General features: G+C 41.5%; 52 protein-coding genes. 44 read left to right on the top strand and 8 right to left on the bottom strand.

The window, feature by feature from the left end:
- Window positions 1-42 precede the first annotated feature (42 nt).
- The 6 genes from GBI16_RS08605 to hisG all read left to right on the top strand — a co-directional run bounded on the left by GBI16_RS08605 (window position 43) and on the right by hisG (window position 5,530).
- Window positions 43-354, top strand: coding sequence for an ankyrin repeat domain-containing protein (locus tag GBI16_RS08605; protein ID WP_086210789.1), 312 nt, complete (start codon window positions 43-45; stop codon window positions 352-354).
- Between the two features lie 864 nt (window positions 355-1,218).
- A complete protein-coding gene (locus tag GBI16_RS08600; RefSeq protein ID WP_086210788.1) occupies window positions 1,219-2,673 on the top strand; it encodes an RNA polymerase factor sigma-54 in 1,455 nt (484 codons plus the stop codon).
- A gap of 171 nt (window positions 2,674-2,844) precedes the next feature.
- Complete coding sequence (gene hpf / locus GBI16_RS08595; protein WP_004695021.1) at window positions 2,845-3,177, top strand: ribosome hibernation-promoting factor, HPF/YfiA family; 333 nt, start codon at window positions 2,845-2,847, stop codon at window positions 3,175-3,177.
- Between the two features lie 137 nt (window positions 3,178-3,314).
- The gene (gene ibaG / locus GBI16_RS08590; protein ID WP_004695019.1) at window positions 3,315-3,566 is read left to right on the top strand and encodes a BolA family iron metabolism protein IbaG; all 252 of its coding nucleotides are present in this window, start codon (window positions 3,315-3,317) and stop codon (window positions 3,564-3,566) included.
- A gap of 6 nt (window positions 3,567-3,572) precedes the next feature.
- Window positions 3,573-4,832, top strand: a complete 1,260-nt coding sequence (gene murA / locus GBI16_RS08585) for a UDP-N-acetylglucosamine 1-carboxyvinyltransferase (protein ID WP_086210787.1) — start codon at window positions 3,573-3,575, stop codon at window positions 4,830-4,832.
- Complete coding sequence (gene hisG / locus GBI16_RS08580; protein ID WP_004984172.1) at window positions 4,829-5,530, top strand: ATP phosphoribosyltransferase; 702 nt, start codon at window positions 4,829-4,831, stop codon at window positions 5,528-5,530. Before murA ends, hisG begins: the two co-directional genes overlap by 4 nt.
- 73 nt (window positions 5,531-5,603) lie before the next feature.
- Here hisG and GBI16_RS08575 read toward each other — a convergent pair whose 3' ends face one another.
- A complete protein-coding gene (locus GBI16_RS08575) occupies window positions 5,604-5,948 on the bottom strand; it encodes a hypothetical protein (protein ID WP_086210786.1) in 345 nt (114 codons plus the stop codon).
- Between the two features lie 175 nt (window positions 5,949-6,123).
- Here GBI16_RS08575 and hisD point away from each other — a divergent pair, with 175 nt between their 5' ends.
- The gene (gene hisD / locus GBI16_RS08570) at window positions 6,124-7,425 is read left to right on the top strand and encodes a histidinol dehydrogenase (RefSeq protein WP_162900311.1); all 1,302 of its coding nucleotides are present in this window, start codon (window positions 6,124-6,126) and stop codon (window positions 7,423-7,425) included.
- Window positions 7,426-7,599: 174 nt separating this feature from the next.
- Window positions 7,600-8,691: a histidinol-phosphate transaminase gene (gene hisC / locus GBI16_RS08565; RefSeq protein WP_151706910.1), complete on the top strand. Its 1,092-nt coding sequence runs from the start codon at window positions 7,600-7,602 to the stop codon at window positions 8,689-8,691.
- Window positions 8,692-8,763: 72 nt separating this feature from the next.
- Here hisC and pabB read toward each other — a convergent pair whose 3' ends face one another.
- Window positions 8,764-10,113 (bottom strand): aminodeoxychorismate synthase component I, encoded by a 1,350-nt coding sequence (pabB, locus tag GBI16_RS08560; protein ID WP_086210783.1) that lies wholly within the window; start codon window positions 10,111-10,113, stop codon window positions 8,764-8,766.
- Between the two features lie 254 nt (window positions 10,114-10,367).
- On the opposite strand from pabB, the gene GBI16_RS08555 reads away from it, so the two are divergent.
- From GBI16_RS08555 to GBI16_RS08530, 6 genes are all read left to right on the top strand, one after another.
- On the top strand, window positions 10,368-11,321 hold the full coding sequence (locus GBI16_RS08555; RefSeq protein ID WP_151706909.1) for a DUF6160 family protein: 954 nt from the start codon (window positions 10,368-10,370) through the stop codon (window positions 11,319-11,321).
- 185 nt (window positions 11,322-11,506) lie between these two features.
- Window positions 11,507-12,340, top strand: coding sequence for a C39 family peptidase (locus GBI16_RS08550; RefSeq protein ID WP_086210791.1), 834 nt, complete (start codon window positions 11,507-11,509; stop codon window positions 12,338-12,340).
- A 64-nt stretch (window positions 12,341-12,404) separates the two neighbouring features.
- The gene (locus GBI16_RS08545; RefSeq protein ID WP_086210790.1) at window positions 12,405-13,523 is read left to right on the top strand and encodes a hypothetical protein; all 1,119 of its coding nucleotides are present in this window, start codon (window positions 12,405-12,407) and stop codon (window positions 13,521-13,523) included.
- A gap of 12 nt (window positions 13,524-13,535) precedes the next feature.
- Window positions 13,536-15,200, top strand: a complete 1,665-nt coding sequence (locus GBI16_RS08540) for an OmpP1/FadL family transporter (RefSeq protein WP_086210781.1) — start codon at window positions 13,536-13,538, stop codon at window positions 15,198-15,200.
- A 5-nt stretch (window positions 15,201-15,205) separates the two neighbouring features.
- The gene (gene filE / locus GBI16_RS08535) at window positions 15,206-16,441 is read left to right on the top strand and encodes a putative pilus assembly protein FilE (RefSeq protein ID WP_171264506.1); all 1,236 of its coding nucleotides are present in this window, start codon (window positions 15,206-15,208) and stop codon (window positions 16,439-16,441) included.
- A gap of 19 nt (window positions 16,442-16,460) precedes the next feature.
- The gene (locus GBI16_RS08530) at window positions 16,461-18,380 is read left to right on the top strand and encodes a flagellar protein FilF (protein ID WP_151706908.1); all 1,920 of its coding nucleotides are present in this window, start codon (window positions 16,461-16,463) and stop codon (window positions 18,378-18,380) included.
- Window positions 18,381-18,435: 55 nt separating this feature from the next.
- Here the strand turns inward: GBI16_RS08530 and GBI16_RS08525 are convergent, their stop codons facing one another.
- Window positions 18,436-18,984 (bottom strand): NUDIX hydrolase, encoded by a 549-nt coding sequence (locus GBI16_RS08525; RefSeq protein ID WP_162622349.1) that lies wholly within the window; start codon window positions 18,982-18,984, stop codon window positions 18,436-18,438.
- Window positions 18,985-19,108: 124 nt separating this feature from the next.
- Here GBI16_RS08525 and GBI16_RS08520 point away from each other — a divergent pair, with 124 nt between their 5' ends.
- The 9 genes from GBI16_RS08520 to GBI16_RS08480 all read left to right on the top strand — a co-directional run bounded on the left by GBI16_RS08520 (window position 19,109) and on the right by GBI16_RS08480 (window position 27,370).
- Window positions 19,109-19,711, top strand: a complete 603-nt coding sequence (locus tag GBI16_RS08520) for a CoA pyrophosphatase (RefSeq protein ID WP_086210777.1) — start codon at window positions 19,109-19,111, stop codon at window positions 19,709-19,711.
- Between the two features lie 23 nt (window positions 19,712-19,734).
- A complete protein-coding gene (locus GBI16_RS08515; protein WP_086210776.1) occupies window positions 19,735-20,265 on the top strand; it encodes a gamma carbonic anhydrase family protein in 531 nt (176 codons plus the stop codon).
- Between the two features lie 129 nt (window positions 20,266-20,394).
- On the top strand, window positions 20,395-21,060 hold the full coding sequence (gene tsaB / locus GBI16_RS08510; protein ID WP_086210775.1) for a tRNA (adenosine(37)-N6)-threonylcarbamoyltransferase complex dimerization subunit type 1 TsaB: 666 nt from the start codon (window positions 20,395-20,397) through the stop codon (window positions 21,058-21,060).
- A gap of 12 nt (window positions 21,061-21,072) precedes the next feature.
- Window positions 21,073-21,897 carry an undecaprenyl-diphosphate phosphatase gene (locus tag GBI16_RS08505; RefSeq protein ID WP_086210774.1) on the top strand — a complete coding sequence of 275 codons (825 nt, stop codon included), beginning with the start codon at window positions 21,073-21,075 and terminating at the stop codon, window positions 21,895-21,897.
- Entirely contained in the window at window positions 21,891-22,709 is an 819-nt protein-coding gene (locus tag GBI16_RS08500) for a class I SAM-dependent methyltransferase (protein ID WP_086210773.1), read from the top strand. Before GBI16_RS08505 ends, GBI16_RS08500 begins: the two co-directional genes overlap by 7 nt.
- Before the next feature lie 123 nt (window positions 22,710-22,832).
- Window positions 22,833-24,209 carry a C13 family peptidase gene (locus GBI16_RS08495; RefSeq protein WP_078426258.1) on the top strand — a complete coding sequence of 459 codons (1,377 nt, stop codon included), beginning with the start codon at window positions 22,833-22,835 and terminating at the stop codon, window positions 24,207-24,209.
- 23 nt (window positions 24,210-24,232) lie between these two features.
- Window positions 24,233-25,069, top strand: coding sequence for an S-formylglutathione hydrolase (gene fghA, locus GBI16_RS08490; protein WP_086210772.1), 837 nt, complete (start codon window positions 24,233-24,235; stop codon window positions 25,067-25,069).
- Window positions 25,070-25,194: 125 nt separating this feature from the next.
- The gene (locus tag GBI16_RS08485) at window positions 25,195-26,304 is read left to right on the top strand and encodes a YjgN family protein (RefSeq protein ID WP_086210771.1); all 1,110 of its coding nucleotides are present in this window, start codon (window positions 25,195-25,197) and stop codon (window positions 26,302-26,304) included.
- A gap of 10 nt (window positions 26,305-26,314) precedes the next feature.
- Window positions 26,315-27,370, top strand: a complete 1,056-nt coding sequence (locus tag GBI16_RS08480) for a M48 family metallopeptidase (RefSeq protein ID WP_086210770.1) — start codon at window positions 26,315-26,317, stop codon at window positions 27,368-27,370.
- A gap of 23 nt (window positions 27,371-27,393) precedes the next feature.
- On the opposite strand, the gene GBI16_RS08475 is transcribed toward GBI16_RS08480, so the two are convergent.
- Window positions 27,394-27,669, bottom strand: a complete 276-nt coding sequence (locus tag GBI16_RS08475) for a DUF2218 domain-containing protein (protein ID WP_086210769.1) — start codon at window positions 27,667-27,669, stop codon at window positions 27,394-27,396.
- 179 nt (window positions 27,670-27,848) lie between these two features.
- Here GBI16_RS08475 and rpe point away from each other — a divergent pair, with 179 nt between their 5' ends.
- From rpe to GBI16_RS08430, 9 genes are all read left to right on the top strand, one after another.
- On the top strand, window positions 27,849-28,535 hold the full coding sequence (rpe, locus tag GBI16_RS08470) for a ribulose-phosphate 3-epimerase (protein WP_086210768.1): 687 nt from the start codon (window positions 27,849-27,851) through the stop codon (window positions 28,533-28,535).
- A 432-nt stretch (window positions 28,536-28,967) separates the two neighbouring features.
- The gene (locus GBI16_RS08465; RefSeq protein WP_086210767.1) at window positions 28,968-29,441 is read left to right on the top strand and encodes a hypothetical protein; all 474 of its coding nucleotides are present in this window, start codon (window positions 28,968-28,970) and stop codon (window positions 29,439-29,441) included.
- A gap of 45 nt (window positions 29,442-29,486) precedes the next feature.
- Complete coding sequence (locus tag GBI16_RS08460) at window positions 29,487-31,355, top strand: copper resistance system multicopper oxidase (RefSeq protein ID WP_086210766.1); 1,869 nt, start codon at window positions 29,487-29,489, stop codon at window positions 31,353-31,355.
- Complete coding sequence (locus GBI16_RS08455) at window positions 31,342-31,635, top strand: hypothetical protein (protein WP_086210765.1); 294 nt, start codon at window positions 31,342-31,344, stop codon at window positions 31,633-31,635. The genes GBI16_RS08460 and GBI16_RS08455 overlap by 14 nt, the downstream gene beginning before the upstream one ends.
- A complete protein-coding gene (locus GBI16_RS08450) occupies window positions 31,622-32,548 on the top strand; it encodes a copper resistance protein B (protein ID WP_151706907.1) in 927 nt (308 codons plus the stop codon). The genes GBI16_RS08455 and GBI16_RS08450 overlap by 14 nt, the downstream gene beginning before the upstream one ends.
- 235 nt (window positions 32,549-32,783) lie before the next feature.
- A complete protein-coding gene (gene sugE / locus GBI16_RS08445; RefSeq protein ID WP_005400191.1) occupies window positions 32,784-33,101 on the top strand; it encodes a quaternary ammonium compound efflux SMR transporter SugE in 318 nt (105 codons plus the stop codon).
- Between the two features lie 82 nt (window positions 33,102-33,183).
- Complete coding sequence (gene sugE, locus GBI16_RS08440) at window positions 33,184-33,501, top strand: quaternary ammonium compound efflux SMR transporter SugE (protein ID WP_119064948.1); 318 nt, start codon at window positions 33,184-33,186, stop codon at window positions 33,499-33,501.
- A 32-nt stretch (window positions 33,502-33,533) separates the two neighbouring features.
- Entirely contained in the window at window positions 33,534-34,019 is a 486-nt protein-coding gene (locus tag GBI16_RS08435) for a methylated-DNA--[protein]-cysteine S-methyltransferase (protein ID WP_151706906.1), read from the top strand.
- Between the two features lie 122 nt (window positions 34,020-34,141).
- Entirely contained in the window at window positions 34,142-34,795 is a 654-nt protein-coding gene (locus GBI16_RS08430) for a nuclease-related domain-containing protein (protein ID WP_404814590.1), read from the top strand.
- A 30-nt stretch (window positions 34,796-34,825) separates the two neighbouring features.
- Here GBI16_RS08430 and GBI16_RS08425 read toward each other — a convergent pair whose 3' ends face one another.
- Window positions 34,826-35,593 (bottom strand): hydroxymethylpyrimidine/phosphomethylpyrimidine kinase, encoded by a 768-nt coding sequence (locus tag GBI16_RS08425; protein WP_119064945.1) that lies wholly within the window; start codon window positions 35,591-35,593, stop codon window positions 34,826-34,828.
- A 93-nt stretch (window positions 35,594-35,686) separates the two neighbouring features.
- On the opposite strand from GBI16_RS08425, the gene GBI16_RS08420 reads away from it, so the two are divergent.
- Window positions 35,687-36,334, top strand: a complete 648-nt coding sequence (locus tag GBI16_RS08420; protein ID WP_151706905.1) for an HAD-IA family hydrolase — start codon at window positions 35,687-35,689, stop codon at window positions 36,332-36,334.
- Window positions 36,335-36,379: 45 nt separating this feature from the next.
- On the top strand, window positions 36,380-37,630 hold the full coding sequence (locus tag GBI16_RS08415) for a hypothetical protein (RefSeq protein WP_151706904.1): 1,251 nt from the start codon (window positions 36,380-36,382) through the stop codon (window positions 37,628-37,630).
- A 13-nt stretch (window positions 37,631-37,643) separates the two neighbouring features.
- Here the strand turns inward: GBI16_RS08415 and GBI16_RS08410 are convergent, their stop codons facing one another.
- Window positions 37,644-38,108, bottom strand: a complete 465-nt coding sequence (locus GBI16_RS08410) for an Lrp/AsnC ligand binding domain-containing protein (RefSeq protein ID WP_004694947.1) — start codon at window positions 38,106-38,108, stop codon at window positions 37,644-37,646.
- A 137-nt stretch (window positions 38,109-38,245) separates the two neighbouring features.
- Here GBI16_RS08410 and GBI16_RS08405 point away from each other — a divergent pair, with 137 nt between their 5' ends.
- The 5 genes from GBI16_RS08405 to GBI16_RS08385 all read left to right on the top strand — a co-directional run bounded on the left by GBI16_RS08405 (window position 38,246) and on the right by GBI16_RS08385 (window position 43,914).
- Window positions 38,246-39,505 carry a D-amino acid dehydrogenase gene (locus GBI16_RS08405; protein ID WP_086210758.1) on the top strand — a complete coding sequence of 420 codons (1,260 nt, stop codon included), beginning with the start codon at window positions 38,246-38,248 and terminating at the stop codon, window positions 39,503-39,505.
- Window positions 39,506-39,541: 36 nt separating this feature from the next.
- Window positions 39,542-40,639, top strand: coding sequence for an alanine racemase (gene alr / locus GBI16_RS08400; RefSeq protein ID WP_086210757.1), 1,098 nt, complete (start codon window positions 39,542-39,544; stop codon window positions 40,637-40,639).
- 37 nt (window positions 40,640-40,676) lie between these two features.
- Window positions 40,677-41,036 (top strand): RidA family protein, encoded by a 360-nt coding sequence (locus tag GBI16_RS08395; RefSeq protein WP_004694941.1) that lies wholly within the window; start codon window positions 40,677-40,679, stop codon window positions 41,034-41,036.
- A 142-nt stretch (window positions 41,037-41,178) separates the two neighbouring features.
- A complete protein-coding gene (locus GBI16_RS08390; RefSeq protein ID WP_086210756.1) occupies window positions 41,179-42,621 on the top strand; it encodes an amino acid permease in 1,443 nt (480 codons plus the stop codon).
- Window positions 42,622-42,807: 186 nt separating this feature from the next.
- On the top strand, window positions 42,808-43,914 hold the full coding sequence (locus GBI16_RS08385; RefSeq protein ID WP_151706903.1) for an acyltransferase: 1,107 nt from the start codon (window positions 42,808-42,810) through the stop codon (window positions 43,912-43,914).
- An 80-nt stretch (window positions 43,915-43,994) separates the two neighbouring features.
- Here the strand turns inward: GBI16_RS08385 and GBI16_RS08380 are convergent, their stop codons facing one another.
- Window positions 43,995-44,447 carry a CopD family protein gene (locus GBI16_RS08380; protein WP_005011820.1) on the bottom strand — a complete coding sequence of 151 codons (453 nt, stop codon included), beginning with the start codon at window positions 44,445-44,447 and terminating at the stop codon, window positions 43,995-43,997.
- A gap of 23 nt (window positions 44,448-44,470) precedes the next feature.
- On the bottom strand, window positions 44,471-45,700 hold the full coding sequence (locus GBI16_RS08375) for a beta-ketoacyl synthase N-terminal-like domain-containing protein (protein ID WP_086210754.1): 1,230 nt from the start codon (window positions 45,698-45,700) through the stop codon (window positions 44,471-44,473).
- A 278-nt stretch (window positions 45,701-45,978) separates the two neighbouring features.
- Between GBI16_RS08375 and GBI16_RS08370 the strand changes: the two genes are divergently transcribed.
- The 5 genes from GBI16_RS08370 to GBI16_RS08350 form a co-directional block, all read left to right on the top strand.
- On the top strand, window positions 45,979-47,433 hold the full coding sequence (locus GBI16_RS08370) for an EcsC family protein (RefSeq protein WP_086210753.1): 1,455 nt from the start codon (window positions 45,979-45,981) through the stop codon (window positions 47,431-47,433).
- A gap of 155 nt (window positions 47,434-47,588) precedes the next feature.
- A complete protein-coding gene (rpsL, locus tag GBI16_RS08365; RefSeq protein WP_002050319.1) occupies window positions 47,589-47,963 on the top strand; it encodes a 30S ribosomal protein S12 in 375 nt (124 codons plus the stop codon).
- A gap of 177 nt (window positions 47,964-48,140) precedes the next feature.
- Window positions 48,141-48,611 carry a 30S ribosomal protein S7 gene (gene rpsG / locus GBI16_RS08360; protein ID WP_004694929.1) on the top strand — a complete coding sequence of 157 codons (471 nt, stop codon included), beginning with the start codon at window positions 48,141-48,143 and terminating at the stop codon, window positions 48,609-48,611.
- Window positions 48,612-48,742: 131 nt separating this feature from the next.
- Window positions 48,743-50,878 (top strand): elongation factor G, encoded by a 2,136-nt coding sequence (gene fusA / locus GBI16_RS08355; protein WP_086210752.1) that lies wholly within the window; start codon window positions 48,743-48,745, stop codon window positions 50,876-50,878.
- Window positions 50,879-50,971: 93 nt separating this feature from the next.
- Window positions 50,972-51,097, top strand: a 126-nt coding sequence (locus GBI16_RS08350) for a GTP-binding protein (RefSeq protein ID WP_227518531.1), incomplete at its 3' end; no start/stop codon positions are given.

Raw genomic sequence — 51,097 nt, 5'->3', positions numbered from 1 at the left:
CTTTTATATATTCGGTCTAAAATTAAATTTTGAGGTGGTTTAATGAAACTTAGTTCATTCTCCCCAATCCCTGAAAGCGATGATGAACTGCATTTACCTGAATTGGTTTATTGGGCATCTTTAGGTGAGTTGGCAGAAGTTGAAAAAAGTCTTGCCAGCGGTACAGATGTGAATTCTACTGATGATGAAGGCTATAGCGCGCTTCAAGCTGCTGCTGAAAATGGTTATCTAGATGTGGTGAAACTACTGGTTGAAAAAGGCGCAAATGTTCAGTACAAAGGTGAATATACTGCATTACAACTGGCTGAAATGGCGGAACAATTAGAAATTGCCTCCTATTTAAAAAGTCTGTAATTTTAGAAAGTGAATACAAGGGCTTGATGAATTTCAGGCTTTTTTATTTTATAAAGCTTTTAATTAGATTGATTGGATTTAGCTTCGCTCAAGACTAGTGATTGGATATTTACTGGGACACATAAGCTGATCACGGAATAGCTAGGAGTATTGCATTTGTTGGTAGCTTCATTGACCCAAATCCTGCCCATATTTTCCAAATCAAATTATATAGTTTTACGCGAGTTTAAGGAAAGATGTTCAGCTTCAATGCAGATGATATATCACAGTATGTTTTGGCTACATGACTAAAGCATCCAGTAATTTCGAGTGTTTTGTGATGGCGGTTAACCAATTAATATTGATTGATGCACCTAGAATAATGAAAAAACCATCGTTTTTTAATGCGCGTGTGCTAAGTCCGTATCCGAGGTGGTCTTGCATAGCTTCTTTCTTTATTTGACAGTGTAGATTTCGCTGTGCTCAATACTGTGCAATCTACAAAATAGGAGGCTGAATTTACGCATTATGTTCTACAGCTATGTTTGAGGTTCTTAATAATACTTTTGAGTTGTGTAAATTACTTTAAAAAATATCTATACGTAGGTTTTTACAAAGTTGAATGACGATGATGTTTTTATTTAATTGGCCCTTATAGCGAACTGAAAGTATGCGTTGAGTCTATTAAAATAGGATGGGATGATTTATTTTTTCTTAATTGATAAAAATCTGTGTAAAGCATGATGTTGTGTTATTCAGGTTGCGTAAAATAATATGCTCAAAATTTGTAGGTTTTTTGAATTTTTTATGCTATAAAAAATAAAACGGCACAAAAATTGCTTGTAATGCGTGCTTTAGAAAAGTTGTATAAAAGAGTAGGGATCTATGAAGTTATCTGTTGGATTGAAAGTTGCGAACTCTTTGTCGCTAACCCCCCAATTACAACAAGCTATTCGATTGCTTCAATTGTCGAGCCTTGAACTTGAACAAGAAATTCAGATCCAACTCGATAGCAACCCGCTTTTAGAAAAAGTAGAAGAACAATCTTCAATGGAAAGCTTATCTAGTGTACAAGAGCAAGAAGTAGATAAGAAAGACTTAACCAATGAACTGAATGCTGACCATTTACCTGATGATTTACCTGTCGATACAGATTGGGATGATGTTTATACACATCAGCCGACAAGTCTCGGTGCGGCAGAATTTGAAGAGCGTGAAGATAACCGCCAAGGGCATTTGGGTTTAAAAGAGCATATGCTCGAGCAAATTAATCTTTTGCATTTTTCGCAAGTGGATCAGTTGATTGCTTATTGCATTATTGACTCATTAGATGATAAAGGATTTTTAGATAGCGATATTTCAGAAATTACGACTTCAGTTCAGCACCTTTTAGAAAGTATGGACTATGACGATGAAGTGGAAGATGATGAAGTCGTTGTCGTGCTCAAACATATTCAGCGTTTAGATCCATTGGGTGTTGGTTCTCGTAATTTGGCTGAGTGTTTAATGGTGCAGTTAGAAGCCTTGCCTGTACAAACTGTTTGTCGAAATGATGCCATGATTTTACTGAAAAATTATGAGCTGTTAATTACCAATGAGTTGGCTAAACTGATTAAACAAACAGGGCTGAATCAAGAGCAATTAAAATGTGCAGTGGATTTATTAAAAACTTTAAAAGCACATCCAGGATTGGAATTTGAAGATAAAGACTCGGATTATCAAATTCCTGATGTCGTGGTCATGAAGAAAAATGAGCAATGGCAAGTGGCATTGAATCCAGACATTATGCCTAAACTGCGTATTAACTCTTTTTATGCCAATATGATTAAACGTGCTGATCAAAGTGATGATAATCAGTACTTACGTAATCAGATGTTGGATGCGAAAAACTTTATTAAAAGTGTCGACGAACGGCATAAGACCTTGTTGAAAGTGGCGACGTGTATCATTGAACATCAACGCGCATTTTTAGAAATTGGTGCTGAAGGCATGAAGCCTTTGGTCCTTCGCGATATTGCCGAAGAGGTAGAATTACACGAATCGACCGTTTCTCGCGTAACTACAAATAAATATATGCTGACGCCACGCGGCTTGTTCGAGTTGAAATATTTCTTTTCAAGTCATGTCGGTACAACTTCAGGTGGCGAAGCATCTTCAACTGCAATTCGCGCCAAGATTAAAAAATTGATTGCTGAAGAGAATGCTCGTAAACCTTTGTCTGACAATGCAATTGCCAATCTTTTAAAAGATGATGGGATTGATGTTGCTCGTCGGACGGTGGCAAAGTATCGTGAATCGTTACATATTCCGTCATCTTCTGAACGAAAAGTCTTGATCTAAAATTTAAAATCTGACTATTCTAGAGGTTCATTATGACAACATAATGAACCTCTTTTTTCTTTAAGGAATGGCTAAAATGATTTGATGTTTCTATACGCACTGGTTGTTTTGCAGTCATTAAATCGTCTTGGCTTTTCCTCATTAATCCTAATGAAGGTGAGGGATAGATATATGCAAATAACAATTCGTGGACACCATTTAAGCATTACCCCAGCTATTGAAGATACTATTCGCTGCAAGTTTGCAGAAATGACCAAGCATATTGATCAAGTGAACAGTATGCAGGTAAAATTGACCAAAGATCATCAGGTCGATAAACATACTAAAAAAGGCAGTAGCAATCATATTGCAGAAGCAATTATCCGTTTACCGGGCATTGAATTTTTTGCTCAGGCTTCAGCAGATGATATGTATACGTCGATTAAAAAATTATCAGAAAAACTCAAAAGACAGCTCGATAAGCATCGTAAAATGCAGCAAGTTTACCAACCTATTGCCATTTAGTTTGATTTTTAAGCAAAAAGAGGTTTTTTTGAACCTCTTTTTTTATATATAAAGTGTATGGGTCTAATGCTTTATTTTTCAGATTTATAGTAAAATGGCAGGTTTTTACACCGTTGGTCCTATAAGAGGTCTTTGTGATGAATAGTGAACAGCTCACTGAAATTTTAAAAGCTGCTTTTCCTGAAGCTGAGGTTGCAGTTAGTGGGCAAGGCGGAAAGTTTGACTTACGTATTGTCGATGATCAATTCGAAGGCAAGCGTCCTGTTGCGCGTCAGCAAGCTGTTTATGCACCATTAAATTCTTATATCGCAAGTGGCGAAGTGCATGCGGTGACTATTCGTGCAATGACTAAAGAAGAATGGCGTAAAGCAAGCTTATTCGGAGCTTAATACTAGATGGATAAATTTTTAATTCAAGGTGGCACTAAGCTCGAAGGTGAAGTCCGTATTTCGGGTGCTAAAAATGCTGCTTTGCCTTTGCTTGCAGCAATGATTTTGCCTGAAACTCCAACCAAGCTTACCAATGTGCCACATTTAAAAGATGTGAATACTTTAGTGCAGTTGATTGGTGGTTTAGGGATTACCATGACCTATGAAGGGGATACGGTCACTGCAGATACTTCAACATTGGACAATCAGTTTGCACCGTATGAGTTGGTGAAAACCATGCGTGCATCTATTTTAGTGCTTGGTCCGTTGGTGGCGCGCTATGGTAGTGCAAAAGTATCTTTGCCGGGGGGCTGTGCGATTGGCTCGCGTCCAGTCGATCAACACTTAAAAGCTTTAGAAGCTTTAGGTGCAGAAATTGAAGTTGAAGCGGGTTATGTACACGCTAAAGTCGATGGACGTCTGAAAGGTGGCGAAGTCGTTTTTGATATGGTGACCGTAGGTGGTACCGAAAATATCTTAATGGCTGCGGCATTGGCAGATGGTGTAACTACGATTCGCAATGCGGCACGTGAACCTGAAATTACTGACCTTGCGAAAATGTTGATCGCGATGGGTGCAAAAATTGAAGGTTTAGACACTGATACCTTAGTGGTAACAGGCGTTGAAAAACTACATGGCTGTGAATACGCTGTAGTTGCTGACCGGATTGAAACGGGTTCGTATTTGGCTGCTGCGGCCATTACAGGTGGTCGTGTAAAAACTACACATACTGATCCAACGTTGATGGAATCTGTTTTAGAAAAGTTTGAAGAAATGGGCGCAGAAGTGACCCGTGGTGATGATTGGATCGAACTGGATATGATGGGTAAACGCCCGAAAGCAGTGAGTTTCCAAACGCTTCCACATCCTGACTTCCCAACCGATATGCAAGCACAGATTATGGCAGTCAATGCCATTGGCCGTGGTTTTGCCACCATTTCAGAAACGATTTTTGAAAACCGTTTTATGCATGTACCTGAATTGTCACGTATGGGTGCAAATATTCAGGTCGAGGGTAATGATGCTGTCGTGACGGGTGTAGAGAAACTTTCTGCAGCACCTGTGATGGCAACAGATTTACGCGCTTCTTTCTCGCTGGTGTTGGCGGCACTTGCTGCTGATGGTGAGACGCTGATTGATCGTATCTATCATATTGATCGCGGTTATGAAGATGTCGAAGCGAAATTACAAGGTATAGGCGCCCAAATTAAGCGAGTAAGTTCATGAGCGATATGAGAAACGATGATCCAAATTTTGACGTAATGGGCAATTTTGATCATGGTTTAACATTGGCATTGAGTAAAGGTCGTATTTTAAAAGAAACCCTGCCTTTACTTGAAACGGCTGGAATTAACTTACTGGAAGATCCTGATAAATCACGTAAGTTAATTTTCCCCACCACCCATAAACAAGTCCGTATTTTAATTTTACGTGCTTCTGACGTACCTACCTATGTGGAAAATGGTGCGGCTGATATCGGTGTTGCGGGCAAAGACGTGCTTATGGAACATGGCGCGCAAAACGTTTATGAACCACTCGATCTAAAAATTGCAGTATGTAAACTGATGACCGCAGGTAAAGTTGGCATGGAGCGTCCTAAAGGGCGTTTAAAAATTGCCACCAAATATGTAAATTTAACCCGTCAGTACTATGCAAGCTTAGGTGAGCAAGTCGATGTGATTAAGTTATATGGTTCAATGGAACTTGCGCCATTGGTGGGTTTAGGTGATTACATTGTTGACGTGGTTGATACGGGGAATACTTTACGTGCCAATGGTTTAGAACCTTTGGAAGAAATTTGTAAAGTCTCTTCACGTTTGATCGTGAACAAGGCAAGTTTCAAGCGTAAGCAAGCATTGTTAAATCCAATTCTTGCACAGTTAGAAACAGCTGTGGCTGAGCGTGAAGCATTAAAGAATAAGTAAGTTGATCTTTTGTGTTTAAAGAAACCGCTATCTATGATGGCGGTTTTTTTGTGCGTACTCATTTTTAATATTTTTATTGGATTGAAATACAATAGGATTGAATTTGAACCAGTTGATTTAAAGCATCAAAGTTATAGACATCACAAGCAGAAATTCGGGATGTCTGCTTGGCATCATGGAATTGCGCTTCACCTTGAATAATTACATGATGAGCTACTTGATGAACCGCTTGGATTTGGAACTCATGCGATATGCGCTTAAAATAATTTTCAATAGAGTGGCAATGTTTTAGAACTTGGTCGATGCCTGAGAGCTGTCGCTCGTCGATGATTTCCCATACAATATTTTGTGAAAAATACGGCTGAACTTGGCTGAATTGCCCGATGGAAAAGCTTTGGGCTATATCTGTAATCGTCATTAACGTTCACCTATTCTTTTAATTCTTAAAATCATTCTAGTTCAAAAATAAGATTTCTACTTATTTGCCGATGCGCTTAAAAGTAATTTTTCATTAAACTCTATCTTAAGCTGCAGGATTGTTGCCCACAAAATACAGGAAACAAGGTAAACTAAAGCTTCCGTTTATTTTCATTGTGGATAAATTGATGCGACGTTTATCGACTCAAGATCAGAACTTTAAACAAGTCTTTGCTGATTTGTTGGCTTTTGAAACCGTGAGTGACCCAGAACTTTTAAAAACCGTAGATCAAATCATTGCTGATGTCCGTCAGCATGGTAATGCTCATGTTCTTAAACTCACTCAACAGTTCGATCGACATCCCGCGCATCAATTCTCAGATTTAGAGCTGACCCAAGAACAATTAAAAACCGCTTTTGATGGTTTGAGTAGCGAAGTTCGCGAAGCTTTAGAGCTTGCAGCAAATCGTATTCGTGAGTTTCACCAAGCACAGAAGCAAGAAGGCTGGACTTATGTGGATGCCTTGGGCAATACGCTCGGACAAAAGGTCACACCACTCGACCGTGTCGGGATTTATGTACCGGGCGGTTTGGCATCTTATCCGTCGTCAGTATTGATGAATGCTGTACCTGCACATGTCGCAGGTGTACCTGAAATTATTATGGTTGTACCTGCACCAAACGGCGAGTTGAATCCGCTGGTGTTGGCTGCCGCTTATTTAGCTGGTGTGCATCGTGTCTTCACTATTGGTGGGGCACAAGCAGTTGCAGCATTAGCTTATGGTACAGAAACGATTCCATCGGTGGATAAAATTACAGGGCCGGGCAACCGTTTTGTGGCTGCAGCGAAGCGTGCAGTATTTGGTCAGGTCGGTATCGACATGATTGCAGGGCCGTCTGAAATTTTAGTCTATGCTGAAGGCGTGAATAATGCAGAATGGTTGGCGATGGATTTATTGTCTCAAGCTGAGCACGATACTGTGGCGCAAGCTGTATTTATCACGCCAGATGCACAGTTGTTAAATGACGTAGAACAAGCGATTGAAGCACATTTACAAGCTTTACCTAAAGCGGAGATTGCACGTACTTCGATCGCCAACCGTGGTGCATTGGTGCTTGTGAAAGACCGTGCCGAAGCTGTTGAACTGATTAATCAAGTGGCGCCTGAGCATTTAGAGCTTTGCCTAGACGAAGCGCAGGAAATGGCCGAAGATATTCGCCATGCAGGCGCAATCTTCATGGGGCGTTATACCCCAGAAGCGATTGGTGACTATTGTGCAGGGCCAAACCACGTTTTGCCAACTTCAGGTACAGCACGCTTTTCCTCGCCGCTGGGTGTCTATGATTTCCAAAAGCGTTCAAGTTTGATTATGTGCTCTGAGCAAGGTGTGAAAACTTTGGCGAAAACTGCGGATATCTTAGCGCAACAAGAAAACTTAGATGCGCATGCGCGTTCAGCACGTTATCGTTATCAATAATATAAATTTAGATCCCTCATTTGTTCAGTAATGAATGTTCCTCTCCCTATGGGAGAGGTTAGGAGAGGGGAAAATATTTAATTCAGTTTGGGACATCATAAACCTTTCCCAAATCCTCTCCTAGAAGGAAAGGGCTTACAGAAAAGTAAGTTGAGTGCATAAATGAGATAGACAATGTCTAACATTACTACACAACAAATGCGTTTTTGGAGCCCTGAAGTACGCGAATTAGAACCGTACGTACCAGGTGAACAACCGAAAATTCAAAACTTATTGAAGCTCAATACCAACGAAAACCCATATCCACCTTCACCAAAAGTAGTGGAAGCAGTTCAAGCGGTCTTGGCAAATTCTGCAGATGTACTGCGTTTATATCCAGATCCAGATGCTTCTGCGTTAAAGCAGGCGATTGCGAAACAACAACATGTTGCCGTTGAAAATGTCTTTGTCGGCAATGGTTCAGATGAGGTCTTAGCGCATATTTTTAAAGCTTTTTTTGTGCAAGAGCTGCCTGTGCTTTATCCAGATATTACTTATAGTTTTTATCCTGTTTATAGCCAATTTTTTGGAGTCAAAACCAAAATTTTGCCACTTAATGATGACTTTGAAATCGTGGTGGATGACTATAAGCAAGCCAATGGTGGCATTATTATCACCAATCCAAATGCACCAACCAGTATAGATATCGGTTTGGTAGCTATTGAGGAAGTACTTCAAGCTAACCCAAATTCAGTCGTGGTGATTGATGAAGCTTATGTGGATTTTGGTGCAGAGTCTGCGGTCAGTTTGGTGGAAAAATATGAGAATTTGGTGGTGTGTCAAACGACTTCAAAATCTCGTTCATTGGCAGGCTTACGTGTAGGTTTTGCGATTGCTCAGCCGCATTTGATTGCTGCCTTAGAAGCGGTGAAGAACAGTTTTAACTCTTATCCGATGGACCGTTTTGCGATTGCCGCTGCGGTTGCATCATTTGAAGATCAAGCTTATTTCGAAGCACAAAATCAAAAAGTCATAAAGAGTCGTGAACGATTGGTTGAACAATTGACCGTGCTGGGCTTTAACGTTTTGCCATCGAGTGCCAACTTTATCTTTGCATCATTGTCGAGCAAAGATGCAGGTGAATTAGCGGCTGAATTACGCGAACAAGGTATTATTGTACGTTATTTCAATAAACCGCGTATTAACCAGTTTTTACGTATCACGGTTGGAACTGATGAACAAAATCAGCGTCTTGTCGATACATTGAAAAATGATATTTTAAAATAACTTTTCAGTGAATTTGCCCGTGGAAAAAGTGAACCGTCATTGATGTGAAGGTTCACTTTTTTATTTTGGTGGCTATTCGACATCCTGTTTTACAAAGGTATTGAGTAAATTAAGAAGGGCGGAGACCTTGTCAAAGCATTCTTGATATTCAGCCTCACACTCTGATGCAATGGTGATTCCGCCACCAGCCCAAAGTGAAAGTTTGTCCTGTGATTTTTGGATTGAGCGAATCAGAATGTTCCAAGAGCCCGTACCATCGAAATTAAAATACCCCATTGAACCGCAGTACGCTCCACGTGGAGCACTTTCCAGCTCGTCAATAATTTGCATAGCCCGAATTTTAGGTGCACCTGTAATTGAGCCACCGGGCAGTGCAGAGAGTAAAACATCAAAGGGATGAATATCTGCTCTAAGTGTGGCTTCAACTTCGCTGACCATGTGGTGGACTTGGTTAAAACTTTCAATATTAAACAGCTTAGGTGTTTTGACTGAACCTGTTTCAGCATAAACGCTTAAATCATTTCGCAATAAATCTACGATCATTACATTTTCAGCTTGGTCTTTTTCTGAAGCCATCAAACGTTGTTTTGATTGTTCATCTAATATTGGATCTGCATAGCGGGGCATTGTCCCTTTAATTGGTTTTGTGACAATTTTCCGCTGTTCTTTAAAGTCGATAAACAGTTCAGGAGAGCAGCTTAGAAGTTCAAAATCATCAAGACGTAAGTATCCTGAATAGGGTGCATCCGTGAGTTTCCAAAAATGCTCAACGGCGCTGAGTAACTGACCTTCTGCGTTAGCTGTGAATTCTTGTGTGAGATTAATTTGATAGCAATCGCCCGCTTTAATGTACTCTTGCACCTGCTGAAATGCCTGCTGGTATTGGGTTTGGGTCCAGCGAGCTTGGCATGTGGATTGAAGCTGTAAAGGCGAGGGAAGAACAGGCATTGTACTGATGCATTGTTCTATTTTGCTGAAAATACGTTCTGCTTGCGGATCTGTACTATAAAAGACCCAGCCTGCATTGCTCCATTTGAGATAAGTGCTATATAGCCCTAAAAATAAGCTGGGTTGAGACTTTATTTGAATGTTAATTTGTTTTTGTGCTGCATAATCATAACTAATAAATCCAATGATCCCCCCATTGAAAGAATCTGTTTTGGAAGTAGATATTGGTTTGATTTCGGTAGAAAGTTCACTTGCCTGATCATCAGATATGTAACAAAAATCAGCAGTACGTTGAAAGAAAAAGTGCTGTTTTTCCTGAAAAACTTGATAACGCTCAGGCAGGAAAGCAATGACAGGTGCATCTACATTTTGTAAATAGACTAACTGCGTGAGATCATTCAAGGCATGCAATAGTCTTGATACTGAAATGCTAGAATCACAGATTGTCTTTTTAAATGATGGGTTTAGAGTCATGCTAACGCAAATAGAGTCAAAAAATTCAGGCTATTTTACCGCATTGTGAGTATGTGCACAGCGTAAATACCGTTTATCGGTAAGCTGGGGATTACGACCAACAGCAGTTGATCAAAAAAGCACGCACATATAACTTAGTTCTGGCAGTTAGGTCACTCAAGGATAGATGTTGATACTGGGTCAAAATAAAAAAAACAGTAATTAACATCGAGTGACTGGTATCACAAAAATAAAGCTCTTAGGAGAGGAACAAGATGAAAATTATTACTAAACTTGCTTTAGTTTCTTCAATGGCAATCAGTGCAAATGCAATGGCAATGCAAGCAATGGATGACGCTTCGCTCAGTGCCGCTACAGGTCAAGATGGTTTAAATATCGGCATCGGTATTTCTAAAATCGAAATTGGTAAAGTCTTTGTCCACGATAATGATGGTCTAGCAGTTGCAAATGGCGGTACTGCCAAAGCTGGTGCTATTGTGATTCAAGGAAATGGTAAAGCGGGTGATGTGCTCGAAAATCACGGTATTATTATCGGTGCAAACTATGACAACGCGGGAGCATACTTACTGCCTTCTCGTAACTTGGCTGATCTGCAAATTGACTCTGATGCAAACGGCGGTAATGCATTTATTAACGTTGCAGCTCAAGTTTCTGGTTTAGATATTAAAATTGGTCAAATTGGTGTCGTGGCTTCAGCTGATATACCAACTACAGGGGCAACATCTATCCTTCGTGGTGGTACAGGTACTGTAAACCCAATCTTAAGTGGCTTATCACTTAAAACGGGTCCAATGTCCGCAAATATCCAATTGGGTGCTGCACCGCAAGGCGCAATGATCCAATTGAACGCAACGATGGTGGGTGGTTTAGAAATTAAAGACTTGGGTATCTTAGATAACTCAACAAAAACAGCAACACGTGCTGCAGGTGAAATCTTTGTTGAAAGTATTAAAGTTGCAGATGCTAATTCTCTTGATTTAACGCTAAATCAAAAAATTAGCGTGATTGGTGAAGAAGGTGCGAATAAGGGCTATATTCGTATGATTAGCACAAGCGGTGCGCACGATACTTATGTTAAAGGTGTGCATTTAGGTAGCCGTGGTGCTGCGTCAATTGGTGATGTAGAAGTTCAAGGTATGCAAACATACTTTAGTCCTGCTGCTGGTGTATATATGCCAGGTGCTGTGATTACTATTTCTGGGCACTAAGCTTAGAACTAAAAAAAGCGCGTGAATTCACGCGCTTTTTTTCTAAAATATATTCATAAAAAATACAAAAAAGACTATTTTTTTTTAAGAAAACGCAGTATCTTCTTGAATGTATGGATATAGAGTATTAACTCTAAAAACAAAAAATGGGCGGGATGCCTAAATTATTAAAAAAAGTAAAAGCTATGTTAGAGATCGCATTGGGCTCAGCAATGATGTATTACTTTGCCACCGAAGCCTTTGATATAAAGAAGAAACCTGCGGAAGCGGTTTACTATACTGAAGTTCTAGATTCTCGGAATGCATCTTTTACAAGAATGCACCATGAACCAGTCTTAATTAATCCTGCTGTCGAAGACCAATTTCGAGGGATTGTTCGTCAAGCCTATGACTATAGTTGTGGTTCAGCTGCACTGACGACACTCATTAATGGTTATGTCGGTGCTCAACTTACAGAACAGCAAACTATGGATGGCTTGCTTCGCTATGGGGAGTATGAGCGCATCATTGAACGTCGTAGTTTTTCTTTATTGGATATGAAGCGTTTTGTGACCGCACTTGGTCTAGAAAGTGGAGGATATAAAGGGGAGTTTGAGGATCTGGTTAAACAGGGTCAACCCGCAATTGTTCCAATTTCTTATGCCGGTTTTAAGCACTTTGTTGTGTATAAGGGCTATAAAGATGGTCGAGTGTATGTTGCTGATCCTGCACTGGGAAACATTAGTTTTGATGAGCAGCGTTTTAAGGATATTTGGGAAAACAACACACTGTTTTTAATTAATGTAGCCCCTGAGAAACGAAAAAATATGTTGGCTTTACAAGAGGCTGATATGCGACATGTCGATGATGCTACTGTCAATCGTTATGCATTGGTCGATATCCAATACCCTCAACATTACATGGGAAAAATAGCTGATCGGGCCTCAACAATTCGCCTAGAGCGCAATAAAAATAAAGAGTCGGAATACTATGGACAGCCGACATATAATTTTCTCAGGCTTTATTACAAAAACAAATAAAGTGTGAAAAAAATTAAAACAAGAACAATTGGTGGTAGGTAAAGGGACAATGATGAATAAATGGATGAATAAGACACTGCTCGCAGTAAGTGTGCAGATGATTCTTGGGGTGGCTTATGCAGCAGAAGAACCAACTTTGGGGGGCTATGAAGCTGTCAATGAGAATGTTGCAGTAGAACAAGCGACTGTTCAGCCTCAAGATACTACTGTATCTGAAGCACAAGTGGTTGCTCAGAGTGGCAGTAATGAGCAAGCAGCTTCTTCTGCTTTACAACAACAGGAAGGAGATGCAACCAAAGAGACGAATCTTCAAGAAGTATTTACTTCTAATGAACGTCAATATTCATTGATTAAACAAGGTGAAATTTCATCTTATTACGACATTGATTATACCTACTACCGAGATACTCAACTCGATCTGGAAATGGCACAAGGACAGCTTTATCAGCTTCGTGTCCAAGAAAATGCAACTCATAGTTTGACCAATACCTTCACAGCCCAATATGGTTTGAGAGATAACTTAACCTTAACGGCTTCATTGCCTTTGGTTGCTAAAACAGATTTATTAAAAGATACCTCTACGGCTGGGCTAGGGGATATTTCTTTTGGTGCTCGTTGGGAACCCTTCCCACTTAAAGCTGGTCGTCTACCTTTGATTTTATTCGGTAATATTTCGACTAAAACAGGCGATAGTCCTTATGAAATTAATGCCACTTCAGACTTAGCAACGGGTAAAGGATATTATTCGGCAGGTGTTGGAGCAAGTACACGTAAGTATATTGATCCTGTGGTGTTGTTTGCCTCCGTTTCTGCTAACTATGGTTTTAAAGAGTCTGGTTTAGATCAGCGCCGTGGTAGCCGCGTGATTGAAGAATTTGAACCTGGAATTAGTGGTGGTTTTGCCGTAGGTTTTGCTTACTCGTTTAACTACGATGTATCAATGACAATGTCCTACCAACAGAGTTTCAATACGGGTGCGGAGTTTAAGTATAGCTCTGGTGAAAGTTATTCCCCAGCAGATCAAACCAGTTCAACGTTTGCTATTTCACTTGGGGTACGTGTTTCACCTGAAACAATTGTGAATGGCACGGTCGGTCTAGGTTTGACCGAAGATGCACCTGATGTATCACTCGGTTTATCTTTCCCGTTAGATATTCTTGGTTTTGGAAAAAAGCTTAAATAAAAGGGCAGTCGTATGAACAATCTTCGACTTAGCCCTTTGGTGTCTGCCATATTATTAACGGGCTATTCTAGTGTTACCTTTGCCGCTTTGGGGCAAAACCTATCAGTTGATATTCGCTCTTTGTCCATGGGGAATGCTGTGACCGCTGATCCTCCTGGAATCAGTGCGATTCATTTTAACCCAGCAGCCTTAACCAAGATTGAAGGCTTGCAGACAGATGTACAAGGAATTGTTGCTGATTTTAATATCGAGCGAGAATTTACTGTTCCAGCTGGTTATAACGTTTTTGGTTATTCTGATGACCCAATGGTCTGTAACGATGGACCTGAGGTTGATGCTGATATTTGTACTGATTTTAAAGGCTCAGTTCGAGGAGATGTTGAATACCCAAGCCTATATGTCCCAGGCTTAAAGAAAATGGTGGACTTAGGTAAAGGTATGCCAGTTGCTGCCCCTACGGCGGGTATTGCCTATACCCCTCCTGGATCCAAAATGACATTTGCAACCGCAATGTATGCACCTTTAATTGCAGGCTTTGGGGCTGAAGATGGCAATCCTGGTAACTTTATGGGGCAACAGGTTGCGTTAGAGCGGATTACATATTTATCTCCATCTATGGCTTATCAAATCAATGATCAACTTTCGATTGGTGGTTCAATCGGTATGTCATATCAAGCACTAGCATTGAAAAATGATTTGCGTTTTCCCAATGAGTTAATTGGGATGCTAAGAATGATAGATGATGTTGTATGTACACCATTCAAAGAAAATTCAGATGTGATTACCGATATTTTATTATTGGGTATGTGTAATGCCAAAGAGGGAATGAATCCTTTTGGGCTTTTTGGAAAATTAGATCTTTCAGTTGAGCAGACACTGAGTCCATCCTATAACCTAGGTGTGCTTTGGGAGCCAACAGAAGACTTTAGCTTTGGTGTGGTTTATCAGAGTGCTGCCAAAATGAGGATGAAAGGTCGCTATCACATTGAAAATACGAAAGCACCACGTGAGTTGATTAACGGTTTAATGTCATCCCCGACAGGGCAAATTTTAGCTGCAATTTTAAGTTTTCCAAACTCTATACCAGCAAGTGAGTCTGGTTTAGTGTCAATGGAGTTGGAATATCCTGCACATTTCCAAACAGGGATTAAGTATAAGCTTTTACCTGATTTACAAGTGAATATTGATGTCGGTTGGACTGATTATAGAGCATGGAATAAGTTTAAGTTTGAGTTCGATCGTGAAGTTTCAGCACTCAAAATTGCAAAACTGCTTTCGGCAAATATTACAGATAATAGTTTGGCACTGCCTTTAGAGTTTGAGTCACCATGGAACTATGGTATTGGGCTTGAATATTCCGTTACAGACCGTTTGAAGCTCCGCGCTGGTTATGAGCCACGCACCAGTGCAATTCCAGATGGTAAGCGAAACACTATGGTTCCTATTAATAATGCACGTTTGTTTGGTTTAGGTGTAGGTTATCGGTTTGATGCAGATACCGATGTGGATTTGTCGATTGGATTTTTACAAAGCCGAGATAAAATTCCAGCAAATACCAGTAGTTTAGCGAACCAAACTGGGGTGAATAATATTTTATTAAATCCATACGCGGGTTTGAATGTAAAAACAGATACAACCATTACGATTTTAGGGTTGAACTATAGATCAAGGTGGTAAGCACATTGAATACAAGAAAACGGATTTTATTGTCTACATCATTTTATATCTTGAGCTGTGCTTTTAGTATTGGTTTTGCGGGCGAGTTTTTTACGATTATTGGTCCAGATGGAAGACCGATGGTTGTTCAACGCAAAGCAAATGAGGTACAAGCGAAGCCACCCTTGCAAGAAACCAAACGTATAGACGTTATGAAGCCTGAGGTAAATCTAGTCATACCTCAGCCTAGTCTATCTACATCTTCACCACAGTCAGTACCATTGAAACCTCAACAACAAGTGATTAAACAGCAAGCACATACGATTAAAGCAGGTGTAACCCAAGCTAAGGGTGTTCCTGGAGTGAAACAAGTAGATCCCTCAGTTCCTCCTCATGCTGAACAGCTACAGCATGAAAACCAATTTCAAGGACAGCAAAAAACGGTCGAGCAAAGCCCGTTGATAAAGGCAAAGCAAGAGGCTTTACCAATAACTCAACCTGTTGTGATCAAAGCAAATACCACAGCTGCGGTAGCCAATGAAGTGGCACCTGTACCGTCAACAATGTTTAACCAAATGGATGGTACCGAGTATGTACGAAATGAATATTTGGAAGATCGTGAATTTAATTTGGAGGGTAAAAAACGTTTTTATACTATGCCTGAGGGGGTCATTGACCATAAAACAGGAGCTACCCGTTTTCAGGTTATTGAACGAGAAAAAGGGGTAAGTAAGTCTGTTCTGAACTCCATATTAAAACCGAAACAAAAAGAAAACTTAGTACCGATTGTGCTTGCATCGACATATTACAGAATGCCTAAACAAGACACGATTGAGAGTTTGGGACAAATTTGTTTTAACGATAAGAAGGTGGAAAAAGCCAAAACTTTGCAGGTTAATCATGATATTAACGTTTGGCCAAAAAAACCGTTAAAAGAAAAATTTGAGTTCGAAATTATCAAAATTGAGAACAATGTTCAAAATATACAATTGAATTCTTATGCCTCAAGACAAAATGATCCCACCTTTTATTGGCCTTTTGCTGTGTTTTTAGATGAAAAGGCCTGTGTCATTGAGGGAGCGGGGGGATTTAAAAACGATGAGAACTCATCTTCAATGTTATCTCATGGAATGATCGCAGGAACTCTACATGTACCTGAGCAAAGTCATTATTTACTTTTGACCCCACTTTCCTCAGCTATAGATGTTGAGCATAAAGTGTTAACCAATCATGGACAGTTAAAACTCATCGCAATTCGCTAAAAATAAATAGAGTACGAAAATGAAAAAACAAATGTTATGGCCGTTTACTTTGTCCACCTTGATGGTTGCGTTGACGGGTTGTGGTGGTGAAAGTGCAAATGTGAAATCAGAGCCAAACCACGTGAATTCTGTTAATGGCAGTTGCTTAGTTCAGGACAAAAATTGTGTTGAGTTTGCTTTAGACTATCCTATTGATGGGATCAATTTTGTTTGTAGTAGCGATCCTGATAATACCTATATCACACTCATAGAACCGAAAACCAATGCAGCAACAGGGCGTTGCTCTGAAGGCGACAAAGTTCATTTTTTCTTGACAGGAAGTTCAGATAAGCAAGTTGAACTTGGTACAGTTCCCTTGTCTGAGATTGGTAATGTAAGTACTGTTTCAGCGGCTCTTCCCCGCCTCAGTATTTTAAATATGGCAAAAGCTATCAATAGTGATATAGCTGCAACGAGTTTAAGTCCAGCAGATAAAACTGTACAAATTGCGATGTCTTTAGCAAAAATTTTTCAGGCACTTGGAATAGAGCGTAGTGCAGGGGTAGCTGGAGATGTGCAACCTTTTAGTATCCCAACTGCTAAGAAAGAAGAGCTTTCTAAACTTTTAGCTTCTATTTCTGCAGATGATTATGTGTCAGGAGCTTATGCAGATAAAATTAAACTATGGATAGATGTCAGTCAAATTAGTAATGATGATGCTTTTAAAGTGGTGCAAACATTGGTTCTGATGAATAATTCAGCGACTTATCAAGCCGACTTTCCAATCTTTACAAATGCATTGTCTGAAAGTACAGGGATTGGCTTACCGCAAGGCTTATATGGATGTAATGCTACTGACTGTAAAAGTAATCCCGCCAACCTTCGTCATTTAATTGGTAGTTTTTTAATCTTAACCGATCGGCAAGGTTATACTTTTGGCTCAGGGGTACAGTGGCGTGGTCCATTAAAACAACAACTAGGGAGCGATTTGGCAACGAGTGTCACTGTTGATTTATTGAAAAATATTGAACCAGTCAAAATGAATGCATTGGCGCAAACATCGTGGATTAGCCCGTTGACTAAAAGCATTCAACAACCCTTTAAATTTAATTTGAGTGACCCAGATTCTAGTGACTTTACCATTAATCAGGGCAAGCTTTTTAACGATTATATGATTGCTGGAACAGAGAGTTTCTACAAGCAACTTACGAAGTCGACAACAGGTAGCCCATCTTCTTATGGTTTATGGCAACAAAATTATGGTACGGATACTTTTAAGGGTTCCTTTGATGTATTTAAGATTTTCCCGATTGGCTATTTAGATAATGATGTTTTTAAGTCTAAAAATAATGTTGAATCTGGTCAGAAATATATTTTCCCGCTTTATGCTAATTTGATTTTTACTGGCAAAGATTCGAGTGAAAAAGTGACTTTAGGAATTGCAATTGATGAGTCGGGAGATATTCGTACCGATATGCAGTCCAATGCCAATAAGGCAACAGCTTGCACACCACTGACCAGCACAAGTGAAACGCTGATGACTGGTACCAATCAAGTGCAATATCGGATTGGGACATTAGGGGCAACCGATACAACAAATAAAGCCGTAACGTTCCGAATTCTATTGGCAAATCCAACATTTGAAAGCATTGATGGTGTGGCTATTGGTGTAAATACGAATATTGTTACTGACGTAGATAGTAATGGGAAACAAAGCTCTACAGTGAGTGGTGGGGCACGTATTAATTTGGCGAATTTACTCTCTGCAAATGCCAATGAAAGTGCTTATATTTCACTTAGTGATTTTGGTGGTGCGGGTGTGAAATGGACCAATATCTACAAATCGTATTTAAATGCGTATTATGAGAAAAATAATATTGCCAATCGCGCAGCAGCAGCTTTCCGTGAAGGTGATGTTTCTATTGAGATAGCAGATTGTTATCGTGTCTTACAGAAATAACCCCGTATAAAGATGAAAGCCCATCACTGATGGGCTTTTTTTATTTCTATGAGCATTAACCAGTATGGTCTAAACGTGTGCCCAGTGTTTCAAGATGCATCGTAAATAGATTACTTTTACGGTCAGCAAAATAATGGCGTAATGTATGTTCAACACTAGGAAAAGCTAGCTCTGACCATGGTATTTCATGTTCTTCGAATAAACGGCATTCAATACTTTCTTCGCCTGCACCAAATTTACCATCTACTAAATTGGCTTTAAATAAAACGTAAATTTGACCAATACGTGGAATATTGTACATACAATACAATTGTTCGATTTCTACCTCAGCTTCAGCTTCTTCTCGCGTTTCACGTGCAGCGCCTTGCTCCATGGTTTCGAACAATTCCATATAACCTGCGGGTAAGGTCCATAAACCATAACGTGGTTCAATGGCACGACGGCATAATAAGACTTTATTTTCCCAAAGTGCAAGTGCACCACAAATCACTTTAGGATTAACATAATGAATAGCGTTACATGAGGTGCAAACACGACGCAATTGATGGTCACCAAGAGGGATTTGTTCAGTTGTTTTCTGCCCACAATTGCTACAAAAGTCCATATTCATCATCAATGATAAAGTTCAGACTCAGCATAACTGAAAAATTAAATTTTGGCATCATTTCTCTTTTTTCAGTATGAAATTCAGCTATGATGAAAAAAAGAAAGATTAGAGATGACGTGGAATGGATGAACACTCATTAACACACATATTGCAACAACAATTACGGTTTTCAAGAAAAATTAAATCGGCAGATGCAGCTGTGTTAATCGCGATCACCAATGAAGCAAATCCCAAAGTTCTACTGACTCGTCGCTCAGCTTATTTGTCTAATCATGCTGGAGAGGTCTCTTTTCCAGGGGGAAAAAGAGACCCTCAAGATACCAGTAATATTGTCGTCGCCTTACGTGAAGCCTATGAAGAAACGGCATTGAATCCTTTTGATGTACAGTTATTAGGTGATTTGCCGATGCAAAAAGCCCGTAATGGCATGCTTGTTAAACCCGTAGTTGGCCTGATTCCACCTGAAGTTGAACTGGTGGCTCAACCGACAGAAATTGATCGTATTTTTTTTGCCTCGTTAAAACAACTGATGGAAGTACCTGCGGTGCCTTATGAAGTTCGCTTTGCTCATCAGTCGCTCTATTTCCCCAGTATGCGGGTGGAAAATGAAATTGTGTGGGGGCTCACTGCACGCATGCTAGTTGCATTGTTTCAATATGGTTTGGACTACCATAAAGAATGGCCATTTTTAGTCAATTCACCGACATTTCGGTTGCCCAAGTAAGTTTAATATTTTAAGGAAGAGATATGCTGTACAAATTTAAAGATCATGCACCGCAAGCCACGTATCAACCTTGGGATGGTTGGGTTGCTGAAAATGCCACAGTGATTGGCCAAGTTCAATTGGGACGGCAGGTCAGTATTTGGTTTGGAGCAGTCGTACGTGCAGACAATTGTAGTATTCGTTTGGGTGACTTTACCAATGTTCAGGAAAATGCAGTTTTACATACCGATGCTGGAATTGAAATGAATATTGGTCATTATGTCACCATTGGGCATCAAGCTATGTTGCATGGTTGCACCGTGGGGGATAACAGTCTGATTGGGATTAATGCGGTGGTTTTAAACAATGCCGTGATTGGAAAAAATTGTATTATTGGCGCCAATGCACTGATTCCTGAGGGTAAAGTCATTCCAGATAATTCCCTAGTCATGGGTTCACCCGGTAAAGTCGTCAAAACTTTGGATGAAGCAGCGGCAGCCAGATTAAAAATGAGTGCCTTGCACTATGCTGAACACTTTAAACAGTTTATGGACTTAGAGCCTGCACATTTATAAATCTGCTTTTTAAAGTATAGCCTAGATTTGTCTAGGCTTTTTTATATCTACTTTGAGAACAACTCGCCTAGTGCTTTTGAGTGGAGTATCATAGCCACGTTTTTATAGATTAAATCATTAAGGTTGTGCATGAAAGTGCTGGCATTGGAATCTGCAAATGAGCAGTGTTCCGTCTCTATTGTAGATGAAAATCAAGAACTTTTTTTCCAATTGGATACGCGCGCAAAAGCACAAACGCAAACGATTCTTCCAATGATTGAGCTAGGTTTTCAACAGTTGGGTTTAAAGACAGAAGATTTATCTTGTATCGCTTTTAGCCGTGGTCCCGGTTCTTTTAGTGGCGTTCGTATTAATGCCGCAGTGACTCAAGCTTTGGCATGGTCAAATGATTTACCTGTGGTTCCTGTCTCAACTTTACAGGCTCTGGCTCAAGCTGCTCATCGTGTACATGGATTAATGGAAGTAACAGCAGTTTTAGATGCGCGAATGAGTGAGGTCTATATTGCAAGTTTTCAATTAGATGCAGACGGCATCATGCAAGCGACCAATGAAGAGCAACTTTTAAACTATGCTGATGCGACGGCCTATGCTCGCTTTACGTTAGTCGGTTCAGGCGCAACCTTAATTGACCCATCACAAATACAATACAAAGATATCAGCGCAAGTGCGCAAGATATTGCCACAATTGCACGCAAGTTTGCACAGCAACAACAATGGGTCAGTGCTGAATTGGCACTTCCAGTCTATTTGCGTGATAACGCTTGGAAAAAAATCCCAGAACAGGGTAAAGCATAATTAGGGTTTTTTATGGATCTTTTACTGCTGCTCAAAGCAGCAATTATGGGTATTGTTGAAGGTATTACCGAGTTTTTGCCCATTTCAAGTACAGGACATTTAATTTTAGCTTCTGAACTCATGAATTTTTGGACCAAAGAAAAAAGTGATGTCTTCGTGATTGCCATTCAAATGGGGGCAATTGCAGCCGTTATTTATGAATATTGGGCACGTTTGTGGGGGGCGGCAACGGGCATTTTTAGTGGCGAGCCCCAAGGTCGTCGTCTCGGAGTTGGACTCATTTTAGCGTCGATTCCTATTGTGCTGATTGGTTTGACCTTAGGTCAGACGGTGAAAGAGCTTTTATTTAATGATATTGCCATTGCCATCGGTCTGATTGTGGGTGGTTTGATTATTATTTGGATTGAAAAGCATCCACCACAAGAGCGCGTGCATGAAGTTGAAGACCTAAGTGTGAAAGATGCGATGTGGATTGGTCTGATTCAAGTGCTGTCTTTAATCCCAGGTACATCACGTTCGGGGGCAACCATTATTGGCGCGATGTTCTTAGGTGTATCGCGTAAAGCGGCGACTGAGTTTTCATTCTTCTTGGGTATTCCAGTAATTATTGGTGCGGGTCTTTTAGATTTGTACCAAAGTGCACATGTGTTTGATGGACAACAAGATTGGATCGTATTGGCAACAGGCATTATTGTTTCTTTTGTCTCAGCTTTACTGCTGATTCGTGCTTTAGTTGCTTATGTGGCGAAGCGTGATTTCATGATTTTTGCATGGTATCGCATCGCTTCAGGCTTAGTGATTCTATTGTTTGCCTTTACAGGTTGGAAGTTATGGTAAGCCCAATGCGCTTATATGTGGAACAAGAGCATTTAGAAAAAGCACAGCACTATGTTGCTGTGCTTTTTTCTCGTGGTGTAGATGTCAGCATCGAAGTCGCCGAGAAGCTAAATGCACGTTTTTTCCGTTTTCACCCTGAACTGGGGTTGTGTGCCGATGCCGATGGGCTTTGGCTTTGTGCCAATGGCATGAAAATGCAGCCAGATTGGAAAGCAGAAGTTCCACGCTTAAAACGTGCATCGTTGAAGTCTGAAATGATTGCGCGTGCTTGCCACTTGACTGAAAAACCGAAATTGATTGATGCAACGGCAGGGCTTGGGCATGATTCATTGCTCATGGCATATTTGGGGGCCAATGTCACTTTAGTAGAACGCCATCCCATTTTATTCACCTTGCTAGAGTCAAGTAAGGAACAGGCTTTGCAGGATGCATTTTTAAACTCTGTGGTGAGTCGAATTGACTTGGTTTTTTCAGATTCAGCGCAGTATTTGCAGCAACAAGCAGAACAGGGCAATACGGTTGATGTGGTTTATCTGGACCCGATGTTTCCGCAACGGGATCAAAATCAGCAAGCAGTGAAAAAACAGGCGCAAGTGAAAAAGCAAATGCAGCTTTTACATATGTTATTGCCAGAAGATGGCGAAATGGATTTGGGTGATCCTCTGCTTGGCTTGGCACAAAAAGTGGCAAAACGGGTGGTGGTCAAACGTCCGCGCTTGGCCGTATTTTTGGCAAATCAAGAAACCACTCATCAGTGGCTGGGGGATGCATGCCGTTTTGATGCCTATTTTCAGCATGAACGCTTAGACTGAAGTGGAAGATTGCTTCAAAAGTATGCAAAGATTTGTTATATAGTTAAAAACATCATTGATAAAATGCTGATCAAGCATAAACTTAGTGTGTCCCTACGCAAGTCACAATTTAATTAGAATCTTATGATCGACTTCAAACCTTCCATCAACTTTTGGCATGATTTTAAAAGCAACCAAACTGCGGGGATGTGGTTGTTTCTAGGTTCACGACGCTCTTTGCAAATTGTCCATCCTTCGATTATGCAGCTCATTTTTTGGGGGATTTTAGGCGGCTCAGCCAATACTTTATTTAGCTGGTTGAGTGCAGGAGAGATTGGTGACTTTAACCCGCAAGGTTTGGTCAGTTATGCGCTTTGGCCCTTTATTGCCCTGATTGTTGGGATTTTTCTGTCTCAACGGGTGAATAATCCACGTTTGATGTTGGTACCAGCACTCCTTTGGTTGGTGCTGGATACGCATATCGCGTTATTACAAAGTTTTATCCAATATTTGGGCATGATTGATGTCTTGCCTTATTTCTTCTACGACTATCTGCCGAATGTGTTCATGGTGCTGTTTGTCTGGCAGAGTTTGGCTGTGGTGTGGGTGTTTTCCCGTGAGCTGAAATGGCCATGGTGGGAGCGTGCTCTGATTGTCTTGGCCACGCTGTTTACTCTTGTGGTTTGGCAAATGTCAGTGACCAGTCAGCCGATTTGGAAGGTAGAAGAAACGCCACCAACCTTTGCAGAAGATGCTTTCTATGCACAAAGTCGTTTATTAAATAAAGCACTTGAGTCTGTGCAATATGGCGAATTTGCGCAGTCACATTGGTACTTCCTTGGGGTAGCGGGAGCGAGTTATCAAGATGTATTTCGTTCGGAAGTCGAGCGAATTAAAGAACAATTCGATACCCGTTTTGGTACGTTGGGTCGTTCGATGATGCTGGTGAATAATCCTGCAACACGCACAGAAATTCCGATAGCCTCTAAACATAGTATTGAAATGGCGTTGCGCCGTATGGGGCAGCAGATGAACCGTGAAAGTGATGTGTTATTTTTATATATGACCTCGCATGGTTTACCAAACCAGTTCGAAATGGAAAATGCACCTTTAGACTTAACACAGGTCGACCCGAAATGGTTACGTGAAACTTTAGATGCATCGGGTATTCGCTGGCGTGTGATTGTGATTTCCTCGTGTTTTTCAGGTAGTTTTGTGCCTGCATTGCAAAATGACAATACTTTGATCATTACCGCATCGGCAGCAGATCGTCAGTCTTTTGGATGTACCAATGAAGCCGATTATACTTATTTTGGTCGGGCGTTCTTTGATCAGGCGATGCGTGAGCAAAACAGCATAGAAACGGCGTTTAGCCAAGCACAAAAAACCGTGAGCCAATGGGAAACAGCACAAGGTTTTGAACCGTCAGAACCACAATGGTCGATGGGTAAAAATATGGAGCTGATGCTTCCTCAACTTGAACAGCGCTTGTTCCCACCTAAAGCTGTTGCAACCCCTTAATTTGGATCTAAAAAGGAACCTTGATGGAATTAGTACAATCTAACCGTAGTTTTGATGGTGAACAGCGTATTTACCGATTTAATTCCATCAGCCTCCAAGGTGAGAGCAAGTTTGGTATTTATTTACCTGCCCAAGCGTTAGCAGGGCAAGCGTGTCCAGCCTTATTTTACTTAGCGGGATTAACCTGTAGCGAAGAAACTTTTGCCATTAAAGCGCATGCACAGCGTTTAGCAGCACAACTAGGTCTGATTTTGGTAACGCCTGATACTTCACCCCGTGGTGAACAGGTCGCGCAAGGTGATCATTGGGATATTGGGCAAGGGGCAGGTTTTTATATCAATGCAACCCAAGCGCCGTGGGCTGAGCATTTCCAGATGGAAAGCTATGTCGCTGAAGAACTGTATGATCTCGTGATTCAGCAGTTTGCCGTACAAGCTGAGCGTATCGGTATTTTTGGGCACAGCATGGGCGGGCATGGTGCTTTAACCTTGGCCTTGAAATATCCTGAGAAATTTAAGTCTGTGTCTGCTTTTGCCCCGATTTGTGCACCCAGCCAATGTCCTTGGGGCGAAAAAGCATTTTCAAACTATTTAGGTTCAGATCAAGCTGAATGGCTAAACCATGATGCAACTGCTTTAGTACAAACAAAAACTGCTCAATTTGCCGATATTTTAATTGATCAGGGTTTGAGTGATCAATTTTACAGTCAGCTTAATCCTGCATTATTTCAGCAAGCCTGTCAGGCTGTGGGTCAGCCACTAACCCTTCGTGAACATGCAGGCTATGACCATGGTTATTACTTTATTCAAAGTTTTATTGATGACCATTTACAGTTTCACGCGGTACAGCTTGAATCTTAAATATTGATTTGTAATATTTATTCTTAATTTTTGACTAGAAATCATCCAATACTGGCATTAACATGGTTGGGTGATTGATTGATGTGCTTAAAAAATAAAACAGTAAAATAATAGATAGGGTATACATGCAAAACTCTGAGGCATCATTGCCACCTGTAGAGGCTTCTTTTGAAGCAAGTTGGCCACCTCCGCCAGTCGTCCCAGCGGATGAACCTAATACATACTTAGGTCAGACCTTTCGTTTCCAGTTCAAAGGTAATGCTAGAGAGTACTTTGGCATTTGGATTGTGAATATTCTACTCACGATTGTGACCTTCAGTTTATATGCACCTTGGGCAAAGGTTAGACGCTTACGCTATTTTTATGGCAACACTGTATTTTATGCGCGTAAGTTTGATTTTACTGGAGTACCGACACGGATTTTAATTGGTCGAATTATTGCATTGGGCGTGTACTTTGGTGCTTCAGCTTTGGCTAAGGTTTCACTGACTGCAGCGCTGATTGGTTTTGTTCTGATTTTTTTATTGGTGCCATGGTTGCTACGTTCCACTATTCGCTTTCGTGCCAGAAACAGTAAATTTGGCAATAGCCGCTTTTATTTTACAGGCACAACCAAAGAAGCCTATATCTTGGCGCTGAAAGGCATTTTGATTTACATCTTTACCCTCGGGATCTTTTTCCCAGTGCTGTTTTGGTATTTTAAAAAATACACGATGGATAATTTACAACTGGGGCAGTTACGTTTTGAGCTACATGCCGATTGGCCTGACTATATGCGTGCCATGTATGTCCCGGTGTTTTTGTTTATTGGAATCGTCTTTGTTTTAGGATTATTCGTTGTCTTCACCCTTCAAGTGGGGAGCAGTTCTCCAACCCAGTTTGGGATCATTGTGGCAGCGATTTATATGATTGCTGCTTTTATGATTTGGCCGCTGATGATGGCGCGAATTTTTATTACCACATGGAATAAAGCCACTTTGGGGCGTAGTCCTTTCCAAACGGACTGTGGTCAGATGCATTATGCATGGATCGTAATGACCAACTGGATTTTAAAAATTCTCTCGCTTGGTTTGTTGTCGGCATGGGCCGCAGTACGTTTATATCAGTATCAAATTGAGTCATTAACTTTAACCCTAAAAAATGATCCAGACCGTATGTACAATTTGGCTCAAGATGACCCGAATGCCATTGCTGAAGAACTGAGTGATATTTTTGACATCGACATTTCGTTGTAACGAGGCTTAAATGCAGGAACAAGATATCACCTTTTACGATGGACAAATCTCAAAACCGTATCCCGCGACGATTTCTCCAATTGACCGCGAAACAGTGTTGATTTGTTATAACCAGCAGCAGCGCCGTTATTATTATGCCGATATGCAGTTGATTGGGGCCTTGGGGCAGATACAACCTGTGATTGAGTTGAAAGATGATGCACGGATTGAATTTCCACAAGCATTGCCTGACTGGTTTGAGCTGAACAAAAAGCATGTACAGCATTCGATTTGGAAATTAGAACGCTCCCCAAGTCTCATCTTATTTAGTGTGATGTTTGTTGCCGCTTTCATCTTCGCCATTTTAAGGTGGGGCATTCCAAGCGCAGCGCATTATGTTGCGATGCAACTGCCTGAGGACACTATTTATCAACTGGGAGATGAAGCACAAGAACAAGTGTTCAATATGACGGCGCCTTCGACTGTACCCGTATTACGTCAAAAACAAATCATAAAAAGCTATCAGGATCTTGTTGCCAATGGTCGGCCTGCCAAAGTCTTATTTCGTTCAGGTGGAAAAATTGGAGCCAATGCTTTAGCTATTCCAAACAATACGATTATTTTGACCGATGAACTGGTTAATTTAGCCAAAGATGATCATGAAATTATTGGGGTGTTAGCGCATGAACAAGGGCATTTGGTTGAGCGACATAGTCTACAGCAAGCCTTATCCAGTTTAGGTTTTAGTGTGCTGTTGATTGCGGTGACGGGAGACAGTTCGGCCTTATTTACAACTTTGCCTGTGGCTTTGGTGGGTGCAAGTTATTCACGTAATTTTGAAAGTGATGCTGACTTGTATGCCATGCAAGTGCTGGATAAAAATCATATTTCCAGCTTACATTTGGCAAACTTTTTAGCGCGTATGGAAGTCGAAGCACGTGGCGAAGAAGAAGAAAAACAGCCACAAGAGAAGTCTAAGGAAGAGGAGGACGGTGGCATTGGTTCATTTTTCCAAAGTCATCCAGCGACTCAAGAGCGTATCGCAGCTATTCGTCAGTTTATAATCAACAGCAACAACGTTGATTAAACAGATTCAATTTAGCCACTTACTTAAACTTGTGTCCACGTGGCTGTAAGTGGTTGTTGCCCCATACGAATCAGATGATCTAAGACGACGTGTTCTAAGTGACTCAGTTTATCTTCACTTGCCTCAATGCTGACATGTAAATGCTCGGCTTGAGGGCTTAATAACACGCGTGCTTCAGGCATGATAATACCAAATGTCGTTGTTTCTTGTTCAATATCAAATTTGTGTTTCCAGTGATTCACCAGTCGTTTTGCAATTCGAGCTGCATCTGTCGTGACAATATCTGCTGTACTTTTCATATTTACCTCGTTGATTGATCTATCAACATAGCAGTTTCATCGCAAATGGAAAGTTGAATGTTGCAACGCTATGTTGCAAATTTAGAAAGCTTGGGGCTTTCTTTTTTGACAAGTCTGCAGTTCAAAAGCTGAATTTGCTATAATACCTCTATTCCCTTTTGTATAAGCCAGGTACACGCATGTCCAAGCCTTATTTAATCGCACCATCTATTCTATCTGCTGACTTTGCTCGTTTAGGTGAAGATGTTGAACATGTACTTGCAGCAGGTGCAGATGTGGTTCACTTCGATGTGATGGATAACCACTATGTGCCAAACCTGACTTTTGGTGCGGGTATCTGTAAGGCCCTCAAGAATTACGGCATCAAAGCTCCGATTGATGTGCATTTGATGGTCAAACCTGTCGATCGTATGATTGGTGACTTCTTGGAAGCTGGCGCGGACATTATTACTTTTCACCCAGAAGCTACTGATCATATCGACCGTTCTTTACAGTTGATTAAATCTGGTGGCGCAAAAGCAGGTTTGGTCTTTAACCCAGCAACACCGCTCCATTATTTAGATTATGTACTGGATAAAGTCGATCAAATTTTGTTGATGAGTGTGAACCCAGGTTTCGGCGGTCAAAAATTTATTCCGATGACTTTAGACAAACTCCGTGAAGCACGTAAAATTATTGATGCTTCAGGTCGTGATATTCGCTTAGAAGTCGATGGTGGTGTGTCGCCTGCAAATATCCGTGAGATTGCGGAAGCAGGTGCAGATATGTTTGTTGCCGGTTCGGCTATTTTTGGAAAACCAGATTATAAAGCTGTGATTGATGATATGCGCTCAGAGCTTGCAAAAGTCGGTGCGGTAAAGGTTTAAGCTCACAGGTATAAATACATAATGGGTTGTGGATAACTTTGTGGGTAAGCTAGTGGATATCTGTGTTGATAACCACGTGGATAACTTGATTAATATTCAAACGTTTACACAGCAATGGTTTAGTATTTAGACATTAAATGTATAAAAAGGACTCGTTTGAGTCCTTTTTTATGTCTTGAATAGTTGATTTTCACTGATGCTTTATTCAACTTTGCTTAAAAATGGCACTGTTTAAAAAATAACTTTCTTGTTTAAGTCTGCTGGGAGACTAAACCCTCACAGTCATTGAATTTAAATTTATAATCTTGTGTATAAGCCATTCTTTGCTTATCCTGTAAGGAATCAGCTAAAAAATGTAAGCCATTTACTGGCGATAAACATTTGATCGTGCTTAGATACCACCTTCCATTCACTGACTTAATAGGATTGATTGTGCGTTCATTGCTCAAGTCACATTCTTGGTTTGTCTTACTCATTACCTTGGTAATGGGGTGGAGTGGTATTGCCCAAGCTTCGGCGGCGCCGATGCATCAAATGATGCAACTCAGTATGCAGGTTGCAACCAGTGAGCAAAGTTCAGCGCATGCAACAGGCATGCAAACCATGCCAGACTGCCATCAAGCGAAATCATCGAGTCCAGCCTCTGGACATCAAATGCATATGGCTCAAGCCGATATGGCAGCGAAGAGCAACTGTCATGTGTCGGATGTAATGCAAAGCAATCAAGTTCAGTGTCAGGAGTGTGCACATTATCACTGCCAAACGACACTGACACTTTTAGATGTTGAACCCCTCGTATTGGTTCAGCTTGAAGCTGCTGTAGCACAATCAACCCCGCATTTTCGCTATCACGCTCAACATTTAGTGGGCTATTGGCAAGAAATTCTACGTCCTCCTAAAGCCTAATCCTGATTTTTAAAACTTTATTTTTAAAATTATTAGGATTTAGTCATGTCTATTCAATTTAAACAAAGCCTCATCCTTGGGGTGTGTCTGATGTCATCATCTTGGAGCTTTGCCGCAGTCAAAGAGTACCAATTGGTGATTGATGAAAGTCCCGTTAACTTAACGGGAAAGTCGCTCAAGCGGATTAGTGTCAATGGGCAGTTTCCAGCGCCTTTGCTTGAGTTTGAGGAGGGTGATGATGCAGTCATTCGCGTCAAAAATAACCTAAAAAATCAAGACTCATCAATCCATTGGCATGGTTTGCTTTTGCCTGGGTTGATGGATGGTGTTCCGGGTTTTAATGGGTTTAACGGCATTCAGCCGAAAAGCGAATTTGTCTATAAGTTCAAAGTTCGCCAGAGTGGAACTTATTGGTACCACGCACACTCGAAGGGACAGGAACAGGACGGGCTGTATGGTGCATTGGTCATTTATCCTAAAGACAAAAAGCCTTTAGCGCAGCATGAAAAAGCCGAGCGTGACTATGTGGTGATGCTATCAGATTTCCATGAACAGAGCAGTGAACAAATTCAGAAGAATCTGAAAATTTCTGCCGAGTATTATCAAAATCAACGCGAAACCTTAGGTGATACTTGGAAGCAAGTGCAACGTGATGGTTTAAAAGCTGCATGGAAAGACCGTTCGATGTGGAATCAAATGCGCATGTTGAAAACGGATTTGTCCGATGTCACGGGCTACACCTTCCTCATCAATGGCAAAACCCCTGAACAGAACTGGACAGGTATGTTTAAGCCAAATGAAAAAGTTCGTTTACGTTTTATCAATGCCTCAGCCATGTCATTTTTTGATGTACGTATTCCTAATCTAAAAATGACAGTAGTCAGTGCAGATGGTCAGCCTGTTAAACCCGTTCCTGTGGATGAGTTTCGGATTGGAACGGCCGAAACTTATGATGTGATTGTGGAGCCGAAAGCAGGGCATTACCAAATTGAAGCAGAGTCGATTGACCGTTCAGGCTACGCCATTGGAACTTTGCATAATGAGTTGACCCCAATGGCACAGAGTATACATATGCCTGCACCCCGTCCACGTTCATTGTTGACTATGGAAGATATGGGGCACGGCTCAGAACATTCAGGTATGGATCATTCACAGATGAACCATGAAGCGATGGTTGAAATGGATCATTCAAAGATGAATCATGAAGCGATGGCTGAAATGGATCATTCAAATATGAATCATGAAGCGATGGCTGAAATGGATCATTCAAAGATGAATCATGAGACCATGTCTGAGATGAACCATACACAGATGGGTCATGCGCAACAGAATACGACAGCAAGTTCGGTACAGAAAACTGTTACACCAGTTTATGGTTGGGCGAATGCCTCTACGCCTAAAGGTGATAAGGCATTGCAATATAGCGATCTCAAATCCTTAGAACCCCAAAAAGATACCCGTGAGGCAACGAGCGAGTTGGTGATTCGTTTGGGCGGAACTATGGAGCGTTATTTGTGGACCATTAACGGGAAAAAATTTAGCGACGCTGAACCGTTGAAAGTGAAGTATGGCGAGCGTATTCGGATCAAATTTATCAATGACAGCATGATGGCACATCCGATGCATTTGCACGGGATGTTTATGCAACTGGAAAATGGGCAAGCTGCCGTTGATATGCCGAATAAGCACACGTTGATTGTACCACCAGGCAAAACAGTGACCGCTTTACTGACCGCAGATGAGTTAGGTGAATGGGCCATTCACTGTCATCTGCTTTACCACATGAGCTCAGGCATGATGAATAAATTGATAGTGGCCAATGTCAGTGACGCTCAAGTGTCCACCACCCCAATTCAAGGGCAAAAAACAGCAGCTCAAGCTGAGCCAAAAGGAGATGAACATGCGCACCACTAATCTTTTTTCAGGATTTGCCTTAGCTGTTACTGTCTTGTTTAGTTCGGTTGCTATGGCTGCTGAATCTCATGCACAGCATGAAAAACAAAAAGCCAAATCAACAAGTCAAGCTCAGTCCAAAGATATGGCACATGAGCATCATCAGCATAGTGCCGATGAGCATGCTCAGATGCTGAAACAGAAAAATGCGGTAGGTCAGCCTTCATCGGAGAAGCAAGCTCAGACTCAACCAAGCAAGCAGTCGAAGGCTCAGAAAGGAGATCATCATGCGCACCATTAATCTTTTTTCTAAAAGCATATTGAGCAGTTCTTTAATGTTGATGAGTGCTGCGGCTATGGCGCATGAAGGGCATGATATGCCTGCTGAAGCAAATGAAAATATGTCCATGACCACTGAGTCTGTGATGTCACAACATGCACAGCATCAGGCGATGACCATTCCAACTCAAGTTGCTCCGCAGTCTAGTGCACAACATGGGCAGCAGATAAATCATGATTCAACAGCACATACGCATGATCACCGCAAAGAGCACGGTGCACAAATTTATGCGGTCACCACCGTTGATAACAAATGGTTGCTGAATGAAGACGGTGATGGTGGTTTAAAGTCTGAGTTTGAAACTCGTATCGGGACAGATGAAAATAAGCTGTTTATCAAACTACATGCAGATAAGCAGGAATCGCATAAGGCTGAGTATGATGCCAAAGTACTGTATAGCCGTATGATTTCAGACTTTTGGGATGTACAGGCGGGTGCACGTTACCGAGTTGAAAAAGTGGAGCGTGAACAGCATGACTGGGATACGGAAGAAAAAGTGGATGGGGTGCTTGGCTTACATGGTTTAGCACCGTATTTCTTTGAAACCGATGCCTACGTATATGCTGGTACAGACAACTATGCTGCGTTTAGTTTGGAAACTGAGCGGGACTTGTTATTGACTCAAAAGCTGATCTTTAAACCTTATTTAGATCTGAACATTATTTTTAGTGATGACTCTAAATATGCTAAAAAATCAGGTCTCAGTAGTGCAGCCGTCGGTCTTGAGACGCGTTATGAAATCAGCAAAAAAGTCATGCCTTATGTGGACATTGCCTATGAATATAGCAAAGGCAATGAAGCGACGGCTTGGCAAGTTGAAAGTGACGAAGAGAAAGGTTGGCAGTATGGAATGGGTATTCGCTTTAAGTTTTAAGTCGAACGTTTAGGTTTAAAGTGAATACCTGAGATTGCACTAGATTTGTGCTGAAAGAGGGGTGATCTGCTGGTTTAGATCACTCCTTTTGCACTTTAATGATTTTTAAGTGTAAAAATAGCTCATTTTGGTGCGTATTTTGCTATAATTTAAGGCATATTCAGGAGGAACGACCTCCCTCATATTGAGAAAATTCGTCAGGACGACCTGACTCTAGTGAAATGGAGTTGGTAGTATGGCTTGGGTTTTTCTTATCTTTGCGGGTCTGTTTGAAATCGTTTGGGCATATTCAATGAAGCTGTCCGAAGGGTTTAGCAAACTCACACCCAGCATCATCACCATTGTGTTCATGATTTTAAGTTTTGGTTTACTGGCCTATGCAATGCGAACATTGCCGCTAGGGACCGCGTACACCATTTGGACTGGAATTGGTGCGATTGGTTCCTTCTTGGTCGGGATTTTTATTTTAGGTGAACCCGCAACGGCTATGCGGATGTTTGCTGCGGTGCTGATTGTATCGGGCCTAATTTTGATGAAACTCTCATCCAGCTAAATTCATTTAAATCTGTCGAGCTTCAAGCGATCCTTCGTTTGAAGCTTTGTTGTTTCTGGTTTCGGTAAAAGGTGTGTGGCGTATGGCATGGGTGATTTTAATTGTTGCAGGTTTGCTCGAAGTGGTTTGGGCCTATGCGATGAAAGTATCGGATGGTTTTACCAAATTGACACCGAGTATTTTAACCCTCGTATTTATGGTGGCCAGTTTTGCGCTGCTGTCTTATTCCATGAAGACCTTACCTTTGGGCACTGCCTATACCGTTTGGACTGGGATTGGCGCGATTGGTTCATTTTTGGTTGGAATTTTGATTTTGGGCGAACCAGCCAATGCCATGCGGATGCTCGCAGCGGTTTTAATCATTTCTGGACTTGTACTGATGAAACTTTCATCGTCATAATGTTGCTAAATAGACAATTTTTGTGGTGAAGCATGCGCTTATTTTTTAAATATATGCCATCTCCTGTCGGGGTACTGAGACTGGTGGCACATGATCAAGCTTTGGTTGCCGTATTGTGGGAAAATGAAAACCCAAAACGGGTACGCTTAGCTGAGTTGGTTGAACAGAATCAGCATCCGATTTTGTTGGAAACGGAACGACAGTTGAGCGAATATTTTTCGGCAAAGCGTCAAAGTTTTGATTTGCCTTTGGATTTTGCTGGGACAGATTTTCAGCAGCAAGTTTGGCAGGCTTTACTGCAAATTCCGTTTGGTGAAACCCGAAGCTATAAAGATATTGCGCTACAGATTGGCAATGTCAAAGCTGTTCGTGCAGTGGGTGCAGCCAATGGCAAAAATCCGATTTCAATTATTGCACCGTGTCATCGGGTGGTGGGGGCGAATGGAAAATTGGTTGGTTTCGCAGGCGGTCTGGACAATAAAGATATTTTATTATGGCTTGAGAAAATTGCGAATTAAGCTTGTTTTTCGGATTTTTTAAGCTTGTTTTTTTATTTTAATAATTTAAAAATCAGAATCTTATGTTTTAATCTATCTTCTTTTGAAGAATCGTGTCTCTAACTCAAACAACGATGAATAATATGATCAGTCAAATTGTGGGGAATGTATTTTCAGAGCTATGGTGGATGCTACTGATCTTGTTTGGGATTGGTCTTTTAAAAGTGTTTAAGCCTTATCTGAAAGGAAAGTTTGGGGAGTTCGCGGTTCAAGCGCATGTGAAATTATATTTGGATGAGCGTTATATTCTAATTAACGATGTGACTTTGCCTGATGAGCAGGGTGGGACGACCCAAATTGACCATATTGTATTAAGTCCCTTTGGTGTTTTTGTAATTGAAACCAAAAACTATAAGGGGTGGATTTTTGGTGGTGAACATCAAAAGATGTGGACGCAGAAAATTTATAAAAAGAGCTTTAAATTTCAAAATCCGCTACATCAAAACTATAAACACGTCAAAGTACTGCAAAGTGTGTTGCAAGATATTGTCGATGTAGACTATATCCATTCTGCTGTGGTGTTCATGCCTGAATGCGAGTTCAAAACTGAGATGCCCAGTACGGTATTTAGAGGTAAAGCATGGGTCGATTATATGAAGACCTTTAATACAGAGGTAATTCCAGCGATGAAACTGAAACGGATTCAGCTTCGGATTGAAAAAGAAGTGCTAGAAAAGTCATGGAAAACCAATCGTGAGCATGTGGCACATTTAAAACAACGCCATCAAGACCGTTAAACAAAACCCTGCATATACAGGGTTTTCTACTTAGAAACGCTTTGGAATTTTCTGACCGCCTTCAACAGGTGTTTCTGCCTGTTTTAATACGCCAAAGAGCCATGTTTCGGCATGATGCACTGCGACTTTAACACTGTCACCTTGTGCCAAACGACCAGCAATAAAACTCGCCAGCGAACAACCTGAACCGTGATATTCACCGGCTAAACGTGGGCAGCGAGTTTCAGAAATGAGCTCGCCATTCACAAACAGAGCATTGCGAATATAGTCTGGTGTGTCTTCATGACCACCTTTGACCAGTACCGCTTTGGCACCCATTTCAAACAGTTTTTGCGTTGCGGCATCTAAGTCATCGAGACCTGTTAATGCTCGTAGCTCAACTGTATTTGGAGTAATAATGTCTGCTAATGGGATCAGTTCAACAAAAGCTTTGACCAAAGTTGCTTGATCGCCCAGTGAACCTCCACTGTTCGCTACTAAAACAGGGTCGAGCACATACTGGTACTCAGGATGTTCACGTAGAAATTCAGCTAGTGCTGCAATATTATCTGTGGTGCCTAACATGCCAGACTTTACGGTTTTAATCGGTAAATCACCGACAACAGCGTGCGCCTGAGCTAACAGCAATTCTTTTGACGTCGCTTCAAAACCAAACACTTGTTGCGAGTTTTGAACAGTGAGTGCTGTACACGCAATGGCTGCATGCGCACCACTTTGACCAATCGCTTCGATATCGGCCTGTAAACCAGCACCACCTGAAGGGTCTAAACCAGAAAAGCACAGTACGGTTGAACGCACAGAAATATCCTTGTTGCGAAAATTTGCGATAGTATAGGCAACTTTAGCAGAACTCTCGATAGTATTTTATTTAAAGCCCAAGAAGGATCAGCTGTGATTAAACATATTTTGCTAGATTTAGATGGAACATTAACAGATCCGAAAGTTGGTATTACCACCAGCGCACGTTATGGCTTAAACAAAGTTGGGCATCCGATTGCCGATGATCTAAATATTGACTGGATTATTGGGCCACCACTCAAAGCGTCTTTGGCAAAACTCTTAAATGTTGCAGTGGACGATGTTTTGGCAGAGCAAGCTCTACTGGGCTATCGTGAGCGTTTTGCGGTGAAAGGTTTATATGAAAACCATTTATTTGCCGATGTTGAACCGACCTTAAAAAAACTGACCAAGCAGGGTTATCACTTGTATTTGGCGACAGCAAAACCAGAAGTCTATGCCCGTCAAATCTTAGAGCATTTCAATTTACTACAATACTTTGTGCACCCCTATGGCAGTGAACTGAACGGTGAGCGCACCAATAAGGGAGATTTGATTGCTTATATTCTAGAAAAAGAGCAGTTAAAAGCAGCAGAATGTCTGATGGTTGGCGACCGAGAGCATGACATTTTGGGTGCACGTCGCAACGGCATTGAGACTATTGCGGTGGAATACGGTTATGGTTCTGATCAAGAGTTGACGGAAGCCGCGCCTAAAGCACGAATTAAAAATTTTGCAGAGATACTTCAATTTATTAAGTAAAATCAGTATGATTGCTAAATAATAAAATACTTGATTATGCGAATAATGATAAAAAAAGTTCTGCTGGGTTTGGTTATATTGGCATTCGGTAGTGGTGGATTGGTTTATTGGTTACAGCAGGATGATGAGTTATCTGCTCAAACCAAAGCCTTGATAGATGCTGACTATGCCTTTCAAAGCGATCTGAAACAGCATCCATTTTTCTATGCCTGGGGAATGGATGCGAAAGCAGATGTTGAGCCTGAAAGCTTGGGTCGTTTACGCTATTATGAGCAGTGGCAACAGCAGGGTAAGTCATTATCTTCCGCAAATAAAGCAGCGCCTATGCAAATACAGCAGTTGCAAAAACACCCGTTGTTGGCAGAACAAAAACAAGTATTAGATGAACTCAATCAGGTTTTACTACAAACGCCAGAACAAAGTGAATCCTTTATTCGCCAACATCAATCTCAGTTTGTTGCAATGTTTGCAACAGAGCAATTTGCAATACAGCGTTATTTGCACTGGTTAAACAGTACGGATTATGTCTCTTTATTGCTTCCAGCTGACGGTGTACTGCCAGACTATCAAACTCTGCGCGATCTTCATTTATTGCATGCGGTTCAATTGAGTTTAAAACCTAAAGATGAGTCAAAGACTGCACTTTTACAGTACATCTCTGCTTTACAAAATATGCAGGGACAGAAACTCTCTATGATTGAGAAATATATCATGCAGAACTTTATCTGGCAGAGTCTGGATATGCTCAATCTAAAGGCTCAGCATGCGAGCGTGCATGTCGAACCTTTAACTCAGCATGCTTTGAGTTTAAGGCAAAGTATGCGTTATGAAGTGAGCCAAAATGCACACTCCTTTCAAAGTCTAGCAGTACCAAAAGGTATGTCTGATTGGCAATACCGTCTGGTTTATCTACCAAACCGCAGTTTAAATCAGCAAGTTAAAGACATCGAACCTTATATTGCATTGTCTGAACTATCGTATTTGGATTTCTTGCAACAGTATGAGCATTTTCAGCCTGAGAAGCGCTCTAAATACGTTTTGAAAAATTCGGTGGGAAATATTTTAGCGCAAGTAGCTGTTGTTGACTGGCGACCTTATGCACTTCGTTCTCGAATTTTAGACAATAAAATTCGAGTTTTTAATGCAGTACAAAAGCAGGAATCGGTAGAAGAGCTGAATAAAAATAGGGAAGCATATGATTATTATCAAAAAGGGCATCAGCTCTGTTTGAAACAGCCATTTCCACAACAAAAGCTCCCTGCGTATTTAGCTCAAGATACTTGTATGCCGATTTAAGCTATTGTGCAATTTAGCGAATGTCCAAATAAAAACTTTCTTTCACTTCTTCCATCACAATATAACTGTGTGATGACGCTGAAGAGGGCAGTTTTTTTAGTAAATCACCCAATAGGCGTCGGTAGGCACTCATTTCTTTTAAACGGGCTTTGACTAAATAATCGAATTCACCTGAAATCAGATGGCATTCTAAAACCTCTGGAATCTCGACCAAGTCACGCGCCACTTGATCAAACACATCGCCAGACTTGGCTGATAGCTTAATTTCTAAAAACACCAATAGGTTTCGATCGACCAGTTGCGGATTGAGGCGTGCGTAGTAACCCATGATAATACCATCACGCTCTAAGCGTTTGACGCGTTCCGAGCATGGCGTGGTTGAGAGGTTAACGCGAGAGGCCAATTCACTAATTGCAATTCGTCCATCGCGCTGCAAAATGTCTAAAATCTGCTGATCAATCCGATCTAATTTACGCATTATAAATTTCCTATGTTTAGAATTTTAGCGCGACAAAAGTGGTGATTTACCTAGATTATAATATTAAAAACAGTGAAAAAAACTATTAACCTAAAAATATACTAGTGAAATAAACTAGTGTGTGTAAGGGATCAGTCATGCGTGTAATTGTCTTAGGTAGTGGTGTCATCGGTGTTGCAAGTGCATATTACCTTGCACAACAAGGCGCAAGCGTTACGGTTTTAGACCGTCAGGCTGGTCCTGCTGAAGAAACTAGCTTTGGTAACGCAGGGCAAATCTCTCCAGGTTATTCTACACCGTGGGCTGCACCCGGTATTCCGTTTAAAGCTGTAAAGTGGATGTTCCAACATCATGCACCCTTAGCCATTAACATTGATGGTAGCATGTGGCAGTTAAACTGGATGGCGCAGATGTTAAAAAACTGCAACCCACAAAGTTATGCCATTAACAAAGAGCGTATGACACGTGTTGCTGAATACAGCCGTGACTGCTTACGTGAACTGCGTAAAGAAACTGGCATTCACTATGAAAACCGTGCGAAAGGAACTTTGCAGGTTTTCCGTAATGAAGCTCAATTGGATGCCGTACAACGTGACATCCAAGTATTAAAAGAATGTGGCGTCGACTACGAACTATTATTAAAAGATGACTTAGCCAAAGTTGAGCCAGCTTTAGAATATGCTAAAGATAAATTAGTCGGTGGTTTGCATTTACCGAATGATGAAACAGGTGACTGTTACCTATTTACTAATGCTTTGGCAAACCTTGCAAAAGACATGGGTGTAGAATTTAAATTTAACCAAAATGTTGAAAAACTAGTGGTTGAAGGGGATGAAATCAAAGGCGTGGTGGTGGATGGTCAAGTGCTTACAGCAGACCGCTATGTGCTTGCTTTTGGTAGTTATTCACGTGATTTCTTGAAACCATTGAATTTGAATTTGCCTGTGTACCCTGTCAAAGGCTATTCACTAACCATTCCAATTGTAGATCCTGCATTTGCACCGCAGTCTACGGTTCTTGATGAAACTTATAAAATTGCCATCACGCGTTTTGACCAACGTATCCGTGTAGGGGGTATGGCTGAACTGAGCGGTTTCAACCACGGCTTAAACCAAGACCGCCGTGCGACCTTGGAAATGGTGACTCAGGACTTATTCCCAGGTGGAAATTTAGCTGAAGCAAGTTTCTGGACAGGTTTACGTCCAATGACACCAGACTCAACGCCAATCATTGGTGCGACTCGTTTTAAAAACCTATTCTTAAATACAGGGCATGGCACCTTGGGTTGGACCATGGCATGTGGTTCAGGCAAGCTCATCAGTGACTTGGTGATGAATCATCAACCAGACATCAGTACTGAAGGTCTCTCTATTCAACGTTATCCTTCAGCAGCCTAATCCGTTTTAGGCCGTATTGATTCAAGGAAGAAGAAAATGCCACGTCCAATTACTGCAGTGATTCATAGCCAATCACTGCAGCATAATTTAAATGTTGCTCGCACTAAAATGCCGAATAGCCAAGTCTATGCGGTGGTCAAAGCCAATGCTTATGGTCATGGTATTGAACGCGTCTATCAAGCGTTCAAATCTGCCGATGGTTTTGCGCTGCTCGATTTGGCAGAGGCAAAACGCATTCGTGCTTTGGGCTGGACAGGCCCAATTCTGTTACTCGAAGGTATTTTCTCAGAGCAAGATCTATTTGACTGCCATGAGCTAGGTTTAAGCTTCAGTATTCATAGTGAATATCAACTTGAATGGTTAGCGCGTTTTCCTTTAGAGGCGCAGTTCGATGTTTATTTAAAAATGAACAGCGGCATGAACCGTTTAGGTTTCCGTCCTGAACAGTACCGTCAAGTATGGCAGCAGCTCTTAAACTTGCCTCAAGTTCGACGTTTGACCCATATGATGCATTTTTCGGATGCCGATGGTGAGCGTTTCGGACGTGATGGCATTGCGCATCAATGTCAGTTGTTTGATGCCATTACCCATGATCTACCGGGTGCACGTTCAGTCAGCAACAGCGCAGCCATCTTACGTCATGAACAGTTGCAGTCGGATGTAATCCGTAGCGGCATTATGCTTTATGGCAGTTCTCCAGATTATCCAAGCCACTCCATTGAAGACTGGGATTTGCAACCTGCCATGAGTTTGCGTAGCGAGTTGATTGCCATTCAGCAGTTAAAAGCAGGCGATAGTGTCGGTTATGGCTCAAAGTTCATTGCTGAAAACGACATGCGTGTGGGTATTGTGGCTTGTGGTTATGCCGATGGTTATCAACGGATTACCGCAACAGGCACGCCTATTTTAGTCGATGGACAACGCAGTAGCTTGGTCGGACGGGTCAGCATGGACATGTTGGCAGTTGATTTATCTCACCTCCCAAATGCCCAAGTTGGCGACGAAGTGGTGTTGTGGGGTACATCGAAACAGGGCGCTATGCTTAGTATTGATGAAGTCGCAGCAGGTTCAGGCACGATTGGCTATGAGCTGATGTGTGCTGTCACTGCACGTGTCAATTTTATCCAAGATTAAATTTTATTTTTATACAGTTTCATACAAGGAAAGACCTATGTCACATTCAGACATTCAAAAATTCAACACCAACGAAGTCATGAGTGCAGTCACTGTGTTTAATCAAGTGGTGTATTTGTCAGGGCAAGTGCCAAAAAATACCGACAATGATGTCGCAGGTCAGACCCGTGAAATTTTAGCAACGATTGATGAGCTTTTAGCTTTGGCAAATACAGATAAATCACGTTTGTTATCTGCTCAGCTTTACATCAAAAATCTCTCTGATTTTTCAACAGTCAATGCGATTTGGATTGATTGGATGAACGGTTGTGTGGCGCCTTCACGTGCCACGATTCAAGCTGATTTGGTGAATCCAAACTGGTTGATCGAAATTGCAGTAACTGCTGCACAAAACTAATTTTTTAAACTCTCCCCGTGTGTATCAGCCCTTTGGCTCAGGCTGAATGGCTGATCAGCGTATAAATACCGCCCGTTAGGAAAACGAGCACTGTATGAACATGGTTTATACGCAAAAAAGGACATTAACAGGATGTTAAATTATGACGACCACACCACAAGCTGACGGTGCAAATGCATCATCGCATGAATTACAACGGAAATTATCTAACCGCCACCTGCAATTGATTGCCATTGGTGGCGCGATTGGGACGGGCCTATTTATGGGTTCGGGCAAAACTATCTCTCTTGCTGGTCCTTCTATTCTGATCATTTATATGATTATCGGGACCATGTTCTTCTTCCTAATGCGTGCATTGGGCGAAATTCTATTGTCCAATTTGCACTATAAGTCGTTTATCGACATGGCTCATGATCTGATTGGGCCGGGTGCGGGTTACTATATCGGTTGGTCCTATTGGCTCGGTTGGGTCTTGGTCGGTATTGCGGACTTGGCAGCCATTATTAACTATCTTGGCTTTTGGCTCCCGCCAGATATGACCTTTACGCCTATGGGACAGGCTTTAATCAGTGTCGGCTGTGTGCTGTTTGTCCTTGGGCTAAATTTGCTGACCGTGAAACTTTTTGGCGAAATTGAATTTTGGTTTGCTTTAATCAAAATTTTAGCCATTTTAGGGTTGATCGTGATTGGTGGCTTTATGGTGTTTAGCCATTTCCAAGCACCGGGCGGTTCAGTTGCAAGCTTCAGTCATGTTTGGTCGCATGGTGGGATGTTCCCTCAAGGCGGTAGTGGCTTTTTAGCAGGCTTCCAAATAGCACTCTTTGCCTTTGTCGGTGTAGAGCTGATTGGAACCATGGCTGCTGAAACCAAAGATCCTGAAAAGAACTTACCGAAAGCAGTGAATGCGATTCCAACCCGTATTATTTTATTCTATGTGTTGTCGCTATTTGTCGTGATGTCGGTGACACCATGGAATCAAATTCCTGCGGATCAAAGCCCATTCGTTTCACTATTTTTACATGCGGGTATCCCAACTTCAGCCATCATTATGAACTTGGTGGTACTGTCTTCAGTGATGTCTTCCATGAATAGTGGTGTGTTCTCTACATCACGGATGCTGTTTGGTTTGGCAAGAGAAGGGCAAGCACCACAGAGCCTAGCGCGTCTGTCAAAACGTGCTGTACCAGCAAAAGGCCTATTCTTCTCATGTGCCTTTATCATGGCAGGTGCGGCGCTACAGTATTTTGTACCAAACACCGTTGAAGCCTTTACATTAGCCAGCTCATTGTGTGTGATTCTGTTTATCAGTATTTGGAGCATTATTATGGTGTGCTATATCCGCTACCGTAAATTGCGTCCTGAGCTACATGCAAAGTCGACCTTTAAAATGCCGGGCGGTGTTTGGATGTCTTATGTGGTCTTAATCTTCTTATTCTTCACGTTGGTTATTTTGAGTTTAGAGGCGGATACCCTTCGCGCATTGATGATCAGTCCGCTATGGGTGATTATTTTAGCCGTGACCTATCAACTGCTGTACAAGCCACGTATGAAAAAACGTCTGTTAGAACAGCAACTGGATAACTAAGTAAATTCATTCTGTACTCGTGATGTTTGAAAGAAAGCCCTGCATAAGCAGGGCTTTCTTTTTGCTTAAGCTGAATCAATGGGTTCTAATTCAGTGTTAGATGATTGTATGATTTTATATATAAAAGCTATTTAAATCTGATGGTTTCACTTTTAATGAAGCACTTTAAAATTTTAACAATGATTTATGCGTAATTATAAAATTGACATCCTGCGTGGCGTGTCCATCCTGTTGGTGCTGATTCACCATTTCAATATTCCGTATAAATTACACGATACGGTTCTCGGCATTCCCATTGGGGGCGAGAGCTTAAGTACTTTGATTGCAAGAAATGGCAACTATGGTGTGACCATATTTTTTGTCATTTCGGGTTTTTTGATTACCCAACATACTTTACAGCGCAGTGGTTCTTTGGCGCAGATTAAACTGAAAGATTTTTATATCCGTCGTATTGCCCGAATTATGCCGTGTCTGGTGTTATTGGTCGCGATGGTTAGTGTGCTCGGAAGTTTAGGATTACAACCCTTTATCAATCAGTCGCCCAATGGCGTAGAGGTGTCCTATGCTGTGACTGTTCTTTCAGCTTTGAGTTTCTGGATGAATCTACTGATTATTGAATACGGTTGGGTGAACTATGCTTTGGGCGTATTGTGGTCTTTATCGGTTGAAGAAGTTTTCTATTTAGCCTTTCCTGTCCTGTGTTTAGGGCTTGGTCGGGGCAAAGGCTTTATTGTTTTGCTGCTCGCGATAATCGCTTATGCACCGTATTTTCGTGCCCTGCATTTTGGCGAGGAAAGTGGGGCTTATCTATATCACTATTTCTCTAGCTTTGATGGAATTGCGATTGGCTGCCTCACCGCAATGTATGCACAGTATTTCAAGGGAACTATTTATAATCAAAAAATGATTGTTGCAGTAACAACGCTTCTGATGACTGCTTTATATTTTTACGCACCCATCAAAGAGGTGAGTACTTGGAGCATCAGCGTATTTGCGTTACTGACGGCATTACTCATATTGTGTTTTGCCCAAGATCCCGAAGTTAAACCTGTCTCATACGCGGCACGGAGTTTGGTCTGGATTGGGCAGCGTAGCTATGAAATGTATCTGTTTCATTTGATTATTCTTGGCTTAATGAAAGTGGTGTATTTCCCCAAAGACACTTTAGCGGCTGAAAAGTTGATGTTGTTGCCTGTTTATTTTATCGCGGTGTTTATTTTGAGTTGGGCGATTGAGAAATATTATTCGACCCCGCTCAATTTGAAGATTCGTCAATTTGGGATACGGTCATAGCGTGGATCTTGAGTTGTACTGTTGATTTTTACAGACATTAAAAAGCCCCAAATCAATCGGGGCTTTTTAACTGTGGGATTTTAAAATGTCGGTTTAACCACGACTAAAATCACCACAGCAAATAAAATGAGGGTCGGCATTTCATTAAAGAAGCGCCAAAATTTGTGTGACTTGTAGTGTGCATGACCAATCAATTTCTTACGGTAATAACCGCAAACAAAGTGGTAAATCACCAACAGTCCAACCAAACCGACTTTGAGGTAGAACCACAGGGCTTCATGATAGTGGCGTGTTGCATCCCCCCAATCGACCAAGAAATGTGCCGTGATCAGTGTTGCAATCATCGACGGCCACATAATGCCACGGTATAACTTACGTTCCATAACCTCGAAACGTTGATGACTGACTGCATCATCACTCATGGCATGGTAAACATAGAGCCGTGGTAAGTAGAACAGTGCAGCAAACCAACACACCACGGCAATAATATGTAATGCTTTTACCCACAAGAAAGCATCAGAAGGAGCATCCATCAAGTCACCCTAAAATGGGCGGCTTAGCCTTCCCATTTTTTGAAAATGAGACATGCATTTACGCCGCCAAAACCGAAACTGTTACTCATCACAGTATTCAATTTTGCGTCACGTTTTTCAAGCACGATATCAAATGGTTTTGCGCCTTCATCTAGTTCAGTCACGTTGATGTTGGGTGCAATAAAGTCATTTTGCATCATTAGGACAGAGTAGATCGCTTCTTGTACGCCTGCTGCACCTAAGCTATGACCTGTCATTGACTTAGTTGAGCTCAGTGGAGGAACTTGACCTTCGCCAAATGCACGTTCCATTGCTTTTAACTCAGTCACATCACCAGCAGGCGTTGATGTCCCATGCGTATTCACATAGTCAATTTTGTCGACGCCGTGCTGTTTTGCTTCTTCAAGTGCCATCAGTACACAACGTGTCGCACCTTCACCTGATGGTGCAACCATGTCTGCACCGTCAGAGTTTGCAGCATAACCTACGACTTCAGCCAAAATGTTGGCGCCACGTGCTTGCGCATGCTCTAAAGACTCAAGCACCACAAAACCGCCACCGCCAGCAATCACGAAGCCGTCACGGTCAGCAGAATAAGGACGAGACGCTGTTTCTGGTGTGTCATTGTACTTTGAGCACAGTGCACCCATGGCATCAAACAACAAGCTTTGAGACCAGTGATCTTCCTCACCGCCACCTGCAAGCATTAAGTCTTGTTTGCCGAGTTGAATCAGGTTGTAGGCATAACCAATTGCATCAGCAGAGGTTGCACATGCGCTGGTAATGGTGTGTGCAACACCTTGCATTTTAAAAGCAACACCAACGTTTGCTGTAATTGTGTTCGACATATTACGTGGTACGAAGAACGGACCAACTTTACGTGCGCCTTTGGTGTCTAACAATTCTTTCATTTCAACTACAGATGCAGTTGAACCACCACCTGAACCGCCTGCGATACCATAGCGTGGATTGCCACCAATTTGCTCGGCTGTTAAGCCTGCATTTTCAACCGCAGCAACCGCAGCGTTATATGCATACATAGCACAAACACCCATAAAGCGTTTTAGCTTACGGTCGATACCATCAAAGTCTTGTTCAGCAGCAGCACTGATATGACTTTTAAAATTGAGTTCAGCATAGGTTGGGTTAAAACGTGTCCCAGAAATCCCGTTTTGTAATGCATGAGTAACTTCTTCCAAAGTATTACCGATACATGAGTTGATCCCCATGCCAGTGATTACTACACGTTTCATTTACAGATCCCTTATATGGTGGTTTTACCGAGTTGCGCTTAGAGATGAATCAACAATTTATTTCTAAGCCAATTGCAACTCTTATGTTTTCAATGCAGATCATAATAGCAGAAAGAATTTTTAATTCTTATGGCAAATCCTATGCCAATTTAGCTTGTCTTAAAATCAAGCAAAGCACATTTCAACTTTACTAAAAGACACATATTGTTATTGAGATAAATGCGTACTACACCTAGTATTTAGCTAGAAATGAAAGATTATAAAGCACGAGGTAAGGAATGGCGGATTCAAACAATAAACAGCGCAGTGGTTTCTTTTCAAATGCCTTTGGAGTGGCTAAAAAGCTCAGTCATACAGGTTTAAATCTCTTAAACCAAGTGGCTCCAGACGCGGTGTCAACACTGACAAATAGCCCAACAGGAGATGCCACGACTCCAAAAACAAAATCAAAAAGTAAAACTTATGAGCGCCCGCAACATGTTTTACGTGAGCACCTGCCGACGGTATCACGTCAGTTATTAGGCCGACATTATGCGAAAGCAAACCGTATGGCGAGTTTTGTTTCTCCGCAACTTTCCGATAAAGCGGCTGATTATCTATTTGGTCAGCTCAATCAATTTAGTTCGAATATGTGTTCTGTCGATGCTGTTTTAGATGAAGCGGGTGTGCGTGATCTTGAAATGTTAACTCAAGATGTTGACCGTTCTAAGCGGATTAGTCAGGCATTATCGGAACAAAATAAGATCATTGCCATTGTTCAGGGGGCATTGACAGGGGCAACAGGTCTAGTGGGTTCAACCGTGGATGTGCCTGCTTCTTTGGTCATGTCATTGCGAATGATCTATCAAGTAGGGCGCTCTTACGGTTTTGACTTAAATAAAGAGTCTGATCAGGACATCGTACAGTTTATTTTTAAGCAAATTGATTTGGGTTTAATTGCCGAAAAGCAAACTTTATTGATGGCGATTAAAGCGATTTCGAGTACCTTGCAAACCCATGATGTTTCTCAGTTACAACAGTTGTTGGGATCGAGCAATGATGCAGAAGCTTTGAAGAAATGGTTGACCAATGCCGATGGTCAACTGAAATGGGGGCAGTCGCTTGCTAATCTATCCTTACTCAATAAACTAGCAAAGCTCTCACCCATTGCCAGTGCTAGTGTGAGTGCCGCTTATAGTTGGCGCTTAGTGGATGATGCACATCAAAAGGCGCAGTTGATTTTTTCACAAGCTCGCCAGTATATCATTCAGCAAAAAGACAATAGCCTAAGTGCCTTGACCGCTTATGAGCGTTCACTTGAGCTTTTAGTTAAAGCATCGCCGCGACTGCTTACTCAACGCAGTGCAACAGATGCGGAAACAGAGAGCTTAAATATGGGCACTGAAATCGCATTGGATGGTCATCAAAATATTGCTAAAGTGAAAGTTCAGAAGAAGTCAGACAAAGGCACACAAACACCAACCGATGATCTCGTTCAACAAGGCCTAGAGCAGCTTGCAGATCAAATGGTTGAACCCCATGATGCTGTTGCACCGCAACAGCCAGCCCTGCAAGTGGAAGAAGATCTTGCAGATTTATATCCTATGGATGAGGTTGAAGAAACCACACAAAACAATAATGCGTCTTTTGTACAAAATGAACCCAATACGGCTTCAAAAGTTGCTGCGAAGCCTACTGTAGAGCCGACTGAAAAAAAGGTTACAAAAAGACGAAATGCGCCAAGTAAAAAATAAACTACTTAAAATAGATGAAAATTTGTAAAAGTCCTGATGTAGTCAGCATTACATGTAGTTTGAAATGTTGACCATTTTTGCGTCTTAGCTTACAATTGCATGCCCTCAAAAAGTCGTCTTTTTTTTGGGTTTTTTATTAACGGGAGAATTGCCAAATGGCAACAACAAATCAGTTGATCCGTAAGGGTCGTACGACTTTAGTTGAAAAATCTAAAGTTCCTGCGTTGAAGGCTTGTCCACAACGTCGTGGTGTTTGTACACGTGTTTACACAACTACACCTAAAAAACCGAACTCAGCAATGCGTAAAGTTTGCCGTGTGCGTTTAACTTCTGGTTTCGAAGTTTCTAGCTACATCGGTGGTGAAGGCCATAACCTACAAGAGCACAGTGTTGTTCTTATCCGTGGTGGTCGTGTTAAAGACTTACCAGGTGTACGTTACCATACCGTTCGTGGTTCTTTAGATTGTGCTGGTGTTAAAGATCGTAACCAGTCTCGTTCTAAATACGGTACTAAACGTCCTAAGAAATAATCTTTCGAGATTAACTTCTTAGTTCGCTAGAACTGCAATCCTTTATCGTCTCGCTTGTCTGATTTCTGCATTAATTTTGTGAAATTCAAGCGACGTGTAGTAAGGCCAGCGAAAGCACATGACACTTTGTGCTACGGCTGGATTAACCTGAAGTGTCATATATATAGGTAGTTTAAAATGCCAAGACGTCGCGTAGTTGCTGCTCGTGAAATCCTTCCGGATCCTAAGTTCAGCAGCCAAACAATCGCTAAATTCATGAACCACGTAATGCAAGATGGTAAAAAATCTATTGCTGAAAGTATCGTTTACGGTGCTTTAGACCGCGTTCAAGAAAAAAACAAAGTAGACCCAGTTGAATTTTTCGAGACTACTCTTGAAAAAGTTCGTCCTATGGTTGAAGTAAAAGCACGCCGTGTTGGTGGTGCTACTTATCAAGTACCTATGGAAGTACGCCCATCCCGTCGTACTGCTCTAGCTATGCGTTGGTTAGTAGATGCTGCTGCTAAGCGTTCTGAAAAAACTATGGCTTTACGTCTTGCTGGTGAGTTGCTTGATGCAGCTGAAGGTAAAGGCGCAGCGGTTAAAAAACGTGATGACGTGCATCGTATGGCTGAAGCCAACAAAGCATTCTCTCACTACCGCTTCTAAGCGACTAAAACAGCCCCTATTCAGGAGGGTGACAGCTTGGTTTACGCCAAACTGTCATCGAATCGCTTTAAGCTGTCTGCCAGCTTAAAGCGTCCTGTTTTAAACAACAAAATTTAGGAATGCAAGAAATCATGGCTCGTCAAACCCCAATTTCTCGTTATCGTAACATTGGTATTTCTGCGCACATTGATGCTGGTAAAACCACAACTACAGAACGTATTTTGTTCTACACAGGTGTATCTCACAAAATTGGTGAAGTACACGATGGTGCAGCAACAATGGACTGGATGGAGCAAGAGCAAGAACGTGGTATTACCATTACTTCTGCTGCTACGACTACATTCTGGTCAGGTATGTCTAAGCAATTCCCTGAACACCGTATCAACGTAATTGATACACCGGGACACGTTGACTTCACAATTGAAGTTGAGCGTTCTATGCGTGTTCTTGATGGTGCATGTATGGTTTACTGTGCTGTAGGTGGTGTACAACCTCAGTCTGAAACTGTATGGCGTCAAGCAAACAAATACCAAGTACCTCGTTTAGCATTCGTGAACAAGATGGACCGTACAGGTGCAAACTTCTTCCGTGTTGTTGAACAAATGAAGACTCGTTTAGGCGCGTCTCCAGTACCTGTAGTGATTCCTGTTGGCGCTGAAGAAAACTTCCAAGGCGTAATCGACTTGATCGAAATGAAAGCGATCATTTGGGATGAAGCTTCACAAGGTATGAAGTTTGAGTACGGTGAAATTCCAGCTGAACTTCTAGCTTCTGCTGAAGAATGGCGTACAAACATGGTTGAAGCTGCTGCTGAAGCTTCTGAAGAGCTAATGGACAAGTACCTAGAAGAAGGTGATCTTTCTAAAGAAGACATCGTTAATGGTCTACGTGTTCAAACTTTGGCTTGTCAAATTCAACCAATGCTTTGTGGTACAGCGTTCAAAAACAAAGGTGTTCAACGTATGTTGGACGCAGTAATTGAATTCTTACCATCACCTACAGAAGTTAAAGCTATTGAAGGTGTACTTGACGACAAAGCTGAAACTAAAGCGATTCGTGAAGCATCTGACGAAGCTCCGTTCTCTGCGCTTGCGTTCAAAATCATGAACGACAAATTCGTAGGTAACTTAACTTTCGTACGTGTTTACTCTGGTGTTCTTAAACAAGGTGATTCTGTTTATAACCCAGTTAAATCTAAACGTGAACGTATCGGCCGTATCGTGCAAATGCACGCGAACGATCGTCAAGACGTTGAAGAAATTCGTGCAGGTGATATCGCTGCGTGTGTAGGTCTTAAAGACGTAACTACGGGTGATACACTTTGTGATGAGAAAAATGTCATCACACTTGAGCGTATGGAATTCCCAGAGCCAGTAATTGCATTGGCTGTTGAACCAAAAACTAAAGCTGACCAAGAAAAAATGTCAATTGCTTTAGGTCGTTTGGCTAAGGAAGATCCATCATTCCGCGTTCGTACTGACGAAGAGTCAGGTCAAACAATTATTGCTGGTATGGGTGAGCTTCACCTTGACATCATTGTTGACCGTATGAAACGTGAATTCGGTGTTGAAGCAAACATTGGTAAACCAATGGTTTCTTACCGTGAAACGATTAAAAAGTCAGTTGAACAAGAAGGTAAATTCGTACGTCAAACTGGTGGTAAAGGTAAATTCGGTCACGTATACGTACGTTTAGAGCCAATGGATCCTGATGCTGGTAAAGACTACGAGTTCGCTGAAGAAGTTGTTGGTGGTGTAGTTCCTAAAGAATTCTTCGGTGCTGTGGATAAAGGTATCCAAGAGCGTATGAAGAATGGTGTCCTTGCTGGTTACCCAGTTGTTGGCATTAAAGCTACATTATTTGACGGTTCTTACCACGATGTCGATTCGGACGAATTATCGTTCAAAATGGCAGGTTCTTACGCATTCCGTGACGGTTTCATGAAAGCAGATCCTATCTTGCTTGAACCGATCATGAAAGTTGAAGTAGAAACTCCAGAAGACTACATGGGCGATATCATGGGTGACTTAAACCGTCGTCGTGGTATGGTTCAAGGTATGGATGACTTGCCTGGCGGTACTAAAGCAATTAAAGCTGAAGTTCCACTTGCGGAGATGTTTGGTTACGCGACTCAAATGCGTTCTATGTCTCAAGGCCGTGCAACATACTCTATGGAATTTGCTAAATATGCTGAAACTCCACGTAACGTGGCTGAAGGCATCATTTCTAAATTCCAGTCTGGCGGTAAAAAAGGTGACGACGAGTAATCTTTCGATTACTATAAGCCCAAACTAATTCATAGTTAAAAACCAAGTGCTCATGCAGTGATCCTGCATGAGTAGTTTAAAAAGGAAGATCTCATGGCTAAGGCTAAGTTTGAACGTAATAAGCCACACGTTAACGTGGGCACAATCGGTCACGTTGACCATGGTAAAACAACTTTAACAGCTGCAATTGCAACTGTATGTGCGAAGAAATTCGGTGGT

The sequence above is a fragment of the Acinetobacter sp. TUM15064 genome (genome assembly GCF_008980265.1).
GTDB lineage: Bacteria > Pseudomonadota > Gammaproteobacteria > Pseudomonadales > Moraxellaceae > Acinetobacter.
Note: the sequence above shows the minus strand (reverse complement) of the source record. Positions and strands in the feature narration are given on the sequence as shown.

Bases quoted from the DNA above. Each gene is read 5' to 3' on its own strand.
- GBI16_RS08605 (WP_086210789.1), top strand. From the start codon at position 43: ATGAAACTTAGTTCATTCTCCCCAATCCCTGAAAGCGATGATGAACTG.
- GBI16_RS08600 (WP_086210788.1), top strand. From the start codon at position 1,219: ATGAAGTTATCTGTTGGATTGAAAGTTGCGAACTCTTTGTCGCTAACC.
- hpf (WP_004695021.1), top strand. From the start codon at position 2,845: ATGCAAATAACAATTCGTGGACACCATTTAAGCATTACCCCAGCTATT.
- ibaG (WP_004695019.1), top strand. From the start codon at position 3,315: ATGAATAGTGAACAGCTCACTGAAATTTTAAAAGCTGCTTTTCCTGAA.
- murA (WP_086210787.1), top strand. From the start codon at position 3,573: ATGGATAAATTTTTAATTCAAGGTGGCACTAAGCTCGAAGGTGAAGTC.
- hisG (WP_004984172.1), top strand. From the start codon at position 4,829: ATGAGCGATATGAGAAACGATGATCCAAATTTTGACGTAATGGGCAAT.
- GBI16_RS08575 (WP_086210786.1), bottom strand. From the start codon at position 5,948: ATGACGATTACAGATATAGCCCAAAGCTTTTCCATCGGGCAATTCAGC.
- hisC (WP_151706910.1), top strand. From the start codon at position 7,600: ATGTCTAACATTACTACACAACAAATGCGTTTTTGGAGCCCTGAAGTA.
- pabB (WP_086210783.1), bottom strand. From the start codon at position 10,113: ATGACTCTAAACCCATCATTTAAAAAGACAATCTGTGATTCTAGCATT.
- GBI16_RS08555 (WP_151706909.1), top strand. From the start codon at position 10,368: ATGAAAATTATTACTAAACTTGCTTTAGTTTCTTCAATGGCAATCAGT.
- GBI16_RS08550 (WP_086210791.1), top strand. From the start codon at position 11,507: ATGTTAGAGATCGCATTGGGCTCAGCAATGATGTATTACTTTGCCACC.
- GBI16_RS08545 (WP_086210790.1), top strand. From the start codon at position 12,405: ATGAATAAGACACTGCTCGCAGTAAGTGTGCAGATGATTCTTGGGGTG.
- GBI16_RS08540 (WP_086210781.1), top strand. From the start codon at position 13,536: ATGAACAATCTTCGACTTAGCCCTTTGGTGTCTGCCATATTATTAACG.
- GBI16_RS08530 (WP_151706908.1), top strand. From the start codon at position 16,461: ATGAAAAAACAAATGTTATGGCCGTTTACTTTGTCCACCTTGATGGTT.
- GBI16_RS08525 (WP_162622349.1), bottom strand. From the start codon at position 18,984: ATGGACTTTTGTAGCAATTGTGGGCAGAAAACAACTGAACAAATCCCT.
- GBI16_RS08520 (WP_086210777.1), top strand. From the start codon at position 19,109: ATGGATGAACACTCATTAACACACATATTGCAACAACAATTACGGTTT.
- GBI16_RS08515 (WP_086210776.1), top strand. From the start codon at position 19,735: ATGCTGTACAAATTTAAAGATCATGCACCGCAAGCCACGTATCAACCT.
- tsaB (WP_086210775.1), top strand. From the start codon at position 20,395: ATGAAAGTGCTGGCATTGGAATCTGCAAATGAGCAGTGTTCCGTCTCT.
- GBI16_RS08505 (WP_086210774.1), top strand. From the start codon at position 21,073: ATGGATCTTTTACTGCTGCTCAAAGCAGCAATTATGGGTATTGTTGAA.
- GBI16_RS08500 (WP_086210773.1), top strand. From the start codon at position 21,891: ATGGTAAGCCCAATGCGCTTATATGTGGAACAAGAGCATTTAGAAAAA.
- GBI16_RS08495 (WP_078426258.1), top strand. From the start codon at position 22,833: ATGATCGACTTCAAACCTTCCATCAACTTTTGGCATGATTTTAAAAGC.
- fghA (WP_086210772.1), top strand. From the start codon at position 24,233: ATGGAATTAGTACAATCTAACCGTAGTTTTGATGGTGAACAGCGTATT.
- GBI16_RS08485 (WP_086210771.1), top strand. From the start codon at position 25,195: ATGCAAAACTCTGAGGCATCATTGCCACCTGTAGAGGCTTCTTTTGAA.
- GBI16_RS08480 (WP_086210770.1), top strand. From the start codon at position 26,315: ATGCAGGAACAAGATATCACCTTTTACGATGGACAAATCTCAAAACCG.
- GBI16_RS08475 (WP_086210769.1), bottom strand. From the start codon at position 27,669: ATGAAAAGTACAGCAGATATTGTCACGACAGATGCAGCTCGAATTGCA.
- rpe (WP_086210768.1), top strand. From the start codon at position 27,849: ATGTCCAAGCCTTATTTAATCGCACCATCTATTCTATCTGCTGACTTT.
- GBI16_RS08460 (WP_086210766.1), top strand. From the start codon at position 29,487: ATGTCTATTCAATTTAAACAAAGCCTCATCCTTGGGGTGTGTCTGATG.
- GBI16_RS08455 (WP_086210765.1), top strand. From the start codon at position 31,342: ATGCGCACCACTAATCTTTTTTCAGGATTTGCCTTAGCTGTTACTGTC.
- GBI16_RS08450 (WP_151706907.1), top strand. From the start codon at position 31,622: ATGCGCACCATTAATCTTTTTTCTAAAAGCATATTGAGCAGTTCTTTA.
- sugE (WP_005400191.1), top strand. From the start codon at position 32,784: ATGGCTTGGGTTTTTCTTATCTTTGCGGGTCTGTTTGAAATCGTTTGG.
- sugE (WP_119064948.1), top strand. From the start codon at position 33,184: ATGGCATGGGTGATTTTAATTGTTGCAGGTTTGCTCGAAGTGGTTTGG.
- GBI16_RS08435 (WP_151706906.1), top strand. From the start codon at position 33,534: ATGCGCTTATTTTTTAAATATATGCCATCTCCTGTCGGGGTACTGAGA.
- GBI16_RS08430 (WP_404814590.1), top strand. From the start codon at position 34,142: ATGATCAGTCAAATTGTGGGGAATGTATTTTCAGAGCTATGGTGGATG.
- GBI16_RS08415 (WP_151706904.1), top strand. From the start codon at position 36,380: ATGATAAAAAAAGTTCTGCTGGGTTTGGTTATATTGGCATTCGGTAGT.
- GBI16_RS08410 (WP_004694947.1), bottom strand. From the start codon at position 38,108: ATGCGTAAATTAGATCGGATTGATCAGCAGATTTTAGACATTTTGCAG.
- GBI16_RS08405 (WP_086210758.1), top strand. From the start codon at position 38,246: ATGCGTGTAATTGTCTTAGGTAGTGGTGTCATCGGTGTTGCAAGTGCA.
- alr (WP_086210757.1), top strand. From the start codon at position 39,542: ATGCCACGTCCAATTACTGCAGTGATTCATAGCCAATCACTGCAGCAT.
- GBI16_RS08395 (WP_004694941.1), top strand. From the start codon at position 40,677: ATGTCACATTCAGACATTCAAAAATTCAACACCAACGAAGTCATGAGT.
- GBI16_RS08390 (WP_086210756.1), top strand. From the start codon at position 41,179: ATGACGACCACACCACAAGCTGACGGTGCAAATGCATCATCGCATGAA.
- GBI16_RS08385 (WP_151706903.1), top strand. From the start codon at position 42,808: ATGCGTAATTATAAAATTGACATCCTGCGTGGCGTGTCCATCCTGTTG.
- GBI16_RS08380 (WP_005011820.1), bottom strand. From the start codon at position 44,447: ATGGATGCTCCTTCTGATGCTTTCTTGTGGGTAAAAGCATTACATATT.
- GBI16_RS08375 (WP_086210754.1), bottom strand. From the start codon at position 45,700: ATGAAACGTGTAGTAATCACTGGCATGGGGATCAACTCATGTATCGGT.
- GBI16_RS08370 (WP_086210753.1), top strand. From the start codon at position 45,979: ATGGCGGATTCAAACAATAAACAGCGCAGTGGTTTCTTTTCAAATGCC.
- rpsL (WP_002050319.1), top strand. From the start codon at position 47,589: ATGGCAACAACAAATCAGTTGATCCGTAAGGGTCGTACGACTTTAGTT.
- rpsG (WP_004694929.1), top strand. From the start codon at position 48,141: ATGCCAAGACGTCGCGTAGTTGCTGCTCGTGAAATCCTTCCGGATCCT.
- fusA (WP_086210752.1), top strand. From the start codon at position 48,743: ATGGCTCGTCAAACCCCAATTTCTCGTTATCGTAACATTGGTATTTCT.